Source organism: Flavobacterium sp. FG19, from assembly GCF_057809475.1.
In genome coordinates this window covers 1-57,671 of the sequence record NZ_JBMDKA010000021.1, presented here as the reverse complement: position 1 = coordinate 57,671, position 57,671 = coordinate 1, and the positions used below count along the sequence as shown (strand labels likewise).

Annotated in this window: 54 protein-coding genes (1 of these 54 running past the window's edge); 16 read left to right on the top strand and 38 right to left on the bottom strand. The window is 36.5% G+C overall.

Annotated elements, in window-relative coordinates:
- The 11 genes from ACODST_RS19285 to ACODST_RS19235 form a co-directional block, all read right to left on the bottom strand.
- A protein-coding gene (locus ACODST_RS19285) for a glycoside hydrolase family 97 protein (protein WP_488933718.1) crosses the window boundary here: on the bottom strand, nucleotides 1-511 show its 5' end (the start). 1,670 nt of this gene lie to the left of the window's left edge; only the first 511 of its 2,181 coding nucleotides appear in the window; it begins with the start codon at nucleotides 509-511; its stop codon lies beyond the left edge, outside the window.
- Nucleotides 512-558: 47 nt separating this feature from the next.
- Nucleotides 559-1,941 (bottom strand): alpha-amylase family glycosyl hydrolase, encoded by a 1,383-nt coding sequence (locus tag ACODST_RS19280; RefSeq protein ID WP_488933717.1) that lies wholly within the window; start codon nucleotides 1,939-1,941, stop codon nucleotides 559-561.
- A 90-nt stretch (nucleotides 1,942-2,031) separates the two neighbouring features.
- Nucleotides 2,032-3,111 (bottom strand): SusE domain-containing protein, encoded by a 1,080-nt coding sequence (locus ACODST_RS19275; protein WP_488933716.1) that lies wholly within the window; start codon nucleotides 3,109-3,111, stop codon nucleotides 2,032-2,034.
- Nucleotides 3,112-3,124: 13 nt separating this feature from the next.
- Entirely contained in the window at nucleotides 3,125-4,633 is a 1,509-nt protein-coding gene (locus ACODST_RS19270) for a RagB/SusD family nutrient uptake outer membrane protein (RefSeq protein WP_488933715.1), read from the bottom strand.
- A gap of 8 nt (nucleotides 4,634-4,641) precedes the next feature.
- Nucleotides 4,642-7,848: a TonB-dependent receptor gene (locus tag ACODST_RS19265; RefSeq protein ID WP_488933714.1), complete on the bottom strand. Its 3,207-nt coding sequence runs from the start codon at nucleotides 7,846-7,848 to the stop codon at nucleotides 4,642-4,644.
- Between the two features lie 191 nt (nucleotides 7,849-8,039).
- On the bottom strand, nucleotides 8,040-9,218 hold the full coding sequence (locus ACODST_RS19260; protein WP_488933713.1) for a FecR family protein: 1,179 nt from the start codon (nucleotides 9,216-9,218) through the stop codon (nucleotides 8,040-8,042).
- Between the two features lie 318 nt (nucleotides 9,219-9,536).
- Nucleotides 9,537-10,100, bottom strand: coding sequence for an RNA polymerase sigma factor (locus ACODST_RS19255; RefSeq protein ID WP_488933712.1), 564 nt, complete (start codon nucleotides 10,098-10,100; stop codon nucleotides 9,537-9,539).
- A 389-nt stretch (nucleotides 10,101-10,489) separates the two neighbouring features.
- The gene (locus tag ACODST_RS19250; protein ID WP_012023298.1) at nucleotides 10,490-11,146 is read right to left on the bottom strand and encodes a hypothetical protein; all 657 of its coding nucleotides are present in this window, start codon (nucleotides 11,144-11,146) and stop codon (nucleotides 10,490-10,492) included.
- Nucleotides 11,147-11,266: 120 nt separating this feature from the next.
- On the bottom strand, nucleotides 11,267-11,638 hold the full coding sequence (locus ACODST_RS19245) for a YraN family protein (RefSeq protein WP_488933711.1): 372 nt from the start codon (nucleotides 11,636-11,638) through the stop codon (nucleotides 11,267-11,269).
- Nucleotides 11,639-11,785: 147 nt separating this feature from the next.
- Nucleotides 11,786-12,685 carry a S66 peptidase family protein gene (locus ACODST_RS19240; protein ID WP_488933710.1) on the bottom strand — a complete coding sequence of 300 codons (900 nt, stop codon included), beginning with the start codon at nucleotides 12,683-12,685 and terminating at the stop codon, nucleotides 11,786-11,788.
- A gap of 125 nt (nucleotides 12,686-12,810) precedes the next feature.
- Complete coding sequence (locus tag ACODST_RS19235) at nucleotides 12,811-13,881, bottom strand: serine hydrolase domain-containing protein (RefSeq protein ID WP_488933709.1); 1,071 nt, start codon at nucleotides 13,879-13,881, stop codon at nucleotides 12,811-12,813.
- Nucleotides 13,882-14,016: 135 nt separating this feature from the next.
- Between ACODST_RS19235 and ACODST_RS19230 the strand changes: the two genes are divergently transcribed.
- The 3 genes from ACODST_RS19230 to ACODST_RS19220 all read left to right on the top strand — a co-directional run bounded on the left by ACODST_RS19230 (nucleotide 14,017) and on the right by ACODST_RS19220 (nucleotide 16,203).
- On the top strand, nucleotides 14,017-15,111 hold the full coding sequence (locus ACODST_RS19230) for an endonuclease/exonuclease/phosphatase family protein (RefSeq protein WP_488933708.1): 1,095 nt from the start codon (nucleotides 14,017-14,019) through the stop codon (nucleotides 15,109-15,111).
- A gap of 96 nt (nucleotides 15,112-15,207) precedes the next feature.
- A complete protein-coding gene (locus ACODST_RS19225; RefSeq protein ID WP_488933707.1) occupies nucleotides 15,208-15,747 on the top strand; it encodes a 3-hydroxyanthranilate 3,4-dioxygenase in 540 nt (179 codons plus the stop codon).
- A gap of 144 nt (nucleotides 15,748-15,891) precedes the next feature.
- The gene (locus ACODST_RS19220; RefSeq protein ID WP_488933706.1) at nucleotides 15,892-16,203 is read left to right on the top strand and encodes a hypothetical protein; all 312 of its coding nucleotides are present in this window, start codon (nucleotides 15,892-15,894) and stop codon (nucleotides 16,201-16,203) included.
- Here the strand turns inward: ACODST_RS19220 and ACODST_RS19215 are convergent.
- Both ACODST_RS19215 and ACODST_RS19210 read right to left on the bottom strand, forming a co-directional pair.
- Nucleotides 16,196-16,480: a type II toxin-antitoxin system RelE/ParE family toxin gene (locus tag ACODST_RS19215; RefSeq protein ID WP_488933705.1), complete on the bottom strand. Its 285-nt coding sequence runs from the start codon at nucleotides 16,478-16,480 to the stop codon at nucleotides 16,196-16,198. The genes ACODST_RS19220 and ACODST_RS19215 overlap by 8 nt on opposite strands.
- A gap of 51 nt (nucleotides 16,481-16,531) precedes the next feature.
- Complete coding sequence (locus ACODST_RS19210; protein ID WP_488933704.1) at nucleotides 16,532-17,491, bottom strand: MBL fold metallo-hydrolase; 960 nt, start codon at nucleotides 17,489-17,491, stop codon at nucleotides 16,532-16,534.
- Between the two features lie 184 nt (nucleotides 17,492-17,675).
- Between ACODST_RS19210 and amaB the strand changes: the two genes are divergently transcribed.
- The 6 genes from amaB to ACODST_RS19180 all read left to right on the top strand — a co-directional run bounded on the left by amaB (nucleotide 17,676) and on the right by ACODST_RS19180 (nucleotide 22,467).
- The gene (amaB, locus tag ACODST_RS19205) at nucleotides 17,676-19,229 is read left to right on the top strand and encodes an L-piperidine-6-carboxylate dehydrogenase (protein WP_488933703.1); all 1,554 of its coding nucleotides are present in this window, start codon (nucleotides 17,676-17,678) and stop codon (nucleotides 19,227-19,229) included.
- Nucleotides 19,230-19,462: 233 nt separating this feature from the next.
- Nucleotides 19,463-19,600 (top strand): hypothetical protein, encoded by a 138-nt coding sequence (locus tag ACODST_RS19200; protein WP_488933702.1) that lies wholly within the window; start codon nucleotides 19,463-19,465, stop codon nucleotides 19,598-19,600.
- A gap of 10 nt (nucleotides 19,601-19,610) precedes the next feature.
- Nucleotides 19,611-20,426 carry a leucine-rich repeat domain-containing protein gene (locus tag ACODST_RS19195; RefSeq protein WP_488933701.1) on the top strand — a complete coding sequence of 272 codons (816 nt, stop codon included), beginning with the start codon at nucleotides 19,611-19,613 and terminating at the stop codon, nucleotides 20,424-20,426.
- 38 nt (nucleotides 20,427-20,464) lie between these two features.
- Nucleotides 20,465-21,508, top strand: coding sequence for a hypothetical protein (locus tag ACODST_RS19190; RefSeq protein ID WP_488933700.1), 1,044 nt, complete (start codon nucleotides 20,465-20,467; stop codon nucleotides 21,506-21,508).
- Nucleotides 21,509-21,515: 7 nt separating this feature from the next.
- A complete protein-coding gene (locus tag ACODST_RS19185; protein WP_488933699.1) occupies nucleotides 21,516-22,079 on the top strand; it encodes a LemA family protein in 564 nt (187 codons plus the stop codon).
- On the top strand, nucleotides 22,063-22,467 hold the full coding sequence (locus ACODST_RS19180) for a hypothetical protein (protein WP_488933698.1): 405 nt from the start codon (nucleotides 22,063-22,065) through the stop codon (nucleotides 22,465-22,467). Before ACODST_RS19185 ends, ACODST_RS19180 begins: the two co-directional genes overlap by 17 nt.
- Before the next feature lie 57 nt (nucleotides 22,468-22,524).
- Here the strand turns inward: ACODST_RS19180 and ACODST_RS19175 are convergent, their stop codons facing one another.
- The 18 genes from ACODST_RS19175 to aspS all read right to left on the bottom strand — a co-directional run bounded on the left by ACODST_RS19175 (nucleotide 22,525) and on the right by aspS (nucleotide 42,676).
- Nucleotides 22,525-25,281 carry a pectate lyase family protein gene (locus tag ACODST_RS19175; protein ID WP_488933697.1) on the bottom strand — a complete coding sequence of 919 codons (2,757 nt, stop codon included), beginning with the start codon at nucleotides 25,279-25,281 and terminating at the stop codon, nucleotides 22,525-22,527.
- 441 nt (nucleotides 25,282-25,722) lie between these two features.
- Entirely contained in the window at nucleotides 25,723-26,496 is a 774-nt protein-coding gene (locus ACODST_RS19170; RefSeq protein WP_488933696.1) for a Bax inhibitor-1/YccA family protein, read from the bottom strand.
- Between the two features lie 163 nt (nucleotides 26,497-26,659).
- Nucleotides 26,660-28,051 carry an NADH-quinone oxidoreductase subunit N gene (locus ACODST_RS19165; protein WP_488933695.1) on the bottom strand — a complete coding sequence of 464 codons (1,392 nt, stop codon included), beginning with the start codon at nucleotides 28,049-28,051 and terminating at the stop codon, nucleotides 26,660-26,662.
- 127 nt (nucleotides 28,052-28,178) lie between these two features.
- Nucleotides 28,179-29,630, bottom strand: coding sequence for a complex I subunit 4 family protein (locus tag ACODST_RS19160; RefSeq protein WP_488933694.1), 1,452 nt, complete (start codon nucleotides 29,628-29,630; stop codon nucleotides 28,179-28,181).
- Nucleotides 29,631-29,640: 10 nt separating this feature from the next.
- Entirely contained in the window at nucleotides 29,641-31,524 is a 1,884-nt protein-coding gene (nuoL, locus tag ACODST_RS19155; RefSeq protein WP_488933693.1) for an NADH-quinone oxidoreductase subunit L, read from the bottom strand.
- Nucleotides 31,525-31,531: 7 nt separating this feature from the next.
- Complete coding sequence (gene nuoK, locus ACODST_RS19150; protein WP_012023318.1) at nucleotides 31,532-31,852, bottom strand: NADH-quinone oxidoreductase subunit NuoK; 321 nt, start codon at nucleotides 31,850-31,852, stop codon at nucleotides 31,532-31,534.
- Entirely contained in the window at nucleotides 31,852-32,391 is a 540-nt protein-coding gene (locus ACODST_RS19145; RefSeq protein ID WP_488933692.1) for an NADH-quinone oxidoreductase subunit J family protein, read from the bottom strand. The genes nuoK and ACODST_RS19145 overlap by 1 nt, the downstream gene beginning before the upstream one ends.
- On the bottom strand, nucleotides 32,392-32,937 hold the full coding sequence (locus tag ACODST_RS19140; RefSeq protein WP_488933691.1) for a NuoI/complex I 23 kDa subunit family protein: 546 nt from the start codon (nucleotides 32,935-32,937) through the stop codon (nucleotides 32,392-32,394).
- Nucleotides 32,938-33,022: 85 nt separating this feature from the next.
- Nucleotides 33,023-34,075: an NADH-quinone oxidoreductase subunit NuoH gene (gene nuoH, locus ACODST_RS19135; RefSeq protein WP_488933690.1), complete on the bottom strand. Its 1,053-nt coding sequence runs from the start codon at nucleotides 34,073-34,075 to the stop codon at nucleotides 33,023-33,025.
- A 3-nt stretch (nucleotides 34,076-34,078) separates the two neighbouring features.
- Nucleotides 34,079-35,110, bottom strand: a complete 1,032-nt coding sequence (locus tag ACODST_RS19130; RefSeq protein ID WP_488933689.1) for an NADH-quinone oxidoreductase subunit G — start codon at nucleotides 35,108-35,110, stop codon at nucleotides 34,079-34,081.
- A 169-nt stretch (nucleotides 35,111-35,279) separates the two neighbouring features.
- On the bottom strand, nucleotides 35,280-36,650 hold the full coding sequence (gene nuoF / locus ACODST_RS19125; protein WP_488933688.1) for an NADH-quinone oxidoreductase subunit NuoF: 1,371 nt from the start codon (nucleotides 36,648-36,650) through the stop codon (nucleotides 35,280-35,282).
- A 1-nt stretch (nucleotide 36,651) separates the two neighbouring features.
- A complete protein-coding gene (locus tag ACODST_RS19120) occupies nucleotides 36,652-37,182 on the bottom strand; it encodes a complex I 24 kDa subunit family protein (RefSeq protein ID WP_057115709.1) in 531 nt (176 codons plus the stop codon).
- A gap of 148 nt (nucleotides 37,183-37,330) precedes the next feature.
- Entirely contained in the window at nucleotides 37,331-38,569 is a 1,239-nt protein-coding gene (locus ACODST_RS19115; protein WP_091490525.1) for an NADH-quinone oxidoreductase subunit D, read from the bottom strand.
- Nucleotides 38,570-38,590: 21 nt separating this feature from the next.
- Nucleotides 38,591-39,112 (bottom strand): NADH-quinone oxidoreductase subunit C, encoded by a 522-nt coding sequence (locus ACODST_RS19110; protein WP_488933687.1) that lies wholly within the window; start codon nucleotides 39,110-39,112, stop codon nucleotides 38,591-38,593.
- Nucleotide 39,113: 1 nt separating this feature from the next.
- Nucleotides 39,114-39,662 carry an NADH-quinone oxidoreductase subunit B gene (locus tag ACODST_RS19105; protein WP_289664363.1) on the bottom strand — a complete coding sequence of 183 codons (549 nt, stop codon included), beginning with the start codon at nucleotides 39,660-39,662 and terminating at the stop codon, nucleotides 39,114-39,116.
- Between the two features lie 159 nt (nucleotides 39,663-39,821).
- The gene (locus ACODST_RS19100; protein ID WP_488933686.1) at nucleotides 39,822-40,187 is read right to left on the bottom strand and encodes an NADH-quinone oxidoreductase subunit A; all 366 of its coding nucleotides are present in this window, start codon (nucleotides 40,185-40,187) and stop codon (nucleotides 39,822-39,824) included.
- Between the two features lie 239 nt (nucleotides 40,188-40,426).
- On the bottom strand, nucleotides 40,427-40,621 hold the full coding sequence (locus tag ACODST_RS19095) for a cold-shock protein (RefSeq protein ID WP_007137066.1): 195 nt from the start codon (nucleotides 40,619-40,621) through the stop codon (nucleotides 40,427-40,429).
- Between the two features lie 303 nt (nucleotides 40,622-40,924).
- Nucleotides 40,925-42,676, bottom strand: a complete 1,752-nt coding sequence (gene aspS, locus ACODST_RS19090) for an aspartate--tRNA ligase (protein WP_488933685.1) — start codon at nucleotides 42,674-42,676, stop codon at nucleotides 40,925-40,927.
- Between the two features lie 158 nt (nucleotides 42,677-42,834).
- On the opposite strand from aspS, the gene ACODST_RS19085 reads away from it, so the two are divergent.
- Nucleotides 42,835-43,830: a TlpA family protein disulfide reductase gene (locus tag ACODST_RS19085; RefSeq protein ID WP_488933684.1), complete on the top strand. Its 996-nt coding sequence runs from the start codon at nucleotides 42,835-42,837 to the stop codon at nucleotides 43,828-43,830.
- A gap of 211 nt (nucleotides 43,831-44,041) precedes the next feature.
- On the top strand, nucleotides 44,042-44,389 hold the full coding sequence (locus ACODST_RS19080) for a toxin-antitoxin system YwqK family antitoxin (RefSeq protein ID WP_488933683.1): 348 nt from the start codon (nucleotides 44,042-44,044) through the stop codon (nucleotides 44,387-44,389).
- Between the two features lie 64 nt (nucleotides 44,390-44,453).
- Here ACODST_RS19080 and ACODST_RS19075 read toward each other — a convergent pair whose 3' ends face one another.
- From ACODST_RS19075 to ACODST_RS19050, 6 genes are all read right to left on the bottom strand, one after another.
- Nucleotides 44,454-46,004, bottom strand: a complete 1,551-nt coding sequence (locus ACODST_RS19075) for a PepSY-associated TM helix domain-containing protein (protein ID WP_488933682.1) — start codon at nucleotides 46,002-46,004, stop codon at nucleotides 44,454-44,456.
- Nucleotides 46,005-46,009: 5 nt separating this feature from the next.
- Entirely contained in the window at nucleotides 46,010-46,309 is a 300-nt protein-coding gene (locus ACODST_RS19070) for a hypothetical protein (protein WP_488933681.1), read from the bottom strand.
- Between the two features lie 14 nt (nucleotides 46,310-46,323).
- Entirely contained in the window at nucleotides 46,324-46,656 is a 333-nt protein-coding gene (locus ACODST_RS19065; protein WP_488933680.1) for a hypothetical protein, read from the bottom strand.
- Nucleotides 46,657-46,711: 55 nt separating this feature from the next.
- A complete protein-coding gene (locus tag ACODST_RS19060) occupies nucleotides 46,712-49,165 on the bottom strand; it encodes a TonB-dependent siderophore receptor (RefSeq protein WP_488933679.1) in 2,454 nt (817 codons plus the stop codon).
- 209 nt (nucleotides 49,166-49,374) lie between these two features.
- Nucleotides 49,375-50,607, bottom strand: a complete 1,233-nt coding sequence (odhB, locus tag ACODST_RS19055) for a 2-oxoglutarate dehydrogenase complex dihydrolipoyllysine-residue succinyltransferase (protein ID WP_488933678.1) — start codon at nucleotides 50,605-50,607, stop codon at nucleotides 49,375-49,377.
- Nucleotides 50,608-50,683: 76 nt separating this feature from the next.
- Nucleotides 50,684-53,458 carry a 2-oxoglutarate dehydrogenase E1 component gene (locus ACODST_RS19050; RefSeq protein WP_488933677.1) on the bottom strand — a complete coding sequence of 925 codons (2,775 nt, stop codon included), beginning with the start codon at nucleotides 53,456-53,458 and terminating at the stop codon, nucleotides 50,684-50,686.
- Nucleotides 53,459-53,575: 117 nt separating this feature from the next.
- On the opposite strand from ACODST_RS19050, the gene ACODST_RS19045 reads away from it, so the two are divergent.
- Complete coding sequence (locus ACODST_RS19045) at nucleotides 53,576-54,127, top strand: hypothetical protein (protein ID WP_488933676.1); 552 nt, start codon at nucleotides 53,576-53,578, stop codon at nucleotides 54,125-54,127.
- Nucleotides 54,128-54,288: 161 nt separating this feature from the next.
- Here the strand turns inward: ACODST_RS19045 and ACODST_RS19040 are convergent, their stop codons facing one another.
- Nucleotides 54,289-54,450, bottom strand: a complete 162-nt coding sequence (locus tag ACODST_RS19040; RefSeq protein WP_488933675.1) for a class I lanthipeptide — start codon at nucleotides 54,448-54,450, stop codon at nucleotides 54,289-54,291.
- A gap of 169 nt (nucleotides 54,451-54,619) precedes the next feature.
- Here ACODST_RS19040 and ACODST_RS19035 point away from each other — a divergent pair, with 169 nt between their 5' ends.
- The 4 genes from ACODST_RS19035 to ACODST_RS19020 all read left to right on the top strand — a co-directional run.
- The gene (locus ACODST_RS19035; RefSeq protein ID WP_488933674.1) at nucleotides 54,620-56,443 is read left to right on the top strand and encodes a helix-turn-helix domain-containing protein; all 1,824 of its coding nucleotides are present in this window, start codon (nucleotides 54,620-54,622) and stop codon (nucleotides 56,441-56,443) included.
- 735 nt (nucleotides 56,444-57,178) lie between these two features.
- Entirely contained in the window at nucleotides 57,179-57,370 is a 192-nt protein-coding gene (locus tag ACODST_RS19030) for a class I lanthipeptide (protein WP_488933673.1), read from the top strand.
- Nucleotides 57,370-57,540 (top strand): class I lanthipeptide, encoded by a 171-nt coding sequence (locus ACODST_RS19025; protein ID WP_488933672.1) that lies wholly within the window; start codon nucleotides 57,370-57,372, stop codon nucleotides 57,538-57,540. Before ACODST_RS19030 ends, ACODST_RS19025 begins: the two co-directional genes overlap by 1 nt.
- A 10-nt stretch (nucleotides 57,541-57,550) precedes the next feature.
- Nucleotides 57,551-57,671: class I lanthipeptide (locus tag ACODST_RS19020; RefSeq protein ID WP_488933764.1), on the top strand; the 121-nt coding region annotated here is incomplete at its 3' end.

The following is a 57,671-nucleotide window of genomic DNA, read 5'->3' as shown; positions in this document are numbered from 1 at the left end:
TTCCGGCCAGATTAAATTCAGAACGTTCTTCTTTGATTACAAAATAACTCAGCTCATTTTGTTTCGGAAATTCATATCTAAATCCCAATCCGTCGTTGAACAAACGGAAACGAATGCGGATAAATCGATTGTTGTTTTTGGCCTGGGCTAAAGTGACCACCAGTTCGTTGTAATGATTGCGAATGGTTTTTTCTTCTCCTAAAACCGGATTCCAGCTTTCATCAACAGAAGTTTGTGCTGTATTTGTAATGGAAAAACCATCTCTAAATGAAGCTTTGTTTTGAAGTTCTAAACCTAAAGTACTTGGTTTAATAACCGCTTTCTGTTTGTATGATAACTGATAGGACGGGATTCCGCCTTCTTTTAATTCAAATTTCAGGATAAGGTTTTTGTCCGGCGAAGTTATCTCTTGTGCCTGAAGCCATAAAGTGCTTACAAGTATGAAAAGTAAAAACGCTGTTCTTTTGCCCAAACGAATTGGAAGCAATGATTTTTGGGATTGAAAATTCATGTTATTTAGTTTTTTGCAAATCTAATTTTTTTAAAGCTGCATTGTGATTAGTTTTTCAATACTAAATATTGAAAAGGCTGTAAGGTAATTTCGGAACCAACGGTTACGGCCGCTCCGGTAAAAGCATCTTTCCAGTTTCCTTTTAAAGTATTAGGTATAAGATGTTTTACAGCTGAATCGGTCAGGTTCGAAAGAACGAATACTTTTTCGGTATCTTTAACCATCGTAAAGGCACTTACGGCATTGCTGCTATATCCGGTAAAAGTTCCGGTTTTGATGGCATTACTTGTGTTTCTGAACGCAATGATTTTTTTATATTCTGCCAGCATTTCAGTATCTGCCGCAGACCAGTCGATTGGTGTTCTGGCAAAATAATTCAGTCTTTGTGCATAACCAATTTCCTGTCCGTTGTAAATCATGGGAACTGATTTTAAATAAGCAGCCGCCACAAAAGCCGCCACAGAACCTTTTTTGCCTCCAAAAAGCTCTAACGGGGTTCCCTCAGAAAGATTTACGTCATGGTTACTGGTATAACGCACTACTCTGTTTTCAGAATTGTAAATGTTGGTATATTCCGCAGCATTTGAATCCTGAAGTGTTGTAGCAGGTTTATTTTCTTTGAAAAGCTGTTCAAGCGTATAAAAGAAGTTAAAACCAAAAGTATAGTCAAAACCTGATGCGAAGTGGTTGTATTTTGACCCTTCAGCCAGCATCAGAATGCTCTGGTTTTTTTTGATTTTTCTCAGTTTGCTGATAGCTTCTGTCCAGAAATTGTTCGGAACAAAATCGGCATAATCGCATCTGAAACCATCAATATTGGCATTATAAACCCAATAGGACATGGCATCGATCATAGCTTCTTTCATTTCGGTATTATTGAAATTTAATTGTGCCACATCGTTGTAATTGGTTCCCGGCGGAATTATGATGTTTCCGGCTGCATCCTGCTGGTACCAGTTTTTATGCTGTGTAATCCAGGCATTGTCCCAGGCCGTATGATTAGCAACCCAGTCCAGAATAACGGCCATGTTTTTTTTGTGAGCTTCTTCTACTAAGGTTTGAAGATCCTGTAAGGTTCCAAAATCCGGATTTACGGCTTTATAGTCTTTAACAGCGTAAGGAGATCCTAATTCGCCCGTGGCTCTTTCTTTTCCAACAGGATAAACCGGCATCAGGTAAATAACATTTGCACCCAGTTCCTGAATCTGCGTTAGTCGGTCCTGAACCCCTTTGAGCGTTCCGGCCTGGCTGAAAGCACGAATGTTTACCTGATAAATTATAGCATCTTCTTTTTTGGGCATTTTTTCAAAAGGAGCTCCATACTGTGTATATGGAGAGTCCGGGGCTTTATTGTCGTCATCAGAAGAACTGCACGAAACAAAAGCCAGTGCCAGCAGAAAGGTATAAACGATTTTGATATTGAATTTCATGATTTTGAGTTTTTTAAAAGGTTGAGAAGTAACCTGCCTTTCGAAGTAAAAAGACAGGTAGACTCAAACCAAACTAAACTAAGTTTTTATTTATTTTTTGGTTATGGTATAAACTGCGGTGGCAGGATATCCGGCAGCGGCAGGATCAACATCATTTATTTGTAGAGTGATTTCATAAGTTCCGCCTTCACCTACATAATGAGCGCCCTGATCATCCAGATAAACAATTCCGTCTGTGGTATTTTTAGGTCCGTAATTGATGGTCCAGCTGTTGTTTAATCTGAACTTCACATTTCCGGGAACGAGATCAAGGGTAACTTTCCATGTTTTAGTCTGATGATCGTAGTCCATAGGCGTACTGTTGTCCCAGCTTCCGGAAGTAGCATCGCCTACAACTCCCCATGAATAAGGTGTTGCGGTCCATTTTAAGGTATTCAGGTTTACTTTGATCTGATACGAACCAGCACCGGGAAGTACAAAATCAGTATCGCTCATGTTTTTAAGATCGCTGTTGGCAGCACCGGCACCATAGAATTGTGCCCAGTTTCTTTCGGTATTCAGTTTGAATCCCGGACCAGCTCCCGGAGCAACCGTCATGTAACCCTGATAAACGCCTTTTTGAATTGCAGTTAAGGCCGCAGCAGTTTCAATGGCCCAGTTCTGGTAACTTCCCGGCATATAAATTTCACCAAAGACAACACTTTTTTCATATGGAGTAACAATAATGGTAACCGGATTAGAATAAATCTTACGATCCATAGCCGCTTCTACACGAACCATCAATTTCCCTTCCTGATCGATAGGAAGTCCTAAATCAACGGCAATTTTATTGAGTTCTGCACCGTTTAAGCTTTTGCTTAAAACCTCCGTTCCTACTTCAATTCGTTTGGCTTTCTGCCAGGCCGTGCTTCCGCTGGTATCTCCAATTAAATCAAACTGAATGGCATAAGTTACAGGAGCTTCAACAGGAAAAGAAACGGCAGGCCATGAAACCAGTAAAACAGGATCATCTGCGGTCTCTTCCGTCAATACTAATTTGTTTGAGGAAACGGTAATTTCAGAAGGGAAACTAACGGATTTCAGTGTCGTTAATTCAGCACCGCTTTCACAGGAAGAACCCAGAAAAAGCAGACTGCCTAATATAATTAATTTATGGATATATTTTTTCATGATAGTTTAGTTTTTAGTAACCCGGGTTTTGTTTTAATCCTGGATTGGCATTTAAAGCCGAAGTTGGAATTGGGAACAGCTTTCTGTAAGCAGGCGAGGCAGGTCTGAATTCGTTTGCCAGTAAAAATTTGTCAAAACGAATCATATCCTGTCTTCTGTGGCCTTCCCAGTTTAATTCAAACCCTCTTTCATTATAAATATCTTCAAGAGTCGGATTATGATCTAAAGCATCCAGTCCGGCACGCTGTCTGATGGCATCTACAAAAGGTTTCGCAGCACCGGCATTTCCTAAACGGGCATTACATTCGGCCATCATTAAAATAACATCGGCATATCTGAAAATTGGAAAGTCGTTTGAAGCTCCGCCGCCTGTTCTTGGTGTAACAGGATAGAATTTCACATTGCGCACTCCCGCCTGAGGTGGTGCCCCCGGATTGTCTAAAGAACCAACGTCGAGCGTATAATTGAAGCCGCCCGGCTGTTCTCCAAACAAAAACTGTTTTCTGCGAATATCATTTTCAGCATATTTCAGGAAAAAGTCTTTAGGAACAATAGTACCGTTCCAGCCGCTGAAACCAAATAAAGCCTGTGCATGGGCACCATATAAACTGCGGACAGCATAAACATTACGGGATACAACATCGAGCGTAACATAAATAGGAAGAATGGTTTCGTCTACAGGAAGTACGTCTCCAAATAGTTCATAATACTTACTTCCCAGCGGGTTTGAAGCATCGGCTTCCCCGGAATGAAGTGTAAATCCGCCATCAGACACTTTATTACAGGCCGCTAAACATTCTGTCCATTTTGCGGTTCCGGTATACACCTGAGCATTCAAGTATAGTTTTGCCAGTAAAGTATAACCGGCCCATTTATTGAATCTTCCGTAATAATTATCTCCTTTTGTTCCGGATAATAATTCCACATTTTCGTTTAGTTCTTTAACAATAAAATCAAAGATTTCTTTACGACTCGACTGCGGAATTTTATCTACAGTAATATTATTATCGGTGAAAAAAGGAACATCTCCGTAATCATCAATTAATAAATAGTAGAAAAATGCTCTTAAGACTTTGGCTTCTGCAATTTTGGAAGCTTCTGCATTTGATTTTTCCAAAAGGCTAACGGCTAAATTGGCATTAAAAACTGCTTTGTACAACCAGTTCCAGGTATTGTTAATTATAAAATCAGTAGGCAGCCATTCGTGTTTGTGCAAACGGGCAAAATCCTGCTGCCAGTCGCCTGTGTTTCTGTGCGGAATAACCTGCTCGTCCGATGCCATGCAGTTCATATCGTACCAGCCATTATCGGCTCCGGCGTATCCTACACCAGAAGCGTCTTCTCGGGTAAATTCACCCGGAATCTGGGCATATACATTGGCAAGCGCTATGTTGGCACCTTCAGGGGTTCCGTAAAATTCATCTGCGGGATATTTATCATATACATTTTCGTTGATATCTGTGCAGCTGAAAAGTGTCAGGAAACAAATGCTTCCTGTTAGGAGTATATTTTTAATTTTCATCTTTTTTACTATTTAAATTTTACAGTCAAACCAAACACAACACTTCTTGTACGAGGATAAATTCCTTTATCGCCTCCAAAACTGCTGTCTCCGCTTCCGCTCACATTTAGTTCAGGATCCATACCGGTATAATCGGTAATCAGGAATAAGTTGTTTCCTGTAAGCGAAAGTCTGATGGTATCAACATATTTATCTGTAAAACGGAAACTGTATCCGGCTGTAAGATTTTCTAAACGAATAAATGAACCGTCTTCCAGCCATAAATCAGAACCGTAAGGAGACGTATAAATTCCCTGATCTACGGCACTTGCCAGAATATTTGATTTACCTATGTTTTCCATTCGGCTCAAATTAGAGCGTAATCCGTTGTAGATTTTATTTCCTCCTGAACCTCTTACTAACATCGAAGCATCAAAGTTTTTATAACGGTACGACGGGTTAAAAGCAAAAGTATAGGTTGGTAAAGCAGAACCTGCATAGTAACGGTCCGGACTTCTGGTTCCCTGATCGATCAGGCCATTTCCGTCGCGGTCCAAAACGGTTTCAACGTTGTTTTCATTTTTACCGGTATGCTCCAGGATATAAAAAGCTCCAACCGGTTTTCCTTTTACCAGAAAGGAATTTTCAGCTCCCCAGCCCACATAATCGGTATTTAAAGGAACTCCGTTTATACTGCCGCTCATATTAAGCACTTCGTTTTTCATAAAAGAAGCATTTCCGGCCAGAGTTAGTGTGCTGTTCTCTGTTTTGATCACATCATAGGCAAGGGCAATTTCAAGACCTTTGTTTGAAATACTTCCTACATTGGCTCTGATGTCTTTATGCGGAAACGGCGGCTGAGGTACGGTATAATTGAACAGTAAATTTTCTGTTGTCGCACTATAGACATCTACAGTTCCTCGTAACCTGTTGTTTAAAAGGGCAAAATCAAGACCTAAATTGGTTTGTTTTTTAGTTTCCCATTTCAAATCGGCATTTGCATTTTGTCTTACACTGTAATTGGTAATAGGCTGTCCTCCAAAATAGACAATTCCGGAGTTTTGTACTAACGATACAGACTGCTGCGGAAGAAGCCCCTGCTGGTTACCGGTAACCCCATAACCTCCACGAAGTTTTAACTCGTCAAATAAGGTCTGGTTCTGCATAAAAGGTTCTTTGTTAATCTGCCAGGCAGCAGAGACAGAAGGGAAATTTCCAATTCGGTTATTAGCCCCAAAAACAGACGAACCGTCCTGACGAATACTGGCAGTAAGTAAATAACGGTCTAATAAAGCGTAATTGATTCTTCCTAAAACCGAAACTAAACTTCTGTCATTTTTATAGGATTCCATATCACCTGGTCTGACTTGCGATAAATCACCTAACTGCAGTGCATTATAAGTCGTTTTATCATTCATAAAACCTCTGGCCTGCAGATAGCTTCCCTGATACGTCTGATTCTGCCATTCGTATAAACCTAAAATGTTGATATTGTGTATACCAAAAGTTCTTTTATAGTTAAGGCTAAAGTTGGTTAGTTTTTCATTTTGTCTTTCATTTTTTATGTTGGCAAAACCTTTTTGATCAATAGCATAAGCAGCAGTTGATTCTACCGGCTGAAAATAACCATTGGTAGTATTGGTTTTTCTCCAGCTTCCAAACCAGTTTGCTGTTAAACCTTTTGCCAGATCCAGATCTGCTTTTAAACTTCCGAATAAATTATCATTCTGCGCTTCACTGGTAGTAGTTTGTGCTGCTGCATATGGATTTAAATACTGAAAAACGTTTGAATCCGTAAAGTAAGTTCCGTCTGTATTATAAACAGGATCTGTCGGCCTCATTAAATAAGCATTTGTGATCAGGTTAGACATAAAGGCTGCCGTACCTATATCCTGAATACTGCTGGTTGTATTGTTTACGCCGGTATTCAGATTAAAAGTCAGTTTCAGTTTGTCATCAAAAGCCAGCTGGGTTGCCTGAATACGTCCGATGTATTTTTGATTACTGGAATTAATTACAACCCCGTCCTGTAAAATAGCGGTTAGCGAAGCTCTGTAATTGAATTTGTCAGTTCCTCCGCCAAAGGATAAAGTATGGGTTTGTGTAATTCCGGTTTGGGTTAAAAGGCCATACCAGTCTGTATCAGAACCATGATTGGCCGATGCCGGAACACCTACGCTCTGAGCAGCTGCCCACCATTCGTCGGCACTTAACATGTCTAATTTTTTAGGAATAAAATCCAGCGAAGTAGAACCGGTGTATTCTATAGTGGTTCTTCCGGCTTTATTCTTTTTAGTCGTTACGATAATTACTCCGGGAGCCCCTCGTGAACCGTAAATGGCTGTAGCCGAAGCATCTTTTAAAACATCAAAACTTTCAATTTCACTTGGCGGAACCTGATTTAACAAATCCATATTTCCCTGAATTCCGTCTACTACTACCAAAGGATCGTTTCCCCCAAGTAAAGATCCGATTCCTCTGATACGAACACTTGGTCCTTTGCCCGGCTCGCTTCCAATTTGAGTGATGTTAACCCCGGCTGCTTTTCCTGCAATTAATTGTAAGGGGTTTACAATAGCGCCCTGGTTCATATCTTTTGCGGCAATAGAGGAAACAGCTCCTGTTACGTCTTTTTTCGCTGCAGTACCATATCCTACCACTACAATTTCCTGTAAGTCTGTAGCGTCCGGAAAGAGCTGGATATTAATCACGCTTTGGCTGGCGGTTACTTTTTTCTCCTTATAACCTACAAAAGAAACGACAATTACAGACTGGCTGCTTTCGACAGTAAGTTTGTATTTTCCGTCAAAATCTGTTACGATACCGTTTTTGGTACCTTCTTCAATAACAGATGCTCCGGGAAGCGGCAGACCGTTTTCGTCGGTAATAATACCGGACACGGTTTGTTTCTGGAATTCTATGACCTGTGTTTTAAGTTCGGGCTTTTTCAGGATAATCTGTGTATCACGAATTTTAAATTCAGTGGGAGTTCCTTTAAAAAGTTTGTCCAGAACCACATAAATAGATTGTTCTTTTACGGATATAGAAACGGTTCGGTCTAAGTCGATATCGCTTAGTTTGTAAATAAACCTGAAATCTGTTTTTTGTTCAATGGTCTCAATAACCTTTTCGATTGTTGAATTGTTTAATTCAAGGGTAACTTTTGTTTTTTGGGCATAAGTACTTGCTTTGATATTAAACATGGCGACCAAAATAAGTAGAGTAGTTAGTTTCAATTTTAGGTCATTTTGGAACAATGAGTATAGGAACCCATTATTCTTAGATTTTTTTTTCATAATTTTGTTAATTGATTGTAGTTAATTCGTTATATTCAATCACTTAGTTAATCGGAAATTGTTCGCAGCTCTTTCCGATTTTTTTATTCCCGTAATGTTATTTCCTCATATATTTTTGTTGGTTTTAGTGGTTATTTAATTAGTATTTGATTGTTTTTTATGGTGTAATTAATGCCATGGATTTCGTTAAAATAACTCATCACATTTTCGATAGATTCCTCTTTGAAGCTGGCATTAAATTTCTCATTGGCCAGTTTTTCATTTTTGTTTACAATGGTAACATTATAACGTCTTTCGAGTTTGGTAATAATATTTTTGAACGTCATGTTTCTAAAAGTGAGCCCGCCGTCGATCCATGAAGTATAAATGTCTGTAATAACCGCTTTGGTCGAAATTCTGGCATTTTCTTTATTGAAACTACCTTTAAATCCTGGTTTTAAAATCGTGTTTCTGGCAGCGTCAAACTCTTCATTCGATTCGTACATGCCAACAGAACCTTCTACGAGTACAACATCGGTTACCGCATCTTCAGGATAATTGGAAACATTGAAATGAGTACCTAAAACACGAACGTTCAGTTCATCGGCATTGACGATAAACGGATGTTTTTTGTCTTTGGCCACATCAAAAAAAGCTTCCCCGTCCAGAAAAACCTGTCTGTTTTGACCTGCAATAAAATTAACAGGGTATTTTAAAGTCGTTCCTGAGTTTAAATGCACCAGGGTTCCGTCTGATAACTGAAGACGGAATTTTTTTCCGTATGGAATTTTAAGTGTATTGTAAACCAGTTTTTCAGGATCTGAACCATTTCCGTATACGATTTTATCGCCATTTTGATTTCCTACAATGTTCCCTTTCGCATCTTTTACCTGAGTCGAATTGTGTTCTGATAAAACCTGAGTTTCGCCATTTTCTAACTGTAGTACGATGTCAGAGCTTTTAAAGTCAAATTTCTGCTCGATGGTTTTCTGAGAAATACTTTGTTTGTAGAAAAAGCCTGCTCCCAGTAAAACCACAACAGAAGCCGCAACAGCAATGTATTTTCTAAAACTGCTTTTACGTTCAGGCATTTCAATCACTGTCTCTTCTTCTTTTGAAGCCGAAAGGATGTTTTTGAAAATGGCATCGGCAGTCTGGGAATCCATTTTAGGCATTTCGCCCAGCAGGTTTTGAATATCTTCTACTGTGGGGAAATCATCTGTAAGCTGATTTTTTTTATAATAAGCGACCACCTCGTTTACTTCTTCTGGAGTACACTGGTTTAAAACAAACTTTTGTAAAAGATTTTTTATTTCAGAATTTGAATTCATTTCGAATTGTTTTTGGCAGGGTTTTGATATAATACAATCGAAAAGCAGCTGAGTACTACTCAATCGTTATAAATTTTTTAAATTTTAACATTTAAAACCATAAATAAGGATTTAAGTTGTTGATTTTCAGAATGTTTTTGCAATTGTTTTTTTCTAAAAATATTTAGTTTGAGCATTCTTTCCGGCAGATGCAGCGAATGGAAGAGATTTGCATTGTCTTACAGTTTGTGGTTTTGACACTGCAGCTTGTTTTTTCCGGATAAGCAAAAAAAAATCACCCTGGAGAGAGTGATTTAATTGGTCAACATGTGGTTTTGGTTAGATAATTTCATCATGAACCTGGAAAAAGACCCGCATCGATTCTAATGCTTTGCTCATCTGGTTCCTGACAGTATTTATAGAGATGCCGAGTTCCTGACTAATTTCTTCATAACTCATGCCTTTCTTTCGTGACATTTTAAAAATTTGTTTCCGCTTGGGAGGTAATTGTCTGATGGCCTGCTTTTGGAGCTTTTTACAGTCTTCTTCCCGAATAGCATATTCTACGTATTCATGCGAGGTCTGACTTTCATAAAAAACAGCTTCTTTTAGCGCCAGATCATGGGCCGCTTTATTCAATAAATTAAAGGCCTGATTTCTTGCAATTGTAAATATATAGGCCTTAAACGATTGTTCTAAATTTAAATTTTCCCGATACTGCCATACCTTCATAAAAACATCCTGAACATTTTCTTCGGCAGCTTCTTTCGATTTTAACAGGCTGATGCTGTACCCATAGATATCCTGATAGTACAAATCAAAAAGAGCACGAAAAGCTTTTTCGCTGCCATTTTTAAGTTCGCTTATCAATAATTTGCGGCTATGGTTCTGAGCTTCTAACATTAAATTAATTAGTTTGTATTTAAATCTAATTATATTACGATACTATCAAAAATCGATACTCTAATGCGTCGAGTGGTTAGCAAATATATAAAAATATTATTCGCAGCAAAAAGTGATAAAATAACCTTAATGCTTGTTTTTGTGATTTTTTGCAGCGGAAACCTCAGTAAACACGGCAGTAAAACACCTATTGTGAAGTTGGTAATTTTTTAGCTAAAATTTTAAAAATTAACTATAATGTGATTGTGTTTTTGAGAATATTCTTATTTCGAATAAAATTGATTAGAGATTTGGAAATGTAAATTTGTAAAAAAAGCCCTTTTATCCGCGGCTGGGACAAAAGGACTTGTTTTTTGAATCTGCGTACAGGAGATTCGGGTATTTAATTATTAGTTTTTCAAATCTTTTATGACTTTAAAAGCAACGTCAACCTGATCTTCACCTACTAAAATGGTAAATTCGTTTGAAGTTGAGATTACCTCATTGATGATGATTCCTTCCCATGCTAAACGCTGGAAAATGAAGTAATAAATTCCCGGAACCACGATATTTTCTTTTGGTAATTTTACCGTAATCGAAGCCAGGTTATCCAGTTTCTGAATTAATTTTTCTCTCATAAAGTGTTTCTCCACTAAATGATTAACACTGCTGCTTACTACAATATTCGTTTCGTTTACCCCGCGTGATGAGGTATAAAAAATATCAGACAAAGCATTGATGTCAGAAATCAAATCAGCTTGTTTGTTTAAAACAGTTTCTGAAGCGGCGAAAGTATAATCAGTCAATTCAGAGCGTACTGTAATTTCTCCAATGTTCTTAATTACTTTGTTGATTTTGTGGTTTAATTTAAAATCTAACTCTTCAGTTAATCGTTTCAGTGACATTACAACGGCACCTTGTTTTACTTCTTTGCCAAATTCATTTTCCAGTTCCGTCATGATATTTCGGGAAAGCGAAGTCAGGTTAATAATCCCAAGCGATAAAGCATTGAGGAGAAATGGTTTCGTTTTAATGTAATTTTCGACGATGGATGAAACAGTTTTCATAATTTTTTTTCTTTTTTTTTTGTAACTTAATTGGGTTGGTTTAGTTAATTTGTTGTTATAAAACTTTGCAAATATAAATAAAAAAACAATTTGTTACAATTATAACAATGAAAAATTATGTTAAAAATGATAAAAAGCATCGGTAAGATGTTCAATTGCAAATAATTCCCCATTTTTATGGATCGCAATGATGTCAAAACGAATGCTGATATCTTCTTCAAAATCTTTTTCCCTATAGTTTATGTAGGCATTTACTGCTTTTATGAGCAGCTGAATTTTTTTTGGTTTCACAAAATCCTGCGGCGAACCAAAATCCAGACTCGATCGTGTCTTGACTTCAATAATAGCTATGATGTTTTCTTTTTGGGCAATAATATCTATTTCCGCTTTTTGAAAGACCCAGTTTCGTTCCAGGATTTCATAGCCGTTTTCTTCCAGATGTTCTACAGCCAGATCTTCTCCTTTCTGACCAAGTTCGTTGTGTTCTGCCATTTTTTTGGGTTTCAGGTTTTGTAAAGTTTTACCGGTGAGTATTCAAAAAAGAAACGCAGAGTCACAAAGTATTTTCAACTCTGCGGCTTTGCGTCTCTGTGGAATTTTATATGTGGTATTTAAGAGACTCTCTTAAATGGTAAATTTTTATTTTTGAAAAGTAACCGTACTTCCGGAAGCATTTACATCAATAGAAATAGTACTTCCCATTACCAATGCTCTGTTGTCCTGTATATGTCCTGCGGGGAAATTGAAGATTACCGGAATATTGTATTTTTTAGTAACATCATCAATGATTTCCAATGCATTTTTGCCCCATGGCACTTCATTGTCTTTCATTTTGGTCATACCGCCTACGATAATTCCTTTTAAGCTTTCAATACAGCCGTTTCGGCGTAAATTCATCATCATACGGTCGATATGATACAGATATTCATCTAAATCCTCGATGAAGAGGATTTTATCTTTACAGTCAATTGCTGATGGAGAACCTAATAAACTGTATAAAATAGAAAGGTTTCCGCCTACAATTTCTCCGGTTCCCTGACCAAAACGATTCATTGCATGCGGAGGGACAGAATAGGAAAGCGGTTCACCAAGCAAAGCAGATTTCATAGAGCTGATCGCAGCCGGAGTGGCACGTGGAATGGTAACCGGCATAACACCGTGAATCGATTTATAGCCCATTGTATTCAAATGGTTATGTAAAACCGTTACATCGCTAAAACCAATTACCCATTTTGGATGCTGTTTGAATTTGGTAAAGTCTAATAAATCCAGCATTCTGACAGTTCCGTAACCGCCTCTTACACACCAGATGGCTTTGATGTTTGGATTGTCTAACTGTTTCTGAAAATCAGCGGCACGCTGTTCGTCAGTTCCGGCCAGTTGATGATAATCCAGTCCGATTGAACTTCCTACTACAGCCTCTAAGCCCCAGCTGTGCAGTAAATCTATCGTAGGTTTTAAGTTATCATCGATGTTTTTTCTGGCTGTTGCCACCAGGGCAACCGTATCTCCTTTTTGTAAATAAGGTGGTGTGATCATGATTTGTTGGGATTGACAGGTAAATGATTGTAACGCAAAAATAAGAAATGCCGGTTTACAAAAGGTAAAGTGTTTCTTTAGGCATTGTAATAGGTTCAATTTCATAGTTTGTTTTACTTAATAAATTAACTTTTATATTTTTTTTGAAGTTCTTCCAAAATGAGCATCAAACCTTTGTCTGCTTTTTCTGATTGTACATTAGAAAAAAGGATAAATGCTTTTCCGGTAGATTCACAAAGATACACTTTGGTTAAAAAAGTTCCCGGACTTCCGTTATGAAATGAATATCTCAAATGACTTTTTTCATTTATTTCAGAGTTCCATCCAAAAGAAAATTCAGGCAGACCGTAATGCATAAATTTGAAATCTTCGGCAGTCAGAACTTTTGATTTCCCTTCCAGTCCCTGAAGCTGCATTTGTATAAATTTACAAAAATCCGGCAGGGTTACCGTTATATTTCCAGCAGAAGAAAGCCAGTTTAGTTTATAGTTCAGAGCGGGTTTTTCGGGTTTCCCGTTTTCGTCATGCCCCCAGGTCTGATTGGGATCTTTTAGATTGGGCTGGCCAAATTCAAAGTCAATCTGTAAATCCTTTCCTAATTCGGCGACCAGAGTTTCATAACTTTTACCGCTCGCTTTTTCGAGCATTAAACCGGCGGCTACATAGGAAGGATTCGACCAGTATATATCCTGTTTTTCCAAAACAGGCTCCTGCTTTAAAAACCATTTTATAAATTCATAACGCTGCTGCTGGTCATTTCCTTGTATTTCCCTGCGTTTTGGTGTTTCATTTCCATACGACCAAATACTAAGATTAGCCCTGAAAGTAAGGAAGTCCTGCAGAGTAAAACGATAAAAAGCGGGATTGCCTGAAGCTTTTAATTCCGGGTATAGATCAAAAAAAGGAGTGTCCCGGCTTATTTTTCCCTGTTTTACCAAAACAGCAGCTATATAACTTGTTACGGTTTTAGTAATAGAACCCAGTCTGAATTTGTCAGAGAGTTCCGCTTTTAAATCGCTATTGATTTTTTTTAATCCCAACGCTTTTATTTCTAAAACAGAGTCAGAAGAAACTACTGCATAAGCTATTTCGGGTATCTCATATTGTATTCTGATACTGTCAGCAAAGTGGCTGTTTTTTTGCGAATAAGAAAAGCTGTGAAGCAGCAGTACAAATAACAATGTGATTTTTTTCATTTTTAAAAACGTGGATTTTAGTCAGCAAGGTACATGAGAAATTGAAAATAAAAAAGAAAAAACAGAACAAAATAATTTGAATTTTCCTACAATTAATTCTATTTTTATCCATTACTATTTTTTATTACGATGACTATGCGCCTGATCACTTTATCTATTTACTTTCTTTTCTTTTGTTTCAGTGTTACCCATGCGCAGCCTAAAAGATATTCGATACATACAGCTGCTTTTTACAATTTTGAAAACCTGTTTGACATTTATGACGATCCGGGTACCAATGATGACGAATGGACTCCTGTAGGTGCCCAGCGCTGGACAAAAGAAAAATACGAACAAAAATTAAAGAACCTTTCGAGGGTTATTGCAGAAATTGGAACACCGGAAAATTCAAATGCCCCCGTTTTGCTGGGCTGTTCTGAAATAGAAAACAGAGGCGTTCTCGAAGATTTAATCAAACAGGAAAAAATCGCGGGTTATGATTATGGCATTATTCATTTTGATTCGCCGGATCAGCGTGGTATTGATGTAGCGCTTTTGTATCAAAAAAAATATTTCAGACCCACTTCGTTTGCCAATATTCCCTTGTTGATTTATAAAAACAAAGAAATAGTACAGGAGCCGGTTAATGAAGATTTAGGCGATGTAGAACTAAAAAGAGAAACCAGAAACCGTGTTTTTACCAGAGACCAGCTTTTGGTAACGGGTTTTCTGGAAAATGAAGAAATTCATATTATTATCAACCACTGGCCTTCCAGATCCGGCGGGGAAAAAGCCAGCAGTCCCTTTCGTGAAGCCGCCGGAAGATTAAACAGAAAAATTATAGATTCACTGCAGCTGCTAAATCCAAAGGCAAAAGTGCTCACTATGGGTGATTTCAACGACGGACCTTTTAATAAAAGTATAGGAATCGAGTTGGGGGCAAAGGGAAAAAAAACAGAAGTGCCGGAATCCGGACTTTACAATCCGTTTGAAGAAATGGCCGAAAAAGGAATGGGAACTTTGGCTTTTAGGGATTCCTGGGATATTTTTGATCAAATTATCATGACCCAATCCTGGACAGAACCGGATTTTTCAGGTTTTAAATTCTGGAAAGCCGGGATTTTTAAAAGGCCGTATCTTATTCAGGCTTCTGGTAAATATAAAGGATATCCTTTGCGAAATACCCTGACAGAGGCTGGTTTTAGTGACCATTTTCCAGTTTATGTTTATTTGATAAAAGAGTTTCATTAGTTTACAGTCACAGTTTTCATTTAGTAAGGGAGACTGTAAACGGCGACTTCGACTAAAACTTTTTCACTACCTTAGCTTTTCATAAATTCAGAAAAAATGGCTATAGCAAAACCATTCAATCTTACTCAATGGATTGAAGATAACCGACACTTACTAAAACCGCCCGTTGGAAATAAAAACCTGTATGTAGATTCAGGTGATTATATTGTAATGATTGTGGCCGGACCAAACGCACGAAAAGATTATCATTATAACGAAACTGAAGAACTTTTTTATCAGTTAGAAGGAAGTATAAAAGTCATAATCCAGGAAGATGGCGAGCGTAAAGAAATGGAGCTTAACGCAGGCGATATGTACCTGCATCCCGCTAAAGTGCCGCATTCACCTGTACGTTCAGAAGGATCTATCGGACTGGTAATCGAGCGTAAACGTGCCGGACAGGGCTTTACAGATGGTTTGTTATGGCACTGTGATAATTGTAATCATAAACTATACGAAGTGTATTTTGAACTGCATAATATCGAAAAAGATTTTCTTCCGCATTTCGAGCATTTCTACAATTCAGAAACATTAAGAACCTGCGATAACTGCGGAACGGTAATGGAAACAGATCCAAGATTTACGGCTAAGAAGTAGTTTTTTATACTTGCATACTACATAATAAACCCGACAGGTTTTTAAAACCTGTCGGGTTTATAGTTTAAATAAAACGGTCTTAAGTAGACAAACTCTCATTTTTGCTTATATTTGTATCAAAAATGATATAAAAAATTATCAAATATGATACAAGAGATTTTAGCTTATAAAAGTATAGTAGATAATATTGAAGATTTGATGGCTAAGTCTCCCTTTAAGAAGAATTACATCATTGAACAAGTAGGTATTCCCAGCCCAACATTTTATCGTAAATTAAAAACACAAAGTTTTACTCCGGATGAGATCCTGTCAATTGCGAAGATTCTTTCTCCTGAAGAAAATTTCAGGCTGGAATTGAAAGCTGATATTGAACAGGGAAAACAAGACATAAAAGATGGAAATTTTATAACGCATGAACAAATGCTGGCAAAACTAAAAAGCAAAAATCTTATATAAAATTTATTGGTTTTTTTCGATTGTCATGTAAAGAAATTAATTCGATATAATTTTCGTTAATCTCATAGTATAGCGTAACATTTTTTGAAATAATTATACTTCTGCATTTCAAATTTGGATTATATTTTCCAATGAGAGGATTGCTTTCTAATAAAGTTATTATGTGTAAAACGTCCTTGATAAATTTTTGAGCTATTAGTGGTGACCCAAATTGTTCAAGGTAATTTTGAATATTGTCAAAGTTATACTCTGCTTTCTTAGACCAAATAATCTTCATTGTAAATTGAATATTTAGCTAAAATATAAAAAATAACTTACAATTTTGTTTCTATAATTCAAACTTTTTCCCTTGTTCGGGATAGATAATTTTAATTCCCAAATCATTCTGAGCTTTTAACTGCTTTTTTAGTTTCACAATATTCTGAGCGGGAGGTTTTAAATGAGTCACGATGATTTTGAAATTAGTTAAAGAACCTTTTCCGGCCAATTCCTCCAGAACATGCAGTTCTTTCATTAAATAATTAGGCGTTAAATGTCCAAATAAAAATGGGTCAGGCTGCTCGTTTGGAAAAGAAACTTCAATAAAAATTCCTTTTAACTGCTTGTTTTGAACCAGAGGAGAGACGGCTGTCCATAATGCTTTGAGTTTATCGCTTTTTTCAACAGCATCGGGTCCGGTGTCTCCGAGGTATAAGGCATAACTGTCATTATTCTTAATTAAAAATGCAGTACTTTCAAAAGGATTAACATGGCTTAAAGGGAAAGCTTTCACCGTCATACTTGTATTGGTAAGCGGTGTTTCCTCATTCAGGTTTAAAGTCTGATAATGGTATTTTTTTAACGGAATCCCCACGCCTTTATCTCCAAAATTCGCCCACGTCTGATCATTAAAATAATGGTTTTCCATCATTTCCATGCATTTTTCAGCAGCATAAACGGTTTTAGAGGAATCGGCGGGAGAGTTAATAATTAATCCCGAAACATGGTCTAAATGAGCATGTGAAATCAGATATCCTTTAATGTATTTTCGTAAAACTTCACTGGCCGGTACTTTAAAAACCTTGTTCTCAACTGCTTTTTCTATTCCGGCATTTACAGTTCCGGCATCCAGGCAGATAAAATCTTTAGTGCCAAATGGTGCCAGTAAATAAGCAGAAAGGTTTTTTTCGTCGATTCCTCCTTTTACTCCCAGAGGAACTACCTGAAAGGAAGGTTTTTGTTCTTTTTGAGAAAAGGCGCTTGAAGAAATCAATATAAAACAAAGCAGAAGCCGACTGAAAAAAGCCATAATCATAATTTATTAGAATGCAAATTTCATTAAAATTAGCGAATAAATCACCTTTAGTTTGCGTTAAGACTTATAAAATAACGCTAAATTTACTTTGTTTTTAATAATTGAATTCGATTTGAAATTAATTCTAAAACAATATCTTTACATAAAAAATATAACAATTTTAACTAAAAAAGTTACAATGACAACAATAGCATCACAATTTGGTATGAATGAAGCGCTGGAACAGCTGGGAATTAAGCTCGTTAACGAAGGTACTTCAACCGGAGTTGAAAATTTTGCATCAGGCGAAGTTTTAGATAGTTTTTCTCCGGTAGACGGAAAATTAATTGCGTCGGTAAAGACTTCAACACTTGAAGATTATGAAAAGGTAATGCGTTCTGCATCGGAAGCTTTTAAAACGTTCCGATTAATTCCGGCTCCGCAGCGAGGAGAAATTGTTCGTCAGTTTGGAGAAAAACTGCGTCAAAATAAAGAGGCTCTTGGAAAACTGGTTTCTTATGAAATGGGAAAATCATTGCAGGAAGGATATGGAGAAGTTCAGGAAATGATTGATATCTGCGATTTTGCAGTTGGGTTATCGCGTCAGTTACACGGTTTAACGATGCATTCTGAAAGACCGGGACACCGAATGTACGAGCAGTATCATTCATTAGGAATTGTGGGAATTATTTCGGCCTTTAATTTTCCGGTTGCGGTTTGGTCCTGGAATACGGCTTTGGCTTGGATATGCGGCGACGTGTGTGTATGGAAACCTTCTGAAAAAACACCACTTTGTGCTATTGCCTGTCAAAATATAATCGCACAGGTTATTAAAGAAAACAACCTTCCGGAAGGAATTTCCTGTCTGGTAAATGGTGATTACCAAATAGGGGAGTTGTTATCAAAAGATACCCGTATTCCTTTAATTTCGGCAACAGGTTCTACCAGAATGGGAAAAATTGTGGCGCAGACAGTGGCAGGAAGATTAGGAAAATCACTGCTGGAGTTAGGAGGAAACAATGCCATCATTGTAACACCGGATGCTGATATTAAAATGACAGTTATCGGAGCTGTTTTTGGAGCAGTAGGAACAGCAGGACAGCGTTGTACCTCTACAAGAAGGTTAATTATTCACGAAAGTATTTATGATAAAGTAAAAGAAGCACTGGCAGCGGCTTATAAACAATTACGAATCGGGAATCCGCTTGATGAGAAAAACCATGTTGGTCCGCTGATTGATACACATGCCGTAGAAATGTACGCTGTAGCTTTAAATAAAGTGGCTGCTGAAGGAGGAAAAATCCTTGTAGAAGGAGGGGTACTTTCGGGCACAGGTTATGAAAGCGGCTGTTATGTAAAACCGGCTATTGTAGAAGCGCAAAATGAGTATGACATTGTTCAGCATGAAACTTTTGCTCCTATTTTGTATTTAATCAAATATTCAGGAGATGTTGATAATGCTATTGAACTTCAAAACGGGGTTGTACAAGGATTGTCTTCTGCAATTATGACCAACAATCTGCGTGAAGCGGAAAGATTTTTATCAGTTACAGGTTCTGACTGTGGAATTGCGAATGTAAATATCGGAACTTCGGGAGCTGAAATCGGAGGCGCTTTTGGAGGTGAAAAAGAAACCGGAGGCGGACGTGAATCGGGTTCTGATGCCTGGAAAATTTACATGCGCCGCCAGACCAATACTATTAACTATACAGCGAATCTTCCTCTGGCACAGGGAATTAAATTTGATTTGTAATCGGTATAATTTACAATTGTAAACAAGCCACTCTTTCTATTGGGAACAGAGTGGTTTTTTTATGCCATTTGTAGTAATTTTTTTAGATTTGTGTTTTAACTTTTATCGAACGGGATACACATTACTTTCCTTAGTTTTTGTAATTTTTGTTTCCGGATAAAATTCCTATTTTTAATAGGGACGCAGGATCTCAGATTTTGGTTGATTATGGCCTGATTTCGGAAACCGCTGAGATGGAACTTATTAATACGATGGTTGACAGTATGCCGGGTACGCAGCAGATTAAAAGGTTTAAATTCAAAAGACAGCAGTTTTTTGCCGGAGATAATCCGGACACAATACTTAAAGATATTCCGGCGGCAGACTGGTAAAAACGAAAAAATGATGAATTTGATTTTCTTAGCGGGACTTACTCCTTTTGGATATGCCTTTATCGGGATACTCTTTATATCATTTGTATTGGCCTGGTTCTGGCTGAAATCAAATGGGAAAAAGGAAAAACCTGGCTGTTTTTCAATTGGATTTGCAGGTATTCTGATTTGGTTTGTTCTGATGTTTCCGGCTTTTATTACTTTTTCGATAATAGAGAACGGAAATACCGCAGCTAAAATAGGGACAGGAATCTTTTGGCTTTTAGTAGTGTTTCTGGTGGTTTACTTTCGATTTGCAAAAAATACAGGCGGTGTCAAAAAAGTTATTTTTGCCTTTTTTAAATATTTGCTTTATCTGGTATTTACAGGACTTTTTTTAGTGCTGTTTTTTGGAATGGCGTTTTATGTTTACCTCCGTCTTTTTACATCAGAAAAAGAGGAAGACCCTGTATGGCCTGCTCTGGTATGTGTGTTTTTTATCGGGGCACTTATTTTAGCCGGATTGGGTCTTTTAAGCAGAAATAAGGAAGAAAAGAAAAAAGAAAAATCAACTTTTTACAACCTGCAGGAGGCAAAATTAAAACCGGAACGGGTTATTGAGCTGGATTTGTCCAAAACAAAACTAACGGAATTTCCTGAAGAAATACTATCGTTTAAAAATTTGAAATTCCTTATTCTGAGCCAGAATCAGATTAGTAAAATTCCAAATGAAATAAACAGGCTGTCGTTTTTAACCGGTATTGACTTAAGCGATAATCCCATTTCGGATGCTGAAAGAAACAGGATTCGAAAATTGCTTTCAAACGAAGTAGAGATTGTATTTTAATAATTACCAAAACAGAGTAGGGTTTACCGTTTAAGAATATGAATGATTTTTATACTTTTCTGATACAAAACGAAACAGATGCCGCAGGTGTTGTTTTTTTAATGCTTTTTAGCCTGGGAATTGCGCTGTTTCAAACCGTAATTTTTTCAGGATTGTTTAATTTAAAATTTCCCGGCTGGCTTTTTTTTGTGATAAGTCCACTGCTCATCGGACTTAGTTTCTGGATAGATCCGCATTATCCTTTTGCTGTTGTTTTGGTACTGTTTGCTTCGGTTTTTATATGTGGCTTTATTGGTATGATTTATTCGGGTATACGAAGCAGTAAAACAGAAAGGAAAGAAAGAGAAAAGTTTAACAGAAAACACAATATTCAAAAAACACCTTTAGAAAAAAAGCTGCTTGGGATTTTGGTTGGAGCAGGGATCATAGGTGCTTTCTTTTATCTGGCACAAAGCGGGAATCTGAAACTGCTTTTTGTTATTATTCCGGGCTTCATTATACTCAAAAGTATATTTTTTCCAAGTAATAAAAGTAAGTTTATGAGGCTTCAGGCTGTTCTGCCTACTTCCAAAATAAGCGCTGCGGCTATGGGGCAGATTGAGATTGTGGGCGATCTGGAAGAAATAGACCCTATTATTTCGCCTTATTTTAATGTACCTTGTATTGGTTACTATTATAAGATTGAAGAGGAAAGCAAACCGGATGATGACGGAAGAACGACTTACAGTACTATATTCAGCGAAGTAAAAACAGGAAAATTTAAAGTTAAAGATGAAACCGGATCCTTAACAGTTGATGGTGAAGGTCTGGAATATTATTTTAGCCGTATTGATAACCAGCGGGGCGGTAGGACAAGACATTCTGAAACCTATTTAAAGCAGAATGATTATATGCTGCTGATTGGTTATGCGGCTTCTGATAACGGCGATATAATTCTTCAAAAAGGAGGTTCTGATGCTGTATTTGGTATTGCAGAACCCAGAAGTATTTCGTTCCGGAATAAATACAAACCGCTGCTGGACTCTTTTTTAACCGTTTTGTTTTTTATCTCGCTTGTACTCATTTATATCATTTTAAATTAAAGAAATTATGACTGTTCAGAACATTGCCTTAATTGCCGGATTATTACTGCTGTTTGTATTTTTTAATGTCTTCATCAGGATTTACAATAAGCTGGTGATGCTGAAGAATAATTATGAGAAGGCTTTTAGAAACATTGATGTTATTTTGATGCAGCGGGCAGAGGAGATTCCGGAACTGGTAAAAACGGTTTCTAAATTTATGGAACATGAAACAGAGATGCTGACCAGTCTGACGAAACTGAGAACGGAGTTTTTAAATTCAAAATCAGTTGACGAAAAAATTGAAAATGCCAATGCGTTTTCAAAAACTATGAAAAACCTTTTTGCTGTTTCCGAGAATTATCCGGCCCTTTTGTCCAATGCCAATTTTCTTGAATTACAGAAAAGAGTTTCTCAAATGGAAGATAAAATTGCGGACCGACGTGAATTTTTTAATGACAGTGTAAATCTGTATAATGTAGGGATTCAGGAGTTTCCTAACTTTATTATGGCCAGAATAGCAGGATATAAAACACAAGGGCTGTTTGAAGTTTCACCTGAAGAAAAGAAATACGATGGGATTCAGTTTTAATACTTTTTTTGGATACGAGGCGGAGATTAATAAACTGCAGGATCAAATTTTAATGTATGGTTTTGCGGGAATAATTTTTGGCATTGTGGCTTTGTTGTGTATTGCCGTGTTTTTGAGAAAAATAGGTCTTAATGTGGTAAATAGTTTCCTGATTAATCCATTAATGCTGGCTTTAGGATTAACTTTTTTAACGGCTATACTGCCAACGGTGATTTTTTATGTTGTGGCTTCCGATATTTCGGGGGTAAAGATTGTGTACAGCTGGCTTACCATTTTTACTGGGATGGTTTTATTCGTAGTTTTTAATCTGCAGACCATTAAAAACTTCTTTAAAGAGTTTGGCAGAATGGCAGAACAAAAGGAATTTCGAAACAGAAAAAGAGCATAACAGAAAAGGCTTCCGGATAGGAAAGCCTTTTGTTTTTTTAGAAAATATCTTAATTGGTTATTTCTTTATAATAGTGTAGTTCACTGAACCTTCAGCTGTTGAAATTTTAGCAAAATAGGATCCTGCTGCCAATTGGCTTAGATCGATATTTTCGTTTCCTTTTTGAGCCGTTTTTACCAGTATTCCATTTGCATTATACAATAGAATGTTTTCAATTTTCTGAGCCGGATCTGACACGTACAGTATATTTGAAACCGGATTAGGATATAAAACAGGTTTTGAATCTGTCGTTTCTGACTGGATTTCTTTTTGAGCAGTTTTAAGTGTTCCGGTATTGTAAACTGTACTCATATAAAACAGGTTAGAGGTGTCTTTTTTCGTAATCGTATGACTTCCGGCGGCCAGTGATACCGTTACGATCCCGTTAGAAGCCACTTTATCGATATTGTCTACCTTAATGGTGGCTGCCGACTCAACAAAAACAAGAGTTAAAGTACTGGCTTGTGTAGTCGTAAAAGTAATACTTGTCGATGATTCTATTTTCAGGCATTGTGTAAGTGTCAGGCCATTGTAAGTAACCGTTCCTTTTGTCGTCGAAAGATTTCCTGTTATCGTATAAAAAGAACTCGTTTTTCCTGAAGCGGTAAAATTATGTATTTCAGATCCGCCGGATGAGCCCGTAGTTACCGTTATAGTTCCTGATGCTGAGGCGGCGGTTCCCGTTCCGACGGTGGTTACCGTGTACGAAACGTTTGCGGTTGGAGTTCCCGAAATCGTGATTGTTTTGGCAGAAGTATTTTTTACAAAAGTAAGTCCTGAGGCCGGTATACCATTTATGGTCGCATCAGTAGCTGTTCCTCCCCAGGTAAATACGATTGAGTTTATAGCTGTACCGCTGGTTACGGTCTGACTGTTATTGCTGGTTGAAGTTAAGGTCTGGCTTCCTGCTGCATTTACCGTTATAGTCCCCGATCCTGATGCAGGAGTTCCTGCAGTTCCGCTGGTAGTAACAGAATAGGATACTGTTGCTGTTGGAGTTCCTGTAATAGTAATAGTTTTAGCAGAAGTATTTTTTACAAATGACAGGCCCGATGCCGGCAATCCTGTTACCGAAGCATCTGTGGCATCGCCTCCCCAGGTAAAAACAATACTTCCAATAGCTGTTCCGCTTGTAACCGTTTGATTATTATTAGAAGTCGAGGTCAGAGTCTGGTTTCCGCTAACGGTTCCGTCCTGTACATAGACTAATGAAGTCTGGTAATTGGATACGGCCGATTTAAGACCGGTATTGACAGCATCTGCGGTATCATCAACGGCATTATTAAATGTCCATTGCAGATCGCCTCCTGAAACACGTCCTGCATACTGCATGACATTTGTTCTGGCTGTTTCCGGACTGTCAGGGGTATACGAATACATTATACTCGAATTGGTATCGAAATTATTATAGGTTTTAGCTCCTTTTTTTGAGGTAATACTGCTGCTGATTGTCTCGTTTCGGGCAGCAGCTACGTATGCATCAAATTCTACCGGATAAGAGGTCGAATTGTAAGCTATAAAACGGGTTTGGCCGCTCATAGTATTATTGAACGCTTTAATGGTTCCGCCGTCTTCACTGGAGAATGTTCCTGTTGCGCCATTATATACATCTGTTCCCTGCATAGAAGTCAGCATTGGGTATTTACAGTTTCTAAAATAGTTGGCTTCGACAAAAACCGAAGAACCCAAAGTTGATCCTACGCCATATTTTGAATTGCCATCGTAGTAGTTATTGTAAACATGAGCTGAATAATAACGGACACGGGGATGGCGGGAATCAGAATGATCATACCAGTTGTGGTGGTAGGTAATGTACAAACCTGCAGTTGTACCTTCACTAAGTCCTAAAAGATTTGATTTCCCGGAATCCCAAAAGTGATTGTATGAAAAGGTAATATAAGTTGATTTTTTACAATCTAATGCCCCGTCACCTTTAATCTGATCGGCATCGCTTCCCGCATTTCCATAGAAAAAATCGCAGTTATGAACCCAGACATAATCATTGTCCTGCTGAAGGCCTATATTATCGCCTTCGCCGCTGTCGCAGTTCATGGTTCCAATATTTCGGATTTCAATGTTTGAAGCATTTTTGATCCGGATTCCCCAGCCATCGGCCACGGCATCGTTTCCAATCCCTTCCAGTGTAATATAACTGGAAGCGTTTTTGTTGTTTTCAATAACAATATCGCCGCTTAACATATAAGACAAATCGGTGATCTGTCCTACCATGCGAATAATTAACGGACGGGTATCTTTTCCCTTTTTATATCCGTCCAGAATAGTCTGAAGTCCTACACATGGATTTGAAGTGGCACCGGTTACATCAAGAGAAACGGTGTTTTTAGTCTGCTGGGTAATGTAAAGGATAACGGCATTGCTTTTTGGAGTTCCATCAGCATTGTAAGCACCCGGAACACGAGAGTTGGCAAATGCAAATCCGGAACGGTCATGAGCTTTAACGGTAAGAGAACTTGTGGTGGTTCCTGTTCCTTCTGTGCCCGAGATGACCGGCTTAATTTTTACGGTATACGTTCCGGCTTTTAACCCCGGAATGTCAGCACGAAAATAACTTCCGTAGCTTCGGATGAGCTGGTTGTCAATTTTTCGGTCTGTAATTCCTTCGCCGCTGTAATATACATTATAGAGCTGGGCATTAGTTACCGGCTGCCATTTTACAAAAACCGATTCAAGCCATCCGCTTGCTTCAGTGATTTGCTGTGACCATGTTGGGAACGCAGTTACAAACAGGATCAGAAAAAGTAGGTTTTTTTTCATAATTGTTTAAGTTAGACATTAATAATAGTTTTTGTGGTTTTTTGTGGTTTGTCGGTACAAGTTTATTGTAATCGATTACACAAAATTATACAAAATTTCGATATTCTTATTTTTTATGTCTGTAAAAAATGTATATTAAAAAAATAATGTATTTATTTAAGTTAAAATGTAATAAATTGCACGAATTGTAATTTATTGCATAATTTGGATGTTCTTTAAAAGCCTTGATTTTAGGGCGCTCTTATCCTGTAAGAAAAGTAAACATTTCTTAAATGTTAGGATTATGTGAATTTTTTAGGTTTTTGTGAAATTGCTAAATACGTACCAATAATTTGTGTTTTTGATTAAAAAAGGAAGAGGATAACAGCCTGACAGGAATATAAAAAAAGCCTTTTTGAAATTTCAAAAAGGCTTTTAAAAAGTTTATCAGTTAATGAGGAATTAATCCTTGCTTGATATTTTGGCTAATAATCTTAAGAATTCAATATACAGCCAGACTAATGTGATCATTAAGCCCATTGCGCCATACCATTCCATGAATTTTGGCATTCTTTGTTCAACTCCTTTTTCTATCTGATCAAAATCTAAGAACAAATTCAGGGCAGCGATTACAATAACAAAAACACTTATTCCGATGCTCATCAAAGAATTACCATAATGAACAGGAGTGAAATTAAAGATTAAAGAGGCAAGCCAGGAGATTAAATAATAAGTTGCAATTGCCAGAGTAGAAGCAATAACAATAGATCTAAATTGTTCTGTAACTTTTACAATTCTAAATTTATATAATCCAAGGCATACTAAAAATGTTACCAGCGTTGCTCCAACGGCATTGATTACGATTCCGGGGAACTTAGCTTCAAAAATGGCTGAAATACCTCCAATAAATAAACCTTCGAATAAAGCATATCCAGGCGCTAAATAAGGCGAGGCTTGTGGTTTGAATACTGAGATCAGAACAAGAACGAATCCAACAACAGCGCCTCCAATAACCGGAAGCATAATGTTCATTCCGTTAAAAGCCATCCACCATGTTACCATAGCAGAACCGCATAATATTAAAAATAGAATAGCTGTTTTATTGATCGTACCGGACAAAGTCATTTCCTGATTGTAGTCAATAATCTTTGCTTCGTGTACTTCTTCAGCTCTTGAAACAGCATTTGATGAAAAACGCTTGTTACTTAAAAATGGATTTTTTGAATTAAAGGCCATAGTTATTGTGCTTTTAGTGAATTCAAATATATGGAGTTTTTTTGAAGTCTGATGGCAGGCGGTCTATTTTTAACATGAATTTTTCTTTTGAAAAAAGGTCTTAAAAACAAAAAATCCATCAAAAGAAACTCTTGATGGATTTGTATGTGTTTATTGTATTTTTTTACTTCAGTAAATCTAAAACTAAAGAAGGGAACAGACCTAAAACAATATTTAAAGCAATTGAAACAACAGCAACGGCATAAATAAGTAATGGTTTTCCGGTACGCGCTTCGTTTGGTTCTTTCGAATACATTGCCAGGATTAATTTGAAATAGTAACCCACGCTTATAATAGAGTTAATTACGGCTACAATTACAATAGCGGTGTAACCAGCGTGTAAGGCCTGATCAAACAAGAATAATTTAGCAAAGAATCCGGAGAAAATAGGAATACCGGCCATAGACAATAGAGAACCTGTTAATATGGCAGCCAATAACGGGTTGGTTTTTCCTAAACCATGAAAATTAGTAATGTCTTCGTTATCCTGATTTTTGCAAACGTATAAAATAACGCTGAAAGCAGCGATACCTGCCAGAGCATAAGCGGCGGTATAGTATAACAAAACGCCAGCAGAAGTTGCAATCGTTAAAAATGTCATTAACATAAAACCGGCATGTGAGATTCCGGAGAATGCCAGCATACGTTTTACATTTACCTGACGTAAAGCCATGATATTTCCAACAGTCATTGAAGCAATTGAAATTACCAGGATAATGTTTTCAAATGTTCCTAAAAGATCCTGATTTTCGAGAGAAGGAATTAAGTTTAATCCGGAAACTAATTTAAAAAGGGTAGCAATGGCAACCACTTTTGCCAAAGTACTCATTAAAGCAGTTGTTAACGCAGGAGAACCTTCGTAAACATCCGGTGCCCAAAAATGAAAAGGTACCGCAGCCACTTTAAAGAACATCCCGATAGTCATTAAAATCATTCCGATAGGAAACCAGATTGGCAGCTCAGCAGATAAAGAGCTTTCGTGAATTTCTGTAATATCAAAAGTTCCCATTGCCCCGTAAATTAAACAAATTCCGAACAGGATAATTCCCGAAGCAAAAGATCCCATTAAGAAATATTTCATACCGGCTTCGTTACTTTTAATATTCAGACGTTCGCTGGCAGCCAGTACATATAAAGCGATAGATAAAACTTCAATTCCAAGGAAAAACATGGCTAAGTTTCCAAAAGAAACCATCGCCACAGCTCCGGCCAGTAAAAATACTTTGATCGCAATATAATCAGAGATTTTAGTCTGGTGGTTTTCGTAAAAATTATGGCTTAAAGCTACCAGGAAAATAGTCAGAATAATAAATAATGATGAAAAGGCAGTTGAAAATTTATCGACTGCAATCATATTATTATAATAACTTGCTGTCGTCCCAAATTCATAAAAGTTAAGCGCCAAAACCCCCAGTAAACCTAAAATGGTAAACGGAACGATGCCTTTTCTAAAATTTAGAATCTCAAACAATAGGCAGAAAATACCCAATCCTGTTATAGCTATTAATGTATTCATTTTTGTTTTTTTGATTTAGGAAATCTGAAACGCCCTAATTTATTGTATTTAAAATGTATTTTTCTTTTTCTTTCAAAACTAAAGTGACAACAGGTTTTTAAGCCTGAAAATTCAAAAAAGCCTTTTATTAAAGTGTACTATATTTAATTTTTATAACATTTAATATAGCTTCCAAACTTGGAGTAATCAGATCCGTAATTGGTTTTGGATACAATCCAAAGAACAATAAAGTGCCTATAATTACTGCCATTGAAATTCCTTCGTTTACAGAAACATCTGCAAAAGTTTTAGAATTAGTTTCACCTAACATTACATTCTGGAACATTTTAAGCATATAATAAGCTCCTAAGATAATAGTAGTTCCTCCTAAAACAGCGAACCAGATGTTAACCTGGGAAAGACTGTACAAAACTGTAAACTCTCCAACAAAGTTAAAAGTGCCGGGAAGTGCTACAGAAGCCAGAACCAAAATTAAAAACATAGAAGTGAATTTTGGAGACTGAACACGGATTCCGCCCAATTCGGCAATATCTCTGGTTTGAAATCTTCTGAAAATTATTTCAGCAGCGTAGAACAATCCAACCACCACAAAACCGTGAGCGATCATTTGTAAAACAGCACCGCGTAAACCGTCAAGAGTTAGCGTATAAGATCCTGCCGCAATTAATCCAACGTGGGCAAGTGAGGAATAGGCTAATAATTTCTTTACATCTTTTTGTCTTAAAGCGACAATTGATCCGTAGATAACTCCGGCAATTCCTAACGCTATAAGTATATTTTTAAACTCTATTGCTGCATCAGCCGCAATTGGCAGCTGCCAGCGGATAACACTGTACAATCCCATTTTCAGCATAATCCCAGATAAAAGCATGGTTCCCACAGTTGGGGCTTTTTGATATACATTTGCCTGCCAGGTATGGAACGGAATAATTGGAATTTTTATGGCATAAGCTAAAAAGAAAGCTAAGAAAACCCAGATTTGTTCTGCCTGAGATAAGTTTATTTTGTATAAATCTTCAATTAAGAAAGAACCTGCTTTTTGGTATAAATAGATAAAAGCAATCAACATGAATAACGACCCGGCAAGTGTGTAAATAAAGAATTTAACCACAGCTTTTCTGCGTTCTTCCGCATCGCCATTACCCCAGATTAAGGCAATAAAGTAAATAGGAATTAGTGCTAACTCCCAGAAAATATAATATAAAAGACCATCTGCAGCAAGGAAAGTTCCTGTCATTGCAAACGCCATAAACAAAATTAGAGCGTAAAAAGCTTTTGCATTTTTATATTCGTTTCCGAAAGAAGAAAATATAATAACAGGAGTCAAAGCTGTAGTTAATAAAAGCATGGCAAGAGCCAATCCGTCAGCATTTAGAGCAAAAGAAATTTTAGGTTGTGTAATCCATGCATTTATCATACTGATATTTTCACCAGCATTAAAATGATTCAGCAGTACAACCGAACAGCCTAAAGCTGTCAAACTAAAGAACAAAGCTACTTTTGAAGCGAGTTTGTCACCAGCAATATAAGTGACAAATGCACCAACTAAAAGAATAATTAATATAAGAGAAACGTTCATAGTTATAAAATTATTGAGCTAAAAATATATAAGAAACAATGGCGCAAAGCCCCAGTACGAAGGCAAAAAGATACAATCCGATACTTCCGCTTTGAAGTTTTTTACCCTGAAAAGCCAATTCATTTGCAGCTTTTCCTAATCCGAAAACAAGTGCTGATAAGCCGGTTTCAATATAATCTCTAAAGAATTTTGATAATCCGTTTACAGAGCGCACAAAAATCGCATCGTAAGCTTCATCAACATAATATTTATTGTATAATACTTTTGCTGCACCTGTAATGTTTTCGTCAGCTTCCGGAACATTATCCTGTTTAAAGTATTTTACATAAGCAATTAAAATCCCTAATAATCCGCCTAATACAGCAACTCCCATTAAAGTATATTCGGTAGCACCTAAATGATGCTCGCCTTCTGCTGCTTTTACAAAAAGAGGAGCAAGGTATTCATTTAACCAGCTGTGTCCCGGTAAACTAATTAATCCGCCAAAAGTCGCTAAAATAGCTAAGATGATAAGCGGAATAGTAATTAATGCACCACTTTCATGTAAATGATGTTTTTGTTCTTCTGTTCCTCTGAATTCTTTGAAGAAAGTCAGGAACATTAAACGGAACATATAGAAAGCGGTCATAATTGAAGCAACCGATCCAACAACATATAATGGAATGCTGTGGTGGAAAGCTGTCAATAAGATTTCATCTTTAGAGAAGAAACCTGAGAAAAACGGAACTCCGGAAATTGCTAATGAAGAAATTAACATGGTCCAGAACGTGATTGGCATCGCTTTACGCAATCCTCCCATATTACGCATATCCTGCTCACCATGTAATCCGTGGATAACAGATCCTGACCCTAAGAATAAACAAGCTTTGAAGAAAGCGTGAGTGATTACGTGGAAAACGGCTACTTCGTAAGCTCCAAATCCTAATGCCAAAAACATTAATCCTAATTGAGAAACGGTAGAATAAGCCAATACTTTTTTGATATCATTTTGAACTAGTCCAATTGTGGCAGCAACTAATGAAGTGATGGCTCCAATAATGGCAATTACAGTTTGTACGTCAACAGCTAAATCAAAAACAAAGTTTAATCGGGTTACCATAAAGATACCAGCAGTTACCATCGTAGCAGCGTGGATCAATGCAGAAACCGGAGTTGGTCCCGCCATCGCATCAGGTAACCAGGTGTATAACGGAATTTGAGCCGATTTACCACAAGCCCCAATGAATAAGCATAAAGCAGCTAAAGAAAGTAAGGATACATTTAAGTTAGAAGCTCCGGCGATTGCCGTTTTTAAAGTGGCATAATCTAATGTTGAGAACATGGAACCAATGATGAACATTCCGATTAAAAGACCTAAATCTCCAATTCTGTTCATGATAAAAGCTTTTTTCGCCGCATCATTGTAATCCTGGTTTTTATACCAGAATCCAATTAATAAGTAAGAACAAAGTCCAACACCTTCCCAACCGATGAAAAGAACTAATAAGTTGCTTCCAATTACAAGGGTAATCATAAAGAAAACGAACAAATTCAGATAAGAGAAGAATTTGTGCATATTTTCGTCATCATGCATGTAACTGATAGAGTATAAGTGAATCAAAGATCCAATTCCGGTTACAAAAAGTAACCAAAGAACAGATAACTGATCTAATAAAAATCCAAGATTGATTTTAAGGTTGCTAATCTGAATCCAGTCAAACAGGGTCACTTCAATTCCTTTTCCGGTTGAAGTTATCTGATTAAAAAGTACAAGAGTAACTATAAAAGAAATTGCTACGGCAGCAGTCCCGATAAATCCGGAAACTGTTTTTCCTAAGCTTTTTCCAAAGAAAACATTAATTAAAAATCCTAAAAAAGGAGTTAATACTAAAAGTAGAGCTAAATTGGTATCCATTTTTTATTTATCCTTTTAAGTTTTTTAAATTATCGATACTAATGGAGCCTATGTTTCTGAAAATAGAAACTAAAATCGCCAATCCTACCGCAACTTCGGCAGCAGCAACCGCCATCGAGAAAAATACAAAAACTTGTCCCTGAGCATCCTGATGGTAAGTTGAAAAAGCCACAAATAAAAGGTTTACTGCGTTCAGCATGATTTCGATAGACATGAAAACGATAATAGAATTTCGTCTGTACAATACACCAAAAACACCAATACAAAAAAGTACAACACTTAAAAAGATGTAATTTTCAATACCTATTTGATTTAATATATTACCCATTACTTATTTAATTTTTCTTTTTTAGACAATAATACGGTTCCAATCATCGCAACCAAAAGTAATACTGAAGCAAATTCGAACGGCACCATATATTCGTTCAGTAATATTTTACCTAATACCTCGATAGACTGGAAATCTTCTCCTGTTGAATCGTAATCGCCCACAATTGGTTTCGAATTGATGAAGATGGCAATTAAAATAATAACAATCAGGCAGAAAGAAACTACAGCTCCTAAACGGGTGATCCTTGGACGGTGAACGTCTTTTTGTTCGTTTAAGTTCATTAACATGATCGTAAACAGGAACAGAATCATAATCGCCCCCGAATATACTATAATATGTACAACAGCTAAAAACTGAGAATTCATTAATAAATAATGACCGGCAATAGAGAAGAAACAAATCACTAAGTAAATGGCAGAGTGAATAGGGTTTCGGCTAAAAATAGTCATGAAAGCGGTTATTACCGTTATAAACGCTAAGAAACAAAATATAACTCCAACAGGAGTTGCGTTTGCAAGATCTGGAATATGTATCATTTAGTTAGCGTTTTTAAGTTGAGCGTTTTTCAAAGCCATTTCTAAAGGCATTACTAATTTATCTTTCCCGAAAATGAAATCTTCTCTGTTGTAATTAGCAGGCACTAGAACTTTAGATTCTGTCAAATAGATAGCATCTTTAGGGCAGGCTTCTTCGCATAAACCGCAGAAAATACAACGAAGCATGTTGATCTCGTAGATTTCAGCATATTTTTCTTCTCTGTACAAGTGTTTTTCATCCGCTTTGCGTTCAGCTGCTTTCATAGTGATCGCTTCTGCCGGGCATGATAAAGCACATAATCCGCAGGCAGTACAGTTTTCACGGCCTTGTTCATCGCGTTTCAGCATGTGCTGGCCACGATAAACCGGGCTCATTTCACGAACCTGCTCAGGATAGTGAATGGTAACTTTTTTTCTAAAAAGGTGTTTTACAGTAATAAACAAACCTTTTACAATCGCCACAAGATACAATCGCTCAACAAAAGACATGTCCTTATTTGACACCACCTTTTTTCTACCCGATAATGATATAGTTTCTATTGACATTTTTACTAGTATAGTTTATGATTCAAAATTTGAGTATTCAGATTTGAATCTATTTTGTTTTTTATTTGTGAATAATTACGGGTTCTTAGAATCCTAAGAAAGCTGCAATATCGTGTCTTAATATTACAATACCGGTAATCATGATATTAACGATCGAAAGCGGAATTAAAATTCTCCAGCCTAAGTGCATTAATTGGTCATATCTAAATCTTGGAATGGTCCAGCGAACCCACATGTAAAAGAATATGAAGAAACATATCTTAGCAAACAGAACTGCAATTCCTAATAAGTTAGCTGTATTTACACCAACATTTTCTACCATCCACTGCATTCCAGGGTAATTGTATCCACCAAAGAATAAAACAGAGATAATAGTAGAAGAGATAAACATACTGGCATACTCAGCAAATAAATAGAATCCCATTTTCATGGATGAATATTCGGTATGGTAACCTCCAATTAACTCGTTCTCACATTCTGCTAAATCGAAAGGGGTTCTGTTCGTTTCTGCAAAAGAACAGATTAGGAAAATTAAAAAGGATAAAGGCTGGTATAATACATTCCAGTGCCATTCTGACTGCTGTAATGAAATTTCTTTTAAACTCATTGTTCCGGTCATCATCAACAAAGCAATCATCGATAATCCCATAGCAACCTCGTAAGAAACCATTTGTGATGCTGCACGAATTGCTCCCATCAAAGAGAATTTATTGTTAGAAGCCCATCCACCAATCATGATCCCGTAAACTCCAACAGAAAGAACTCCAAAAATGTATAATAAAGCGATATTGATATCTGTAGCCTGAAGAATAATGTCCCTTCCGAAAAGGTGAAGTCTGTCTCCCCATGGAATTACAGCACTGGTCATTAGAGCTGTACTCATCGCAATTGCCGGACCTACAACGAACAAAAATCGATTAGGTGTATTTGGGAAAAACTCTTCTTTAGAGAATAATTTCATACCATCGGCAAGCGGCTGTAATAAACCTCCCCATCCGGCACGGTTTGGTCCAACACGGTCTTGCAGGAAAGCAGCGACTTTACGCTCTGCCCAGGTAGAATACATCGCCATAATCATGGTTACCGCAAAAACGACAACAATAACAACACTTTTTTCTATAATAAATGCACTTTCCATTTCTTACAATTTTTGATCTTTATCAGTTAATGGAATTGCTGCCATACTAATTTTTTTACGGTCGATATCTCTACCTAAAAGAATGTTCTTTTCAGTATCGATGGTAACTTTCTCTAATTTCTGAGTATAGTTATTTTGGTTGATAACAGAATCTTTTTCAAATTCTCTTGGACCTTCAATTACCCAGTCATTAACATCTTTGTGATCAAAACGACAGCTGTTGCAGATGAATTCTTCTACTTCATGGTACTCGTCTTTACGACCCGTTACACGCTGAATTTCTCCACCAAACATCCAAACAGTAGTTTTACCGCAGCATCCCGGAGTAGTACATTCTCTGTGTGCGTTGTAAGGTTTGTTAAACCAGACTCTTGATTTAAAACGGAAAGTTTTGTCGGTTAAAGCTCCAACCGGACAAACGTCAATCATGTTTCCGGAGAACTCATTGTCGATAGCTTTGGAAATTCCGGTAGAAATATTAGCATGGTCACCACGATCTAATACCCCGTGAACTCTGTTGTCTGTTAATTGATCTGCCACTTGTACACATCTCTGACATAAGATACAACGGTTCATATGCAGTTGAATATTTGGACCAATATTTTCCGGTTCAAATGTTCTTTTCTCTTCAATATAACGTGATTTTGGGTTTCCGTGCTCAAAACTTAAATTTTGAAGATCGCATTCTCCCGCCTGATCACAAATTGGACAGTCTAATGGGTGATTGATCAATAAAAATTCTGTTACAGATTTACGCGCTTCGGTAACTCTGGCAGAAGATTTACTGTTTACTTCCATTCCGTCCATACATCCTGTTACACAAGATGCCATTAATTTTGGCATTGGTCTTGGATCAGCTTCACTACCTTTGGAAACTTCAACTAAACAACAACGGCATTTTCCGCCGCTGCCTTTTAATTTTGAGTAATAGCACATGGCTGGCGGCACCAAATCTCCACCAATCATACGTGCAGCCTGCAGGATCGTTGTTCCTGGTTCTACGTCTATACTTTGACCGTCTATGGTTACTTTCATCTCTTTATTTGTTTTTTTAGTTTCAGGTTTCAGGTTTCACGTTTTCACTTGAAACTAAAAAAACTTGAAACTTTAAACTATTTTAAACTTTTTTGTTGAAAGTCGGAATATTGAAAAGAATTGCTGTCCTTTTTAACATTATGAACTTTATAACTTTCTGCTTTTTATATTATACGATTACTTTACCGCCAACTAAATGTTTCACTTGTGAAAAAGGTTCAGCGACAAAGTGATCTCTATTTTTGATTTTTTCAGGGAAACGAACGTGATATTCGAATTCATCTCTAAAGTGACGAATTGCAGCTGCTACCGGCCAGGAAGCTGCGTCTCCTAATGGACAAATTGTGTTTCCTTCAATTTTACTCTGAATGCTCCACAATAATTCGATATCTTCTTCACGGCCCTGACCGTTTTCGATTCTCCATAAGATTTTTTCTAACCATCCTGTTCCTTCACGACAAGGAGTACATTGTCCACAAGATTCGTGGTGGTAGAAACGAGCAAAGTTCCAGGTGTTTCTTACCACACAAGCAGTGTCGTTGTAAACGATAAATCCTCCGGAACCTAACATAGATCCAGTTGCAAAACCGCCATCACTTAAAGATTCGTAAGTCATTAAACGATCTTCACCATTTGCTGTTTTGAAAATCAATTCAGCTGGTAAGATTGGCACCGAAGAACCTCCCGGTACAAATGCTTTTAATGGACGATCAGAAGACATTCCTCCTAAATATTCATCAGAATTCATGAATTCGTCAACACTTAAACCTAATTCAATTTCATAAACACCAGGGTTTTTGATGTGCCCTGAAGCAGAAATTAATTTAGTTCCAGTAGAACGTCCAATACCAATTTTTGCATAATCGTCTCCAGAATTGTTTACAATCCAAGGCACAGTCGCAATAGTTTCAACATTGTTTACTACTGTTGGATTTGCCCAAAGACCAGAAACCGCTGGGAAAGGTGGTTTAATACGAGGATTTCCTCTTTTACCTTCCAAAGATTCGATTAATGCTGTTTCTTCTCCACAGATATAAGCTCCAGCTCCACAGTGAACGTGAAGTTCAAGATCATAACCTGTTCCTAATATATTTTTTCCTAACCAACCTGCAGCTTTTGCCTCAGCGATTGCTCTTTCTAAAATTTTGAAAACCCACATATATTCTCCACGAATGTAGATATATGATAAGTTAGCGCCCAAAGCGTAGCTGGAAGTAATCATTCCTTCGATTAATAAGTGAGGAATGTATTCCATCAAAAATCTATCTTTGAATGTTCCTGGCTCCGATTCGTCGGCGTTACACACTAAGTGTCTTGGTCTTCCTGATTTTTTGTCAATAAAGCTCCATTTCATTCCAGCAGGGAAACCTGCACCACCACGACCACGTAATCCTGATTTTTTTACTTCCTCAGTTACTTCGTCCGGAGTTAATGTTTTTAAAGCTTTTTCTACAGAAGCGTAACCACCGTTTTGGCGATAAACTTCATAGGTTTTAATTCCAGGAATATTGATTTTATCTAATAATATTTTTTGTGACATCTTATTTATCGTGTAATATTATTTTATCATCTCTACAATCAGCAATGATCTGATCGATTTTTTCTTCTGTCAGTTTTTCTTTGTAGAAATCACCCAACTGCATCATTGGAGCGTATCCACAGGCACCTAAACATTCTACACCCGCAATGGTAAACATTCCGTCCGGAGTTGTTTCGCCCATTTTGATGCCTAATTTCTCAGAAGTATAATCCATTAAATCTTCGGCACCTCTTAAACAGCAGCAAGAAGTCTGGCAGAACTCAAACATATACTTACCAATAGGCTTCTGGTTGAACATCGTATAGAAAGTAACCACTTCATAAACCTCAATTGGTTTTATCTGAAGAATTTCGGCAACTTTATCCTGCAGTTCAATACTAAGCCAGTTGTTGTGTGCATCCTGAACTTCGTGCAAAACAGGCAGTAAAGCCGATTTTTGTTTGCCCTCAGGATAATGACTGATCAATTCATTGATGCGGTTCATCAATGCCTCGGTCATGTTTATTTCTTGTTTGTAATGTTTACGTTCCATTTTTATTTTAGATTTTAGATTTTAGATTTTAGATTTTTTCAATCTTTGTCCGTAATCCATATTCTGCAATCTTTATTAATTTTAGATTTCTGATTTTAGATTTTAGATTTTCCAATCTGAAATCTACGTTCTAAAATCTGCAATCTTTTTAGGCGTCTAATTCTCCTGCAATTACGTTCAAACTTGAAAGAATGATAATTGCATCAGAAAGCATGGCACCTTTAATCATTTCCGGGAATGCCTGATAATAAATAAAGCATGGTCTTCTGAAATGTAATCTATATGGAGTTCTGCTTCCGTCAGTTACTAAATAGAAACCGATTTCTCCATTTCCTCCTTCTACCGGGTGATAAATTTCTGCAACTGGTACAGGAACTTCTCCCATTACGATCTTAAAGTGATAAATTAAAGATTCCATAGAAGTGTAAACATCTTCTTTTGGAGGAAGGTAGTAATCCGGAACTTCAGCGTGATATTCGTTTCCTGGAGGCATTTTTTCTAACGCCTGACGAATGATGCTTAAACTTTCCCAAACTTCAGCATTACGAACACAGAAACGATCGTAAGTATCTCCTGATTTTCCAACAGGAACGATAAAATCGAAATCTTCGTAAGAGGAGTAAGGCTGAGCAACACGAACGTCATAATCAACTCCAGCAGCGCGTAAGTTTGGACCTGTAAATCCGTAAGCCATTGCTTTTTCAGCAGTGATTCCACCTACATTTACAGTTCTGTCAAGGAAAATTCTGTTCCTCTCGAATAAGTTTTGGAATTCCTGCCAAACCGGAGGGAATTCTTCCAGGAATTTATCTAGTTTTTTGAAAACTTCCGGTGACCAGTCTCTTTCAAAACCACCGATTCTTCCCATATTGGTAGTCAAACGGGCTCCACAAATTTCTTCGTAGATTTCGTAGATTTTTTCTCTAAATTGAAAAACGTATAAGAAACCAGTATACGCACCAGTATCTACACCTAAAATTCCGTTACAGATGATGTGATCTGTGATACGAGCCAGCTCCATAACGATAACTCTTAAATACTGTGCTCTTTTAGGAACTTCAATACCCAACAGTTTCTCTACTGTCATCCACCATCCCATATTATTAATAGGAGAGGAACAATAGTTCATACGATCTGTAAGAGGTGTAATTTGATAAAAAGGACGATTCTCGGCAATTTTTTCGAAAGCTCTGTGGATGTAACCAATAGTTGGCTCAGCTTCCAGAATTTTTTCACCATCCATTAACAGGATATTTTGGAAAATACCGTGAGTCGCAGGGTGTGTAGGACCTAAATTCAGAACAGAAAGTTCGCTTCCGTCTTCGTTAAGTCTCTCCTTAATTATTTTAGCATAACGATGCTCTGGTGGTAATAATAGTTCTGACATTTTATAATGTTGAATTATTTTTTAGCAATTTGTTGTTGTTCTTCCAAAGAATCTGTCGTCTTTGTCGGTTCTTCCGCTGTCTTCCATTGGGAATTCTTTTCGCATAGGATGAGACACCATTTCGTCCATATTTAAAATACGTTTCAATTGAGGGTGTCCAATAAAGTCAATCCCGTAGAAATCGAAAGTCTCTCTTTCCATCCAGTTTGAACTTAAGAAGATATTTGAAACCGATTTGATTTGTGGTTTTTCACCGTTTAAGAAAACTTTGATTTTTAATCTTTTGTTTTCATACCAGTTGTGTAAGTGATAAACAACGGCAAACTGACGCTCACTTTCGTTGTCCGGGTAATGGATACCGCATAAGTCAGTTAAGAAATGAAATTTTAACTCAGGATCGTTTTTAAGGAATAGAATCAACGGTGTAATTTTATCAGCTGAAGCCTCTAAAGAAAAAATATCTCTTTCCTGCTGAAAGTTGAAAACATCGTTATGAAATGTTTCAGTGAGTTTATCTTGGATCAGGGTGTTTTCTAAAGCCATTTTATGAGATATTATAGGAAGCTAATAATTCTTGGTATTCCGGAGAACTTCTTCTTCTTACAGATTCGCTTTTTACCAGGTCCTGAAGTCTCATTACACCATCAACAATTTGTTCTGGTCTTGGCGGACATCCTGGCACATAAACGTCAACCGGAATTACTTTGTCAATTCCCTGAAGAACGGAATACGTATCAAATACCCCTCCTGAAGAAGCGCAGGCTCCAACAGCAATAACCCAGCGGGGTTCTGCCATTTGTTCGTATACCTGTCTTAAAATTGGAGCCATTTTTTTTGAAATAGTTCCCATTACTAATAACATATCTGCCTGACGGGGAGAGAAACTCACACGCTCAGATCCAAAACGTGCTAAATCGTAATGAGATGCCATTGTTGCCATGAATTCGATACCACAGCATGAAGTTGCGAAAGGAAGCGGCCATAGTGAGTTGGCTCTTGCTAGACCAACAACATCGCTAAGTTTTGTGGCGAAGAAACCTTCTCCATTTAGTCCTTCTGGCGGCGCAACCATATTTACTTTTGAATCGCTCATTTTATTTTAGATTTCTGATTTTAAATTTTAGATTATTTTGGAATCGTAAAAGGTAAAATCAATTTTTTAAATCAGTATTAATTCAATTGAATTTAAATTTTAAATTTTAATTCCGGATCTTTCAATCTAAAATCAGAAATCTAAAATTTAAAATCGCTTTTATTCCCACTCTAAGGCTTTCTTTTTAATGATATAGAAGAAACCAACTAAAAGTAAAGACATGAAAACGATCATTTTTAACATTCCTTCAATTCCCAGGTCTTTGAAGTTTATTGCCCATGGATAAAGGAAAATTACCTCTACGTCGAACAATACAAACAAAATGGCTACCAGGAAATATTTTACTGAAAAAGGAATACGGGCATTACCAACAGATTCGATACCGCACTCGAAGTTTTTATCTTTTACTTCAGAGGTTCTTCTAGGGCCTAATTTTCCAGAAATAATAATGGTTCCTACTACAAATCCAACCGCAAGGATGAACTGCATTAAGATAGGAATGTAACTGTATTGATCAGATTGCATAAGCTTCGCTTTTTTACTTAAAGAATAAGCCACAAAGATAGGTTTCAACGATGTAAATCACAAACTAAAGGGGGGTATAAGTAGCCGATGAAACCGCGTTTATATGTAATTTTTATTGATTATAAATAACGTGTAGTTTTTTTAATATTTTTTTAAGAAAAGGACAAAAAAAACGCCCCGATACTTCGGGGCGTTTTTAACCGTTCAGAGGCAAAAAAAAATAGATTGCTATATTTTTCTTAGATTACTGCTACTTTAGCAGCAACTTTCCCTTTTCTTCCTTCTTCTTCTTCATAGCTTACACGGTCACCTTCGCGTAATTCTTCCGCGTTAATTCCTGAAGCGTGAACGAAGATGTCTTTACCTGTTTCTTCGTCTGTAATGAATCCATAACCTTTAGATTCATTGAAAAATTTTACTGTACCTGTACGCATTGTAATTGTAATAATAATTTATAATAAAACAAATGTAATATTTAAATTCATACAAAAGACATATACCTGTTAAAATTTTGTAAAAATTATTGATTTACAGTGTTTTTACGTGGTTTATTGCGTCAATTTGTTTATAGAACACCAATATTTGAGAATCATTAATTGTAAGAATATAAAAAAAGGGTAATTGTAAGAATTTGATAATTGGAAAAAGGTATGTTTTAGGATTATTTTTACATTTATGAATAAAAAAAGCGGCTGAAAAACATCAGCCGCCTTTTAAGTATTTAAAATCTATAAGATTTATATAGTATCGAGTTTTATATGTAATTCTTTTAATTGTGCATCATCAATGGCTGCCGGAGCATCTATCATAACATCACGTCCTGAATTGTTTTTAGGGAAGGCAATAAAATCTCTGATGGTTTCCTGACCTCCTAAGATGGCAACTAAACGATCCAGACCAAAAGCCAATCCTCCGTGAGGCGGTGCTCCAAACTGGAAGGCATCCATTAAGAACCCAAATTGTGCTTTTGCTTCTTCTTCGCTAAAACCTAAATATTTAAACATTAACTGCTGCGTAGCTTTATCGTGAATACGAATAGAGCCTCCTCCAATTTCGTTTCCGTTTAAAACCATATCATAAGCGTTAGCACGAACTTTTCCTGGTTCTGTTTCTAACAAAGCCATATCTTCTGGTTTTGGAGATGTAAACGGGTGATGCATGGCATGATAACGACCGCTTTCTTCGTCAAGTTCCAATAATGGGAAATCAACAACCCATAACGGCGCAAATTCTCCAGGATTACGTAAACCTAAACGAGTGGCCAATTCCATACGAAGTGCTGAAAGTTGTGCACGCGTTTTGTTGGCTGGTCCAGAAAGTACAAAAATCATATCGCCGGGATTTGCTTCTGTAGCTTTTGCCCAGTTTGCTAAATCTTCATTATCATAGAATTTGTCTACAGATGATTTGAAAGTTCCGTCTTCGTTACATTTTACATATACCATTCCGGACGCTCCAACTTGCGGACGTTTAACCCAGTCAATCAATCCGTCGATTTCTTTACGGGTATAATTTCCGGCTCCCGGAACTGCAATTCCCACAACTAATTCGGCCGAATTAAAAACCGGGAATTCTTTATGCTGTGCAAATTCGTTTAACTCACCAAATTTCATCCCGAAACGAATGTCCGGTTTGTCATTTCCGTATGTTTTCATAGCATAGTCGTAGGTAATTCTTGGGAATTTGTCTACTTCAATACCTTTAATTTCTTTTAATAAATGTCTTGTCAGTCCTTCAAAAACATTCAGAATATCTTCCTGTTCCACAAAGGCCATTTCGCAGTCAATCTGAGTAAACTCTGGCTGACGGTCGGCACGTAAATCTTCATCACGGAAACATTTCACGATTTGGAAATATTTATCCATTCCGCCTACCATCAATAATTGTTTGAAAGTCTGCGGAGATTGCGGCAGTGCGTAAAACTGTCCTTCATTCATACGGCTTGGAACTACAAAATCTCTCGCTCCTTCGGGAGTCGATTTAATTAAGTAAGGAGTCTCGACTTCGCAGAAATCCAAATCAGAAAGATATTTACGAACTTCCATTGCCACTTTATGACGGAACAATAAACTATTCTTTACCGGATTTCTTCTGATATCCAGATAACGGTATTTCATTCTGATATCTTCACCTCCGTCTGTTTCATCTTCAATTGTAAATGGAGGTGTTAGAGCAGTATTTAGAATTGTTAATTCTGAAACTAAAATTTCGATTTCACCGGTTGGAATATTTTTGTTTTTGGCCTCACGCTCAATAACAGTTCCTTTTACCTGAATTACAAATTCTCTTCCCAGAGTTTTTGCCAGTTCAAAAACAGTTTTATCAGTACGGCTTTCGTCGAAAATAAGTTGTGTAATTCCATAACGGTCGCGTAGATCGACCCAATTCATAAATCCTTTATCACGTGATTTTTGAACCCAGCCCGCAAGTGTAACTTCGGTATTAATATTTGAAGCGTTTAATTCGCCGCAATTATGACTTCTATACATATTCTCAATTTTAGACTGCAAAAGTAAATACAAAATTCAAGATAATATAGTAAAGTGATAAACTTGATGTCTATAATTTTAAATATTTTGTTAATTCTGAAATTTTGAAGCAGTTATTTCTTTAGATTTGAATCCATAAAACGAACTAATATATACCTATGAAAAAACTTTTTGTTACGGGTCTTTTGATTTTTAGTGCTTTAAATGGTATTGGACAGACTACAAATCAGATAAAATTTACGGCTAAAATTGCGAACAGAAACAGCGATACTTTAGTTATTAAAGGAAGAAATAATTTTAAGCAGGTTATTCCAATTGATAAAAAAGGAGTTTTTACAGCTGCTTTTGAAGCGCCAAAAGGGTTTTATATGTTTTCTGACGGAACAGAATCGTCAAGTTTATATTTGAAGCCAAATTCGGAGGTAAACTTAACTATGGATGCCAAAGAATTTGATGAAACGATTGTTTACAAAGGAAAAGGAGTAAACGAAAGTAATTTTCTGGCTCAGCAGGCTTTGAAAGATGAAAAATTTCAGAATGAAGCTTTTCTTAAAGAAGCGGCAGAGTTTAGCAGTCTTTTAGAAAACAAGAAAAAAACCGATTTTGAAAGTCTGGAAAAAGGTGATTTTGATCCTGAATTTAAAACGGCCTTAAAAACCAGTTTTGAAAGTTTTAACCAGTATGCAGTTCAGGAATATGAAAGTGCGGCCAATGCACGAAAATTGATGGGTAAAGCTTCTCCTCAGTTTGATTATGAAAATTTTAAGGGAGGTAAAACAAAATTGACCGATTTAAAAGGAAAATACATTTATATTGATCTTTGGGCTACCTGGTGTGCACCGTGCCGCGCCGAAATACCTTATTTGCAAAAGATTGAAGAAAAGTATCACGGAAAAAACATTGAATTCGTGAGTATTTCTATTGATAAAGCCAAGGACAATGAAAAGTGGAAAAAATTTGTAACCGATAAAAACCTTGGCGGAATACAATTATTTGCTGATAAAGACTGGGAATCTGATTTTGTTGTAAAATACGGTGTAACCGGAATTCCAAGATTTATTTTGATTGATCCCAACGGGAATGTGGTAAGCTCTGATGCTTCAAGACCCTCTGATCCAAAGCTTCAGGAACAATTAAACAGCTTATTGAACTAATTTATTTACGAAATTTATAACGTTATCGTGATTTGGGCTTTTAGCTAAAAACACCAGTAAAACCAGTGCCTGAGCGCTGGTTTTTTTATTTAGGTATAATTTCCAATGTTAAGTTTTTATGCAATGTTACCAAATTGTTAAGCAAAAGTTTTTTTAATGTAAACTATTAACTATATTTGATAATGATTTCTTAACATTAATACCTAAAGACATGAAAAAGAGTGTAATTTTAGCAGCGTTGTTGTTCTCTGGAATATTAGCTGCACAGGAAGTAAAGCCTGAATTGGAAGCTGTTGGAAACAAAGTAAAAGCTACCTATTATTATGAAAATGGAAAAGTGCAGCAGGAAGGTTTTTTTAAGGACGGTAAGTTAGATGGTGTCTGGGTATCTTATGATGAAAATGGAAACAAAAAATCAGTAGGGGAATACACAGACGGAGTAAAAACCGGAAAATGGGTTTTCTTTAACGGAAACAATTTAAGTGAAGTTGCTTATGTAGATAACAAAGTGAGTTCAGTTAAAAATTCGCAGAAAAATGCTTTAGCAAACCGAAATTAATCCGATTTCGACAAATCATAAAAAAACCGTCCCGTTTTTTAACGGGACGGTTTTTTTATGATTATTATTTCTCAAGTTTCTTAGACTTTAAGGAATATGCGGTGTAAAGTGTAAGTGAAGCCAGTACAATCCAGAAAACATCAATAAAGAAAATCTGGATTTTGTTCTGCATGAACGAACTCCAAAACCAGTCTCCGGTAACAATACCGTTGGTCACAGGAATCAGGAAGCCCAATATGCTTCCGGAAATTAAACAGAACTTATTGGTAAAAGAATCACTCTTTTTAAGGATAAAGAATACTGTCAGCAGCAGCCAGCTTCCAAAATACAGAGTAAACAAATCCGATTGTTTTAAAGGATAGAAAATTTTCGATCCAATAAAGGCTAACGCTGTAACGGGATACATACTTAAGCAGATGGCAAGATAAATACGAACCACAGCAGCATTAAAACGTTTTTTTCTTTCAGGTAAATTGTTTTTTTGTCTTGCTACCAGCCAGATCATAACTCCTGAAATGATTACAAAACAGGTAATGATCCCGAGAATAAAGCTTACTATTTTTAAAGCATAACCTCCGTAATCGCCAAAATGAATACGATATAAAACATTCTTCACCACATCAAGATAGCCATTTTGTGTAACCGGGTTTTTACGGGCTACTTCTTTTCCGTCAGCAATGCGGTAAACGACTTTTCCAATTCCGGTAAATTTTTTATGGCTTGGTAATTCTCCTTCTATTAAAACGTGCATATTGGCATCGCCATAGTTTTGAATGAATACTCTCGTAATTTCAAAATCGGCCCAGCTGTTTTTTGCTTTTGCAGTCAGTTCATTAATGTTAAAAGGGTTTGCCAGTTTTTTGTTTTCAAATTTATAATCGGCATCTGTATATTCGAGTTCCTTGTACAGTTTGTCCTGATCGCCTTTATAAAGAGTCATTACAGCCGGTGCCACGATTAAAAGTTTAATCATGAAAAAAGCTCCTGTTACGGCATATACAAACTGAAACGGAAGTCCGATCATTCCTAAAGCAGTGTGAGCGTCTGTCCATAATGTTTTTAATTTTTCCTTTGGACGGAAAACATAAAAGTTAGAAACAATTTTTTTCCAGTGCAGTAACAGACCGGTTACTATAGCAAACAGAAAAAACAGAGCTGTAAAACCGGAAAGGTAATATCCGACAGGATAAGGAATTTGTGCAAAGAAATGCAGGCGGTATAAAAGTTCTCCTAACGAATAAGATTCTTCGTAAGTATAGGATTTAAAGTTTTTATTGTCTAAGTAAAAGAAAGAACCTTCTTTTTGTTTGGCCGGAGCCAGGGTGTCTTTGGTGCCTTCCATATAAACGGCAACCCTGTTTTCTACAGAAGGTTTAGAAATCGTAATGTTTCTTCCGTGTAAAACGTATTTTTTGTCAAGATTTTCTAAAGCAGCATTGTAGTCTAATTGTATTTCTCTTGTAACAGCAGTAGATTCACTTCTTTCCCAATTGATGATTTCATCCCTGAAAAAAGAAAAAGATCCTGCAAAAAAGATAACAAAAAGCAAAACACTGATCACAATTCCGCTAACGGTATGTGTATGGAAATAGATATTGTAATGACGGTTATTCATAAGTATTACACAGCAGTATTATAAGTTTGACCAAGATAAATTACTAGAGAAAAAACTAAGGTAAGAAGAATATAGATACCCCATATTTTCCATCCGCTTTTTGCTAAAAATGCCAGTACCATCAATACAACCCAAAGAATAAATCCTGTGAAAGCGGTCGTCATAAGTACTTCAGGACGGTTAAACCAGGAAGCAATGGCTAAATGAAAAGTAACAGAAACAAAGTATCCGCCGAGAATTGCTGCTGTTATCTTAGCAAAACGAGGCCAGAAAGACGGATTTAAATATTTTGGATTTGCCGGCATTGGTCAGGTATAGGTTAGTTATAATAAAATTCAAGTAAAGCAATGATAATCAAAAGTGCTAAAAGAGCTTTACTGTTTACTTTTTTTAAAGGGGTAAGAATGATAATTAAGCTTCCAATAGTCATCAGCTGAATAAAAAACATTAAAGTGCCGCAGCCTAAAGACTGTGTAAAAAGCCACATAGCATAAGCCGCAGCTAAAAGAACCAATCCGGTAATTTTAGTCTGTTTCGGATTTTTCTGCATCCATTTTTCAAAACCTAAATCATAAGACAAGGCCGCTCTTTTTGAGGTGTAATAAAGCGTATAAAAAGCTAAAAAAACGATAAGGCTTGCTATTGTTATCATAATTTATAAAAATTTAAAAAACACCTTTCCATTTAAAGAAAGGTGTTTTTATTTATTAGAATTTATAAGTAAAACTTGCAGCAAAAGTTCTAGGATCTTTCGGATGTATTGTAGACCATCCGTCATAGATTTCTTTGTTTGCAATGTTGTTTAATTTTAGTGTAATACCAAATCTCTCAGTGTTGTAAAATAAAGAAGAGTTTAGTACAGTATATTCTGGAATTGTAAATGTTCCTGAAACAGATCTGTTCATGATTTTATTGTCGCCAACATAATTTCCTCCAAAACCTAAACCGAATCCTCTTAGTAATCCATTGGTAAATTTATAGCTGGCCCATAAGTTAGCCAAATTGTAAGCTCCTGAGCTTTCTGGTCTAAATCCTACGAAATCAGCATCTCCTTTTGTTAAGGTTGCATCATTATAGCTGTAGCCAAGGATAATGTTTAAACCAGCTATCGGGTTAGCAATAAATTCAGCTTCAAAACCTTTGTTGTGCTGTCCACCGTCCTGGTAATTAGTTACATCTGTAGCGTTTGGTCTTACACTGTAAACCATATTTGAAACTTTAATGTCGTAGTAACTTAAAGTAGCATAAAGTTTATCTTTAAAAAGATTTAGTTTTGTACCAAATTCTAATTGGTTTGCATGTTCAGGGTCAAATGTTACAGGAGTTCTTACAGTTCCATTTACGTTTTCGCTTGGAGATACGTTTGAAAAACCATTCATGTAGTTTGCAAAAAGAGATACTTTGTCAATAATTGGCTGATAAACCAATCCGAATTTTGGAGACAAAGATGTTTGGTTGTAATCGTCTTCATCTGTTGCAGTACTTCCACCATTCATAAAACGGTCAACACGTAAACTTACCATTGCAGAAAGAGCAGGGGTAAAGTTGATCACATCGGATACATAAGCGCTATAAACTTCTTGTTTTGTTTTGCTGTTATTTCTTGGGCTGTTTCCTACAATAGCGTCAGATCCAGCTTTTGTTAAATCTCCTGTATCGCCATTTGAAGGACCAAAAATTGCGTTAAATGATGCTAAATCGTCTCCAATGTAAACATACCCATTTCCAAAGTATCCTGTTCCACGATCAAGTCCCACTCTGTTGAAGTAATCTAAACCAACAACAAGTCTGTTTCTTAAACTTCCGATTTTAAAATCGCCAATGAAGTTTTGTTGTACATCAAAGGTGGTGGTTTTGTTGTCTTGGTAATTGAAAAATCTTGCTAAAACAATACCTTCCGTAATAGAAGAAAGTGTAGGATCACTGGTTCCTTCATATAAATAAGCATAATTTCCAGTGGACTTAGCAGAACTTGTAGAGAAGATGGTTTGTGAAGTCCATTGGCTGGAAAGCTTGTAATTCATTTGAGCCTGAATATTATAAGAAGGCGTTTTGATTGTTAGTTCATCGCTTGTATAAGAACGTTTGTTGTCATATTTTAATTCAGCCATGTTATGAACTCTCAAAGGATTACTTCTGTCTAAAAACAACATAGTTGGATTTGTTGTTTCGCTGCTCATGAATTCTGTATTTACTAAGAAAGATAAACGATCATTAACTTCATAAGATAATGATGGAGCAATAAAAAAGGATTCGATAAAACCAGCATCCTGAAAACTATTTTGTTTGTTGTATGCCGAATTAACTCTAAAATTAAGTGTTTTTTTATCGTTAAGTGATGTGTTAAGATCTACAGTTGCACGGTTTAAACCATAACTTCCAACAGTATAATTTACTTCTCCGCCAAATCCTTTGTAAGGTCTTTTTGTAGTAGTATTGATTAATCCGCCATAAGAAATTAAACTGCTTCCAAATAAAGTTCCGGAAGGACCTTTAATGATTTCAACTCTGTCGATGTTTGCCGGATCCAGACTTCCGTTTGTTAAACCGGGAACACCATTAACAATGGTTGCCTGAACAGGAAATCCTCTTAAAGAGTAATAACTTGCTCCATCTCCGCCACGACCTGTTGAAGTCCAAAGCTGAGTAACGCCAGGTGCATTTTTTAAAGCATCGTCAAATGTTGTTACTACTTGTTCTTTTAAAACGCTTGCGGTAATTGTAGTATATACTTGTGGATTTTCAAGGTTCTTAAGAGGTAATCTTGAAACTTGCTGGTTATCTTTGCGTACAAATTGATTTTTACGACCATTTACAACCACCTCAGTTAATTCTTCTGAATTTGAAGTAAGATTAAAATTTTCAGTTAATTCCTGACCTTCGACAAGGGTGATCTTTTTTTCTATAGCGGTATATCCAACTCCTGAAACTTTTAATGTATAAGTTCCTGGCTTAATGTTTTTTATTTTATAAGTGCCTTCGTCATCGGTGATAGTTCCAAATCGGGTACCTTTTAAAGCTACCGAAATTCCTTCAGGAGATTCGTTACCACTTAAAGATATTTTTCCTTTAATGACTGCTTTTTCCTGAGCTGAGATTGTAGTTCCTGCCAGCAGGAAAAAACAAAAACTTAGAACAGAAATGGTGAATTTAAATTTCATTTTTATTTAGAATTAATTTTGATAGCGCAAATGTAGGGTATGAATGGAAACAAAACAAGTTGTTCTTATTTATTCTAAATAAAATGCTTTAAAAAATGTGAAAATCACCTTTTTAACAGGAAAGTCTCTATTGAGAGGCTGGACGGAATCAAAAAAAAAGCCTGTTCAAATAAATGAACAGGCTTTATATATTTAAGGAAGTATACTGATTACAACTCTAAAGCACGTTTAGCATCGCCATTCATCAATAATTCTACCGGGTTTTCTAAAGCTTCTTTAACAGCAACCAGGAAACCAACAGACTCACGTCCGTCAATGATTCTGTGATCGTAAGAAAGAGCAACGTACATCATTGGGTGGATTTCCACTTTTCCATTTACAGCGATTGGACGCTCGATGATGTTGTGCATTCCTAAGATTCCTGACTGAGGAGGGTTGATGATTGGAGTAGATAACATACTTCCGAAAACACCACCATTAGTGATTGTGAAAGTTCCTCCAGTCATATCGTCAACTGTAATTTGACCGTCACGAGCTCTTAAAGCTAATCTTTTGATTTCAGCTTCAATTCCGCGGAAAGTTAATAATTCAGCATTACGAACAACAGGAACCATTAGACCTTTTGGTCCGGAAACCGCGATTGAGATATCAGCAAAATCATAAGCGATTTTGTAATCACCATCCATCATTGAGTTAACATCCGGATATAATTGTAATGCTCTTGTAACCGCTTTTGTAAAGAATGACATGAAACCTAAACCTAAACCACCATGTTTAGCTTTGAAAGCATCTTTGTATTCGTTACGAATTTGGTTAATTGGCGTCATGTTTACTTCGTTGAAAGTAGTCAGCATAGCCGTTTCATTTTTAGCTGAAACCAATCTTTCTGCTACTTTACGACGTAACATAGATAATTTTGTACGCTCAGTTCCACGGCTTCCACCAGTTGGAGTTCCCATAGAAGGTACTGCATTTACAGCATCATCTTTAGTGATTCTTCCGCCTTTACCAGTTCCTGTTACAGTTGCCGGAGCAATATTTTTCTCGTCTAATATTTTTCTTGCTGCCGGAGATGGAGTTCCCGCTGCATAACTTGTTGCTGCCGGAGCCTGAACTGGTTCCGCCTTTGGAGCCTCAGCTTTAGGAGCTTCCGCTTTTGGTGCCTCTGCTGCTGGAGCTTCTGATGCAGCACCTGCTGGTTTTGCAGCATCTGTATCGATTAAACAAACTACAGCACCTACTGCTACTGTATCACCTTCTTCAGCTTTTAGTGTAATTACACCGCTCATTTCAGCAGGTAATTCAAGAGTAGCTTTATCTGAATCAACTTCAGCAATTGCTTGATCTTTTTCTACATAATCTCCGTCTTTTACTAACCAAGTTGCAATCTCAACTTCTTTTATTGACTCCCCTGGTGATGGGACTTTCATTTCTAAAATCATCTTATTTCTTTGTTTAAGGTTTTTATGGTTTCAGTCCCGATAGCTATCGGGATTGAAACTTGAAACATTTTTTTTATTATCTGAATAAATTTTTATCGAATACCATTCTAATTGCATCTGCATGACGACGTTTTGCACGTGTGTAACTTCCTGATGCCGGAGCAGAGTATGCTTTTAATGAAGCTAATCTCCATTTTACAAGATCAAAGTTCATTAACATAAAGCTGTAAGCTCCCATGTTTTTAGGTTCTTCTTGTGCCCAAACATAATCATCAGCATTTGGATACTTCGCGATGATTTCTTTAATCTGCTCAACAGGGAAAGGGAATAATTGCTCGATACGAACCACTGCAACGTCATTTCTTCCGTTGTTTTCTCTTTCAGCCACAATATCGTAGTAGAATTTACCCGTACAGAAAACTAAAGTTTTTACTTTCTTTTTATCTACAGTAGTATCGTCAATTGTTTCCTGGAAGCTTCCATTTGCTAATTCATCCACTGTAGATACACATCTTGGATCACGTAGTAAACTTTTTGGAGAGAAAACTACTAACGGTTTACGGAAGTTTGTTTTCATTTGTCTTCTCAACAAGTGGAAGAAGTTGGCAGGCGTTGTACAATCTGCAACATACATATTATGTCTTGCACAAAGCTGCAGGTAACGTTCCATTCTTGCAGAAGAGTGTTCAGCACCCTGACCTTCGTATCCGTGAGGCAATAACATCACAATACCATTTTGGTTGTTCCATTTATCTTCTCCACAAGAAATATATTGGTCAATCATGATTTGAGCACCGTTAGAGAAATCTCCAAATTGTGCTTCCCAGATGGTTAAGGCTTTTGGATTTGCTAATGCATATCCGTAATCAAAACCTAGAACACCATATTCAGATAAAAGAGAGTTGAATACTCCGAATTTTCCTTTTTTGTTTTCGATTGCATCTAAAAGAATTACTTCTTCTTCAGAATCTTCCACTTTTACTACTGCATGACGGTGAGAGAAAGTACCACGCTCCACATCCTGACCAGAAATACGAACATCAAATCCTTCTGTTAAAAGTGAACCGTAAGCCAATGCTTCAGCAGTTCCCCAGTCAAGTGTATTGTTGTCGTAACCCACTTTTCTGTCTGTAACAATTTTAGTGATCTTATTGATGAACTTTTTGTCTTCTGGTAAAGTTGAGATCGTGTTGATGATAGAATCTAAGCCTTCTTTAGCAAAAGTAGTATCCACTTTTTGAAGCATTTGCGTATCAGTTACCTGAACAAATCCTTCCCATTCGTTTTTCATGAATGGCGTAATGATAGTCAAATCTTTTTTACGGGAAGCTTCTAAGTTTTCTTCTAAAGCCGATTTGTATTGTTTTTCTAAACCATTTACATAAGAAGCATCGATTACGCCGTCAGATAATAATTTCTCAGCGTAGATGTCTCTTGGGTTTTTGTGTTTAGCAATGATTTTGTATAAAACTGGCTGTGTAAAACGAGGTTCGTCACCTTCGTTATGACCGTATTTTCTGTATCCTAAAAGGTCGATAAATACGTCACGTCCAAACTGCATTCTGTAGTCTAATGCAAAAGATACAGCATGTACGACTGCCTCAGCATCGTCAGCATTTACGTGTAATACCGGAGATAAAGTTACTTTAGCAACGTCTGTACAATAAGTAGAAGAACGAGCATCTAAATAGTTAGTCGTAAATCCAACCTGGTTGTTGATTACAATGTGGATTGTTCCTCCGGTTTTGTAACCATCTAATTGTGCCATTTGAATGATTTCGTATAAAATACCCTGACCTGCGATAGCAGCATCTCCGTGAACAGCGATTGGTAATACTTTAGAGAAATCATCGGCAAAATATTTGTCTTGTTTTGCTCTTGTAATACCTTCAATTACAGCCCCAACTGTTTCTAAGTGAGAAGGGTTTGGTGCTAAATTGATGTTGATGCTTTTTCCGGATCTTGTTTTTCTGTCGGCAGTAAGACCTAAGTGGTATTTTACGTCACCGTCAAAATATTCCTGATCGTAATCTTTTCCGTCAAACTCACCAAAGATATCCTGAGTAGATTTTCCGAAGATGTTTGCCAAAACGTTCAAACGACCACGGTGAGCCATTCCCATTACGAATTGTTCAACACCTTTTTCAGCTGCTTGCTCAATTAAAGCGTCTAAAGCCGGGATGATAGATTCTCCTCCTTCTAATGAGAAACGTTTTTGTCCCACATATTTAGTGTGAAGGAAGTTCTCAAAAGAAACCGCTTCGTTTAATTTATTTAAGATGGTTTTCTTTTCTTCTGTAGAGAAATTTGGCTGATTAACATTTACAGACAATTTATCCTGAATCCATTTTACAACGCCAGGATTTCTAATATACATATATTCAATACCAATATGCTGGCAGTAAATAGTTTTAAGGCGGTTTACAATATCTTGTAAAGAAGATGGCTGCATTCCGATTGTCTGAGCAGCATCAAAAACAGTTGAAAGATCAGCTGCAGATAATCCGAAGTTTTCAATATCTAAAGTAGGTGATGACTGTCTGCGATCACGAACCGGATTTGTTTTAGTGAATAAATGGCCGCGCGTACGGTATCCGTCGATTAATTTCAGAACGTTGAATTCTTTTTTTAGTTTTTCTGAAACCTGACTGTAATCTGTGTTATCGCTAGTCACGTACTCAACGATAGTCTGCACTGGATTTTCGTCGTTATAAGTTGTTTGTCCAAAGTCGAAACCCTGAAAGAAACTTCTCCAGCTAGGCTCAACGCTGTCTGGGTTAACTAAATATTGATCGTATAATTGTGCAAAGAACTCGGTATGCGCTGCGTTTAAAAATGAAAACCTATCCATAATATGAGTGAATATACTTTTTGTTATATTAGAAAGGCAAAAGTACAACAATCACATTTATTTAAATCTTTTTTTTACGTACTTTTACGTAAAAATTTGTTAAAATAAACGTTAACTATGAATAAAATTCAATTTTCAATCGATTGCAGATATTTTTTTGTGATTTTGACAGTCTTATTCTCAAGTTATACAATTGCCCAGCAGACTTATGTTATTGACAATAAAAACCATTTTTGGGAAAAAGTCCAGTTTGGGGGCGGCCTGGGCTTAGGGATAGGGTCAGGATATACTGACATTTCGGTCATGCCAAGCGCCATTTACAATGTTAACGAAATTTTTGCCGTTGGAGTGGGACTTCAGTTTGGTTATTTATCTTCAAAAAATTATTATGAATCGTATGTTTATGGCGGAAGTTTAATTACGCTTGTAAACCCAATTCCTGAAGTGCAGCTGTCTGCAGAACTAGAACAGGTAAGAGTGGATACCCGATACGAATCGAATATCAACAGACCGGCTTTTTCTGATAGTTACTGGAATACAGCCTTGTATCTGGGGGCAGGTTACAGAACCGGAAACGTTACCATTGGTGCCCGGTATGACGTGCTGTATGATCCGGACAGAAGTCTTTACGGATCCGGATTTATGCCCTTTGTGAGGGTTTATTTCTAAGTTACTATCCCCATAAGTTATCGGGACCGAGATACTGCAATTTTAAATATAGTGATTACATAAAATTGTTGACGAAGTAAGAAAACAGTTTTTTTAGATAGGGTATATAAGCAAAAAGAGCGGCTCAGTCGAGTCGCTCTTTTCATTTATAAAGGGGGTCTTTAAATAACGCAGAACATCGAATACATGCTTCGGGGATCTGTGTGCTCCGGAGCAGGAACAATAGTGCTGGTTCCTCCTACAATTAATCTTGCCTGATCTGAATTTAATTCTGTAATATTAGTTTTTTTTAACACTAATTTTTTTAAGTTATTTTTTTTCATAATCTTTGGGTTTTAAAATTGGTTTTGAATAGGTTTTGAAATCATGTTGTGAAATTATCTCAAAAATACCACTGAAAAAAGTCATAAATCCCCAGATTTATAAAAATAGTTCAATCCAGAAACGATGTAATTGCTTGATTTTTAAGTTTTTACTTTAAAATAAATCAATATGAATGTAGTAAATAAGGTGTTCGGCTTAATTTTATTGTTTACCATCAATTTTAGTGTTTTTGCCCAAAATAAAATTGAAACCTATAAAGATTCCGTCAAAAACTTATTATACAACAACCCCAGCAAAGCAAAATACTATTGTCATAAGGTTTTAAAATACGCCAAAGCCAATGATTTAGTGGTAGAAGAAGCTAAATCATATTGTTTTCTGGCTGACCTGAGCGGAGCTTTAACCCAAAAAGACAGCGCTTTTTATTATTTTGACAAAGCCATTCAAAAAGCAGGTTCCATCGATGATGAAAGACTGGAAATGGTCTTTAAAATCAATAAAGCGAACTATCTTTTTAATGAATTTGATTTCCAGGAGGCACTCACGCTTTATGAAGAATGTGTGACCTTATCTAAAAAACTCAATGATATTAATGCTTACAACTATATATCTATAAAAAAAGGCAGTATTGCTTATGAATTAGAAAGGTATCAGGAAGCTTTAAAAATCTATAAAGAGAATTTATCCAAAAAAGGATTTGATAATGTAAGCAGACTCGATATTAAATTAGGTTTGGTACGAACTTATATTAATTTAAATAAACAGGATTCAGCCTATGTTTTTATAAAAAGCGGTATAGAAGAATCGCAAAAAAACAGCTTAAATGAGCATGAAGTTCACTTTTTGGAACAATTGGGCTTAATTTACCTTGATAAAAAGGACTTTGAAAATGCCAAATTAACCTTCGATAAAGCGCTGGCTATTGCACAGAAAGTTGAAAGCAATAATCTGATAACAGAAATTAATATCAGGATTTCCAAATTGTATTCACTGCAAAAAGAATATAACAAAGCCATCGATATTTTAAAGGCGGTTATTAAAAACGAACCCCAGTCTGCTGTGCCGGTTGAAAAACTCTCTGAGATCTACTACTTACTGGCTGAAAACTATAAATCCATCGAAAACTTTTCCGAATCCAACTATTACTACAGCCAGTTTATTGAAAAATCAAAAAAAATAGGTGAGAAGCGAATCGAAGCTATAGATCACTTACATAAGATTGATATCAATGAAAGTAAGGAAAGAGAAACGGAACAAAAGAACCAAAAATGGATATTATTGGGTGTAACAAGCTTTTTAATACTATTATTTATAGGCTTCTTTATTAAAAGAAGAAAGGAATCGATACAAAATCAGGTAAAATTTGAAGAATTATTGCTTAAAATCAGAAATTTTGAGAACCAAAACCCTAAAGGCCCTGATGAAATTCAGCAAAATGTAGTTTCGGTTGCTGAAGATGAAGCTGTAGAACCTGATCAGCCGGAAGAAGAGTTTGAAACCGAATTTCTTCATAATAATAGTATTGTTACTATTAACAGTCCGTCTGACAGTTTAATAATGGATGAAACTGCCGATACTGCTGATCTTGAAGAGGCTAATAACAGTAACTTTATCATAAAAGATGAAACAAGGACAGAAATACTGGACAAACTGATTAAGCTTGAAGAGAAAAAACTGTTCCTAAGACAGGATTTTACCCTGCATAATGTGGCAAAAAGACTAAAAACAAATACTGCTTATCTCTCGAAGATTGTAAATAGTGAGCTGGATAAAAACTTCAGTTCCTATGTAAATGAGCTTAGAATTAACTATATTATTATAGAATTGAAGAATAATGTCAAGTTAAGATCCTATTCAATTAATGCCATTGCAGAAGAAATTGGGTATAAAAGTCCAGAATCTTTTACCAAATATTTTAAGATTGCAACCGGAATAAGCCCCTCAATTTATATAAAAAAGATAAATCAGATGAAAGAAAGCGAAAACAAATAGTTTTGTTGTAACTTGCTTAAAATCAATTCATTGAAAGCTAATATGTACCCCCTTATTTTATAAATATGGGGGTTTTTCATTTTTTTTTCAGGAAAAAAGCTTTTTACTTTGTCTCAGAAATTAATCGAAAAAGCAGATTAGTTTCGACTTTGGTTTTGAAGGGTGGCGAAAGTGAAAACGAGTAGCCACTTCAAAAACAAAACTAAAGTAAAAAAATAAAACAGAGTGTGGAGACTCTGTTTTATAAGTGATTTAACAAAAACGTAATTACTAACAAGTTGCCAGAAATTACTTCTACAAAAGTAAAAAAAAATGTCTTTAATAAAAGTTTTTTTTACTATTTCTAAAGTACTTCTACAAAGCATTACTTGTTAGCCAAAAGAAAAAAGTATGACTAAGAGTAATCAATCAGGCCCAAAAAGGCTCAGCAGGAATTCAATTTTTAAAATTGAAGATCACGATACTGTAAAACAGCCCAAGTCTCTGTTTTACAAACTAAAAAAACGAATTGCAAAACTTTTTAAGTAAATCCGGAGTTTATCCGGGACCAGTTTCTGGTGCCTCAATTTGGGGAATGATCAAAATTTAGATCAGTCTTTACTTATTTGGAATTCTTGTTTTTCATTAGATCCCGCTAAAATTTTTTTAGCCAGTCCGGTGTATACTCTATCAGAATTAATAATTCAGAATATCACATTATTGCATAAAAATATTTAACAATTAAATCTAAACACAATGAAAAAACAAAACCAGAACAAACTGGCTTTTAACAAAGCCGTTGTTACAGAATTAAACATTCAGCAATTAAGAAATGTAAACGGAGGCACAGGAATAAAAGGTCATGACGAGGAAACAAACCCTTGTTCAGGCTGTGTTTGCGACCCTGTTTTAACCAAAATAACCATTATTAAACCTAATTTAATATAATGAAAAACGTAAAACCAACCAGCAGACTGGCTTTTAATAAAGCGGCTGTTATAGAATTAAACATTGATCAGTTAAGAAATGTTAACGGAGGAGTAAAAGACGACGGCGATACCAATTCGGGCTGTATCTGCAATCCGGTATTAACTAAAATAACGATTGTAAATCTTTAAATCAATTAATATGAAAAACGTAAAACCAACTCACAGACTGGCTTTTAATAAAGCGGCTGTTACAGAATTAAACATCGATCAGTTAAGAAATGTTAACGGAGGAGTAAAAGACGACGGCGATACCAATTCGG

What these genes read in the sequence shown, in the direction of transcription:
- ACODST_RS19280 (WP_488933717.1), bottom strand. Translation starts at nt 1,941, where the DNA reads ATGAAATTCAATATCAAAATCGTTTATACCTTTCTGCTGGCACTGGCT.
- ACODST_RS19275 (WP_488933716.1), bottom strand. Translation starts at nt 3,111, where the DNA reads ATGAAAAAATATATCCATAAATTAATTATATTAGGCAGTCTGCTTTTT.
- ACODST_RS19270 (WP_488933715.1), bottom strand. Translation starts at nt 4,633, where the DNA reads ATGAAAATTAAAAATATACTCCTAACAGGAAGCATTTGTTTCCTGACA.
- ACODST_RS19260 (WP_488933713.1), bottom strand. Translation starts at nt 9,218, where the DNA reads ATGAATTCAAATTCTGAAATAAAAAATCTTTTACAAAAGTTTGTTTTA.
- ACODST_RS19255 (WP_488933712.1), bottom strand. Translation starts at nt 10,100, where the DNA reads ATGTTAGAAGCTCAGAACCATAGCCGCAAATTATTGATAAGCGAACTT.
- ACODST_RS19250 (WP_012023298.1), bottom strand. Translation starts at nt 11,146, where the DNA reads ATGAAAACTGTTTCATCCATCGTCGAAAATTACATTAAAACGAAACCA.
- ACODST_RS19245 (WP_488933711.1), bottom strand. Translation starts at nt 11,638, where the DNA reads ATGGCAGAACACAACGAACTTGGTCAGAAAGGAGAAGATCTGGCTGTA.
- ACODST_RS19240 (WP_488933710.1), bottom strand. Translation starts at nt 12,685, where the DNA reads ATGATCACACCACCTTATTTACAAAAAGGAGATACGGTTGCCCTGGTG.
- ACODST_RS19235 (WP_488933709.1), bottom strand. Translation starts at nt 13,881, where the DNA reads ATGAAAAAAATCACATTGTTATTTGTACTGCTGCTTCACAGCTTTTCT.
- ACODST_RS19230 (WP_488933708.1), top strand. Translation starts at nt 14,017, where the DNA reads ATGCGCCTGATCACTTTATCTATTTACTTTCTTTTCTTTTGTTTCAGT.
- ACODST_RS19225 (WP_488933707.1), top strand. Translation starts at nt 15,208, where the DNA reads ATGGCTATAGCAAAACCATTCAATCTTACTCAATGGATTGAAGATAAC.
- ACODST_RS19220 (WP_488933706.1), top strand. Translation starts at nt 15,892, where the DNA reads ATGATACAAGAGATTTTAGCTTATAAAAGTATAGTAGATAATATTGAA.
- ACODST_RS19215 (WP_488933705.1), bottom strand. Translation starts at nt 16,480, where the DNA reads ATGAAGATTATTTGGTCTAAGAAAGCAGAGTATAACTTTGACAATATT.
- ACODST_RS19210 (WP_488933704.1), bottom strand. Translation starts at nt 17,491, where the DNA reads ATGGCTTTTTTCAGTCGGCTTCTGCTTTGTTTTATATTGATTTCTTCA.
- amaB (WP_488933703.1), top strand. Translation starts at nt 17,676, where the DNA reads ATGACAACAATAGCATCACAATTTGGTATGAATGAAGCGCTGGAACAG.
- ACODST_RS19200 (WP_488933702.1), top strand. Translation starts at nt 19,463, where the DNA reads ATGGAACTTATTAATACGATGGTTGACAGTATGCCGGGTACGCAGCAG.
- ACODST_RS19195 (WP_488933701.1), top strand. Translation starts at nt 19,611, where the DNA reads ATGATGAATTTGATTTTCTTAGCGGGACTTACTCCTTTTGGATATGCC.
- ACODST_RS19190 (WP_488933700.1), top strand. Translation starts at nt 20,465, where the DNA reads ATGAATGATTTTTATACTTTTCTGATACAAAACGAAACAGATGCCGCA.
- ACODST_RS19185 (WP_488933699.1), top strand. Translation starts at nt 21,516, where the DNA reads ATGACTGTTCAGAACATTGCCTTAATTGCCGGATTATTACTGCTGTTT.
- ACODST_RS19180 (WP_488933698.1), top strand. Translation starts at nt 22,063, where the DNA reads ATGGGATTCAGTTTTAATACTTTTTTTGGATACGAGGCGGAGATTAAT.
- ACODST_RS19175 (WP_488933697.1), bottom strand. Translation starts at nt 25,281, where the DNA reads ATGAAAAAAAACCTACTTTTTCTGATCCTGTTTGTAACTGCGTTCCCA.
- ACODST_RS19170 (WP_488933696.1), bottom strand. Translation starts at nt 26,496, where the DNA reads ATGGCCTTTAATTCAAAAAATCCATTTTTAAGTAACAAGCGTTTTTCA.
- ACODST_RS19165 (WP_488933695.1), bottom strand. Translation starts at nt 28,051, where the DNA reads ATGAATACATTAATAGCTATAACAGGATTGGGTATTTTCTGCCTATTG.
- ACODST_RS19160 (WP_488933694.1), bottom strand. Translation starts at nt 29,630, where the DNA reads ATGAACGTTTCTCTTATATTAATTATTCTTTTAGTTGGTGCATTTGTC.
- nuoL (WP_488933693.1), bottom strand. Translation starts at nt 31,524, where the DNA reads ATGGATACCAATTTAGCTCTACTTTTAGTATTAACTCCTTTTTTAGGA.
- nuoK (WP_012023318.1), bottom strand. Translation starts at nt 31,852, where the DNA reads ATGGGTAATATATTAAATCAAATAGGTATTGAAAATTACATCTTTTTA.
- ACODST_RS19145 (WP_488933692.1), bottom strand. Translation starts at nt 32,391, where the DNA reads ATGATACATATTCCAGATCTTGCAAACGCAACTCCTGTTGGAGTTATA.
- ACODST_RS19140 (WP_488933691.1), bottom strand. Translation starts at nt 32,937, where the DNA reads ATGTCAATAGAAACTATATCATTATCGGGTAGAAAAAAGGTGGTGTCA.
- nuoH (WP_488933690.1), bottom strand. Translation starts at nt 34,075, where the DNA reads ATGGAAAGTGCATTTATTATAGAAAAAAGTGTTGTTATTGTTGTCGTT.
- ACODST_RS19130 (WP_488933689.1), bottom strand. Translation starts at nt 35,110, where the DNA reads ATGAAAGTAACCATAGACGGTCAAAGTATAGACGTAGAACCAGGAACA.
- nuoF (WP_488933688.1), bottom strand. Translation starts at nt 36,650, where the DNA reads ATGTCACAAAAAATATTATTAGATAAAATCAATATTCCTGGAATTAAA.
- ACODST_RS19120 (WP_057115709.1), bottom strand. Translation starts at nt 37,182, where the DNA reads ATGGAACGTAAACATTACAAACAAGAAATAAACATGACCGAGGCATTG.
- ACODST_RS19115 (WP_091490525.1), bottom strand. Translation starts at nt 38,569, where the DNA reads ATGTCAGAACTATTATTACCACCAGAGCATCGTTATGCTAAAATAATT.
- ACODST_RS19110 (WP_488933687.1), bottom strand. Translation starts at nt 39,112, where the DNA reads ATGGCTTTAGAAAACACCCTGATCCAAGATAAACTCACTGAAACATTT.
- ACODST_RS19105 (WP_289664363.1), bottom strand. Translation starts at nt 39,662, where the DNA reads ATGAGCGATTCAAAAGTAAATATGGTTGCGCCGCCAGAAGGACTAAAT.
- ACODST_RS19100 (WP_488933686.1), bottom strand. Translation starts at nt 40,187, where the DNA reads ATGCAATCTGATCAATACAGTTACATTCCTATCTTAATGCAGTTCATC.
- ACODST_RS19095 (WP_007137066.1), bottom strand. Translation starts at nt 40,621, where the DNA reads ATGCGTACAGGTACAGTAAAATTTTTCAATGAATCTAAAGGTTATGGA.
- aspS (WP_488933685.1), bottom strand. Translation starts at nt 42,676, where the DNA reads ATGTATAGAAGTCATAATTGCGGCGAATTAAACGCTTCAAATATTAAT.
- ACODST_RS19085 (WP_488933684.1), top strand. Translation starts at nt 42,835, where the DNA reads ATGAAAAAACTTTTTGTTACGGGTCTTTTGATTTTTAGTGCTTTAAAT.
- ACODST_RS19080 (WP_488933683.1), top strand. Translation starts at nt 44,042, where the DNA reads ATGAAAAAGAGTGTAATTTTAGCAGCGTTGTTGTTCTCTGGAATATTA.
- ACODST_RS19075 (WP_488933682.1), bottom strand. Translation starts at nt 46,004, where the DNA reads ATGAATAACCGTCATTACAATATCTATTTCCATACACATACCGTTAGC.
- ACODST_RS19070 (WP_488933681.1), bottom strand. Translation starts at nt 46,309, where the DNA reads ATGCCGGCAAATCCAAAATATTTAAATCCGTCTTTCTGGCCTCGTTTT.
- ACODST_RS19065 (WP_488933680.1), bottom strand. Translation starts at nt 46,656, where the DNA reads ATGATAACAATAGCAAGCCTTATCGTTTTTTTAGCTTTTTATACGCTT.
- ACODST_RS19060 (WP_488933679.1), bottom strand. Translation starts at nt 49,165, where the DNA reads ATGAAATTTAAATTCACCATTTCTGTTCTAAGTTTTTGTTTTTTCCTG.
- odhB (WP_488933678.1), bottom strand. Translation starts at nt 50,607, where the DNA reads ATGATTTTAGAAATGAAAGTCCCATCACCAGGGGAGTCAATAAAAGAA.
- ACODST_RS19050 (WP_488933677.1), bottom strand. Translation starts at nt 53,458, where the DNA reads ATGGATAGGTTTTCATTTTTAAACGCAGCGCATACCGAGTTCTTTGCA.
- ACODST_RS19045 (WP_488933676.1), top strand. Translation starts at nt 53,576, where the DNA reads ATGAATAAAATTCAATTTTCAATCGATTGCAGATATTTTTTTGTGATT.
- ACODST_RS19040 (WP_488933675.1), bottom strand. Translation starts at nt 54,450, where the DNA reads ATGAAAAAAAATAACTTAAAAAAATTAGTGTTAAAAAAAACTAATATT.
- ACODST_RS19035 (WP_488933674.1), top strand. Translation starts at nt 54,620, where the DNA reads ATGAATGTAGTAAATAAGGTGTTCGGCTTAATTTTATTGTTTACCATC.
- ACODST_RS19030 (WP_488933673.1), top strand. Translation starts at nt 57,179, where the DNA reads ATGAAAAAACAAAACCAGAACAAACTGGCTTTTAACAAAGCCGTTGTT.
- ACODST_RS19025 (WP_488933672.1), top strand. Translation starts at nt 57,370, where the DNA reads ATGAAAAACGTAAAACCAACCAGCAGACTGGCTTTTAATAAAGCGGCT.